Source organism: Candidatus Dechloromonas phosphoritropha (assembly GCA_016722705.1).
GTDB lineage: Bacteria > Pseudomonadota > Gammaproteobacteria > Burkholderiales > Rhodocyclaceae > Azonexus > Azonexus phosphoritrophus.
The window spans coordinates 57672-115342 of sequence record JADKGN010000001.1; the positions used below are offsets into that span (position 1 = coordinate 57672).

Sequence of the window (57671 nt, forward strand, 5' to 3'; positions counted from 1 at the left end):
GGTGCCGGCGCGCGAACGGCGCGCGCCCTTACCCTGCGCATCGGCTTGTCGATTTCGCTCTTTCTGCTGTTGCTACTCGGGTTCCGCTTCGGTCTCATTCCCGGCTATACCCAATAGACAAAAACGAAGAGGATCAGCCAGACGACATCGACGAAGTGCCAGTACCACGCCACGCCTTCGAAGGCGAAATGGCGTTCGGCGCTGAAATGACCGCTCAGGCTGCGCACCAGAATGACCAGCAGCATGACGGTGCCGAGCGTGACATGGAAGCCGTGGAAACCGGTGAGCATGAAAAAGGTCGCGCCGTAGGCACCGGCGCCCATGGTCAGACCCAACTCCGTGTAGGCATGATGGTATTCGTAAGCTTGAAAACCAAGGAACAGGATGCCGAGCACGACCGTTGCTCCCAGGCCGAGGACGAGTTGGGTACGCCGGTTGCGCAACAACCCCCAATGCGCCCAGGTAACCGTGGCACCGGAACTGAGCAGCAGCGCCGTATTGATAGCTGGAATTCCCCAGGCGCCCATCGGCGTGAATTTCGCACCCTTGGGTCCACTGGACGGCCACTCACCGGCAAACCCGGGCCATAGCGTCGTTCCATGGGCACTTTCCATGTCACCTAGAACCGGAACTGAAATGATCCGCATGTAGAAGAGGGCACCGAAGAAGGCGGCGAAAAACATGACCTCGGTGGCGATGAACCAGATCATTCCGTAGCGGAACGACAGGTCTTCCCAGTCGCGGTAGGCGCCGCTTTGCGACTCGCTGATGACGCGGCCGAACCAGCCGAAAAGCACGTAAACAATGACCGCGAAACCGCCGAGCATGACCCATTTGCCGAGCGGAAAGGCATTGAGTGCCTGGATGAAGCCGAGGGCAAGCAGGAGCATGCCGCCGGACAGGATGACCGGATAGAGACTCGGCTCCGGCACGAAGTAGTGAACGTGCGAATCAGATTGTATCTGGACGGCTTTCATTGCGCCTCCCGGTTGCTGGTCAAGGTTTGGCGCTGCCCGTCGATGCCGAAAAAGGCATAGGACAGCGTGATCTGGGTAATGTCGCGGTCGACACCGGATTTGATGATAAAAGCGAGGGGCATTTCACGCGACTCGCCCGGCCCCAAGGTCTGCTGCGAAAAGCAGAAACATTCGATCTTGTCGAAATACTGGGCTGCCTTACCCGGCGTGACGCTGGGTACGGCCTGACCGGTAATCTCGTGGTCAGAGGTATTGCGTACCAGATAGGCGACCTGCTGCAATTCGCCGGGATGGACATCGAGATCAACGGTCAGCGGACGCATGTCCCAGGGCAGCCCGGGCATCACCGTTCCGGTAAATTCGACGGTGATCTTGCGCGTCAGGTCGACGCTGGCGACCGGTGCTGTTTTGGCCGTGAAACCGCCAATGCCGAATCCGTCGCGAATCGGGTTGGGGCCGGCGGTTTTCCCGTTTAACCCAGTCGCTGCGCACAGCACGTTGTAAAGAGGAACCAGCGCGAAGGCGAAAGCAAAGGCGCCCGCGACCAGAAGAAGCAGGCGGCGTACCAGTGGCCCGTTGTTCGGCAGGCGCGGACTCGTCTCGTCGGCCATCTAACGTTTGATGAACAATCCGGCGATGTAGATCAGCAGCGCGACAGCAGCAATAATCCAGCCGATGCGTCGTGAACTGGCGCGCCTTCGCTCAAGGTCTGTGCTGCTGAACGACTGTTCCATGCGAAAGCCTCCTTACTTGACCTGTGGTTGAACTTCCCAGCTGTGATGCGGCGGCGGCGACGACAATTCCCATTCCAGGCCTTCCGAACCTTCCCAGACGCGCGCGGTCGCTTTGGGCCCGCCACGGATGCAGACCCAGATATTCCACGCGAAAATCAACTGGCTCAAGCCGAGAATGAAGGCGCCGATGGTCGAAATAGCGTTGAATTCGGCGAACTGCAGGGCGTAGTCGGGGATGCGTCGCGGCATGCCGGCCAGACCGAGGAAAAACTGCGGAATGAAAGTCAAGTTGAAGGAAATGACCGTCAGCCAGAAGTGCAGCTTGCCCAGCCGCTCGCTGTACATATGGCCAGTCCATTTCGGCAGCCAGTAATAGACACCGGTCATCACACCCATGATGCCACCGGCGAACAAGGCGTAGTGGAAGTGGGCGACGACGAAATAGCTGTGATGGTACTGGGCATCGGCAGCGACGTCGGCGAGGATCAGCCCGGTCAGGCCGGCGATGCCGAACAGCACAATGAAGCCGAGGGCAAACAGCATCGGTGTCTCGAAGGTCATGGCGCCACGCCACATGGTCGCGATCCAGCAGAAGAACAGTACCGACAGTGGCAGGGAAATTGCCATCGTGCTAAACATGAAGTAGATCAATGCCGGCACTGGCAAACCGGCAGTAAAAAAATGATGCGCCCAGACCATGACCGACAGCACGCCGATGGCGATGAAGCTGTAGACCTGTGCCTTGTAGCCATAGATCGGCTTGCGTGAGAAGGTCGACATGACGTGCGGAATCAGGCCCCAGACCGGCAGCAGCAGGATGTAGACCTCCGGATGACCAAAGAACCAGAACAGGTGCTGGAACAGGATCGGGTCACCGCCGCCGCCGGCGTCGAAGAAATGGGTGCCGAAATGACGATCGGTCAGCAGCATAGTCACCGCACCTGCCAGTACCGGCAGCGTGGCGATCAGCAAGAATGCGGTGATCAGCCAGCCCCAGGCGAAGAGCGGCAGCTTCATCATCGTCATGCCGGGCGCCCGCATGTTGAAGATGGTGACGATGATGTTGATCGAGCCCATGATCGACGAGATGCCGAGGATATGCACGGCAAGGATGGCGAAATCGACGCCCATGCCGCCCTGTACCGAGAGTGGCGCATAGAAGGTCCACCCGGTCGCCAGCGCCCCGTCACCGACGCCGAACAGGGCCAGCGTGAAGGGCAGGGTAAGCAGGAAGGCCGCCGGTGGCAGCAGCCAGAAACCCCAGTTGTTGAGGCGGGGTAGCGCCATGTCGGGGGCACCGATCATCAGCGGGATCATCCAGTTGGCGAAACCGGTGGCGGCCGGCATCAGCGCCGCGAAGATCATCACCAGCGCATGGATGCCGATCAACTGGTTGAAGAACTCGGGCTTCATCAGTTGCAGGCCGGGCTGGAACAACTCGGCGCGCACCGCGAGGATCATGATGCCGCCAACGAAGAACATGATCAGCGAGAAGGTCAGGTACATCGTGCCGATGTCCTTGTGATTCGTCGTCGTCAGCCATCTGGCGAAGCCGCCCGGGTGATATCCGCCGTGGTGTTCGGTGTCGTGTCCCGCGGGATGGGTGGTGATGCTGCTCATCTCGATTCTCCTAACGCAGTGTCTTGATCTGGGCGGGCTGGATCATGTCGCCCCGGTGATTTCCGAAACTGTTGCGCTCATAAGTGATGACGGCGGCCAGTTCGACATCTGACAGCGTGTTGCGGAACGCCTGCATGGCGGTGCCAGCCTTGCCGTTCAGTACCCGGTCGACATGGCTGTCCTTGATGATTTTTCCGTCCTTGTCGAGAAGCGGACTGTTGACCACCGGGCTGCCGGAAAGCGCCGGGAAGGCCGGCGGCAAGCCTTGGCCATTGGGCTGGTGGCAGGCGGCACACTGCTTACTGTAAACCTCCTGCCCCTTGGCCAGTAATTCCTCGCTGCTCCAAGTGCGGTCGGCGCCACCCGCCACCGCCTTGGCTTCGGCTTTTTTCTCGTCGAGCCAGGCCAGGTACTCCGGTTCCGGTACCGCATGGACGACGACCGGCATGAAGCCGTGATCTTTGCCGCAAAGTTCGGCGCATTGCCCGCGATAGATGCCGGGTTTTTCGATCTTGACCCAGGTTTCGCGTAGGAAACCGGGAATGGCATCGCGCTTGACCCCGAACTGCGGCACCCACCACGTGTGGATGACGTCGGTCGAGGTCAGGAGGATGCGGACTTTCTTCCCGACGGGAAGCACCACCGGCTTGTCTACCTCGAGCAGATAATGCTCGCCCTTGGCGTCGGCATTATTGATCTGCTCGCGCGGCGTCGCCAGGGTGCTGATGAACTTGACGCCGGCTTCCGGGTATTCGTATTGCCACCTCCACTGCATGCCCGTCACCTTGAGCACCATGTCGGCGTGGGCCTTGGTATCTTCCATCTCAATGAGCGCATTGACCGCCGGGATGCCCATCAGGATAAAGTCGATGAAAACAAGGAGCGCGAAAGGAATCAAGGCCCACAGCCATTGCAGTTTGCTGTTGGGGCCGGTGAAATTCGCCGGCTGATGACCAACGCTCTTGCGGTGCCTGATCATCGAATAAATCATGATCGCGAACACCACCACGAACATAATGGTGATGATCAGCATGAACTCGTTGTGGACGTGGAGCGTTTCCCGGGCGACGGGTGTGACCGGTTCGGGAAAGTTGTATTTGTATTCGGCGCCGGCAATGCCGGGCAACGCCACGGCCGCCAGCAACATCAGGCGCTTCAGAAGACCGAGTGCGGACGCTTTGCCGCTTGGCTGCGAGTTCATTGTATCCGCGTTCAGATCAACACAGCTTCCCATCCTGTTCCCTTCCCCTTGTGAGAACCGACCGTCAAGGTCAGAACCGACCGCGTCAAAATGTCGCAGGATAGTATTATAAATCGTCGCTTGGTTGCTACACTTTTTTGCCTACTTCTTTTGGCTTGCAATCAGACCCCCGTCGAGTTTCGCAATACTGACCTGACCGGGGCCACCTTCGGGCGCCAGTTGATGTTGAGTGATCATAATGGGCGGAATCGTTCCATTGGTGACTTTCGCGACAAGGTCATCGTCATCTTTTTCGGGTACACGTCATGCCCGGACATCTGCCCGACAACGCTCGCCCGGCTGGCCGAGGTAATGAAGGAGCTGGGGTCCGAAGCTGAAAGGGTCCAGGTGCTTTTCGTTTCGCTGGATCCGGAACGCGACACCAAGGAACGACTGAAGGAATTCGTCCCCTGGTTTCACCCGTCCTTTCTCGGATTGCATGGTGACGCGGCACAGACAAAGGCCGTCTCCGAAGAGTTCCGCGTTTTCAGTTCACGCAAGGAGGTCGGGATTCGGCAGGCGTCGAGGATATCGCCAGCGACATACGGCAGTTGTTCGCCGGGGAGTGAACCTGCCGGCAAGGTCGATGATGTCCGACCTCAACGTTGATGAACCTTCATCGCGCGCTGCGCCTCACGCCTCGAGTCTTTTTCCAGTTCGTCAGCGCGTTTGTCGTACTGCTTCTTGCCCTTGGCGAGGCCGATTTCCAGCTTGACGCGCCCCCGCATGAAGTGCAGATCGAGCGGCACGAGCGCATACCCGGCGCGTTCCACCTTGCCGATCAGTTTCATGATTTCGCGTTCGTGCAGCAACAGCTTGCGGGTACGCGTTGGATCGGGACTGACATGGGTCGACGCCGTCAGCAGGGGCGTGATGTGCATGCCGATCAGAAAAAGCTCGCCACCCTTGATAATGACATACGATTCCTTGATGTTCATCCGGCCAGCGCGAATGGCCTTGACCTCCCATCCTTCGAGGGCAATGCCCGCCTCGTGCCTCTCTTCGATGAAGTAGTCGTGGAAGGCTTTTTTGTTGACCGTGATGCTCATGCCGCCGACGATCCATTAAAATCGCGAATTCTACAGGATTCAGGAATTCTCTCCCCAAGGCATGGCCCTGGTCGAAAAATCCGTACTTATCGGACAGTCCGCTGATCGCATGTTCGAACTGGTTGACCGTTGCGAAGAGTATCCCGCTTTCTTGCCATGGTGCAGCCAGACCGCAGTCAAATTTCGCGACGCGAAGATGACGGTGGCGACTCTTCATGTCAATTATCACAGCGCCAAGACCAGCTTCACGACCGAAAATCACAAGGAGGCGCCGCATTCGATGAGGATCTGCCTTGTTGACGGGCCTTTCAGGCGTCTCGAGGGATCATGGCATTTCAAGACGCTGGCGGAGACCGCCTGCAAGATCGAGTTCCAGTTGCACTATGACTTTTCCAGCCGGGTCTTTGAAAAGGCGATCGGTCCGGTGTTCAGTCATATCGCCAATACCTTTGTGGACGCATTCGTGCGTCGTGCCGGTCAGGTTTATGGAGAAGGAAATGGCTGAAATGCTCAGGGTTGAAGTGTGCTATGCCTTGCCGGACAAGCAGGTTCTAGTGCCGTTGGTCCTCGCCGAGGGCACAACGCTGCAGCGGGCACTCGAAGCATCAGGGCTCCTCGAGAAGCACCCGGAGATCGATTTGCGGAAGAACAAGTTCGGTATCTTCGCCAAGCTGTCCAGGCTGGAGACGGTATTGCGTGATCGTGATCGCGTGGAAATCTACCGGCCGCTGATCGCCGACCCCAAGGAAGTTCGGAAGCAGCGCGCAGCCGAGGGGAAGGTCATGAAAAAGGGCGCCGGCGATGCCGACGCCCCCGATGCCTGAGTGACTGTCGCGGGCTCGGCGAGCCGCCTCTACTTGCAGGACTCGGCAATCGTGTTGCGCGTCCGCTCGATTTCGTCCCCCCGCTGAGCATCCTCGAGGAAGGTCTCACCACCCTTGCCATCGGGCAGAATCATGCGGCGGCCGGATTCGAGAGCCTTGAGGTGGGTGCGGGCGCGCTCGCAGTTTTCGCGATTCTGCGCTGCCTGTGCGGCCTCCTTCGCCTCCTTGTCGGCCTTTTCCCTGGCTTCCTGCTGGCGTTTACGGAATTCCAGGTCCTTCTCCGCTGCGGTCTTGGGGGCATCCGTAGACTGGGGGCCGGCGGTCGCCTGCGAAGCATCGCTATCCGTGGTGCCGATCGCCGGCGGGGGAGAGGTGCCGAGAGCCTTGGAATTACGCACCGTCGCCGGCGGCGGCGTGTCGGAAATCACCGTCCGGCCGTTGCTGTCCTTCCATTGATAGGTTTGCGCATTGGCGTCGATGACGGTTGCGGTCGACGCGATTGCGAGGGCAATAATCAGGGCGGCTTTCATGGTAATCCGGAGTCAAGGGCGATTTCGTTATAATACGTTTTTGTGACCTTGGATCAAAGGCCATGCGAATTTTGCAAAAAGCCCTGACATTCGACGACGTCCTGCTCGTCCCTGCACATTCCCGCATTCTGCCTCGTGATGTCAGCCTGTCCACGAGGCTGACGCGCAACATATCTCTCAACCTGCCGCTGCTTTCCGCAGCCATGGATACCGTTACCGAAGGCCGTCTTGCCATTGCGCTGGCTCAGGAAGGTGGCATCGGCATCATTCACAAGAACCTGTCGCCGAAGGTACAGGCGGCCGAAGTGGCCAAGGTCAAGCGTTTCGAATCAGGTATTGTCAAGGATCCAATCACCGTCTCACCGCTGATGACGGTTCGCGATGTTCTCGAGATCACCAGCCAGTATCGCATTTCGGGTCTTCCCGTCATCGACCGGGCCGGCAAGGTGGTCGGCATCGTCACCAACCGCGATCTGCGCTTCGAAACCAACCTCGACCAGTCAGTCAGGGCGATCATGACCCCGCGCAAGCGTCTGATCACGGTCAAGGAGGGCGCCAGCGTCGAGGATGCCAAGGAACTGCTGCGCGTGCACCGCCTTGAGCGGGTTCTGGTCATCGACGACGCGTTCCATCTTCGCGGCCTGATCACCGTCAAGGACATCCTCAAGTCCACCGAGCATCCGCTTGCCAACAAGGATGCTTCCGGATGCTTGCGCGCTGGTGCTGCCGTCGGTGTCGGTCCCGGCACCGAGGAGCGTGTCGAGCGACTTGCCGAAGCCGGCGTTGACGTGCTCATTGTCGACACCGCGCACGGGCACTCGCAGGGGGTGCTGGATCGCGTCAACTGGATCAAGAAACACTATTCGCAGATCGAAGTGATCGGTGGCAATATCGCCACGTCGGATGCCGCACGAGCCCTGGTCGACAGCGGCGCCGACGCGGTCAAGGTGGGGATAGGCCCCGGTTCGATCTGCACCACCCGGATTGTGGCCGGCGTCGGCGTCCCGCAGATCACGGCGATCCAGAATGTCTCGGAAGCGCTGAAGGCCACGGGTGTGCCGATGATCGCCGATGGCGGCATCCGCTATTCTGGCGACATCGCCAAGGCGATTGCCGCCGGCGCCGATACCGTGATGCTCGGCGGGCTGTTTGCCGGCACGGAAGAAGCGCCAGGTGAAGTCGAACTGTTCCAGGGGCGTTCGTACAAGTCGTACCGTGGCATGGGCTCGCTCGGCGCCATGCAGGCGGGCTCCTCCGACCGCTACTTCCAGGAGGCCACGGCCAACGTCGACAAGTTCGTGCCGGAAGGGATCGAGGGCCGTGTGCCTTACAAGGGCGCGGTGCTTGCCGTCATTCACCAACTCATGGGCGGCCTGCGTTCGTCCATGGGCTACCTCGGCTGTTCGACTATCGCCCAGATGCACGAGCAGGCCTGCTTCATGGAAATCACTTCGGCGGGCGTGCGCGAATCGCACGTCCACGATGTGCAGATCACCAAGGAAGCCCCGAATTACCATGTCGACTGATTCATGTCCAGATGACCGACCTGGCTAAGGGTGCTCGTCGCAGTCGTCGTCATCGGCGGGGTCATCGCCTTCTCCCAATTCCTGCTGCATCTTGACGGGATGGGTGCTAGCAAGTTCGACCTCTGACAGGTGCCGGATTCTTCCGGCACCTTTTCCTCATGCCGCAGAAACGCTGGATTCCACCATGTCCCACCAGAAAATCCTGATCCTCGATTTTGGTTCGCAAGTAACTCAGCTGATCGCCCGTCGCGTGCGCGAACAACAGGTCTATTGTGAACTTCATTCTTTCGACGTCTCCGAGGAGTTCATCCGCGCCTTCAAGCCGAACGGGATCATCCTCTCGGGCGGCCCAAACTCTGTTTATGAGGCGCAGGAGTGGAAGGCGCCGCAGGTGGTTTTTGAGTTGGGCGTGCCGGTTCTCGGCATCTGCTACGGCATGCAAACCATGGCCCAGCAACTGGGGGGTAAGGTCGAGATCTCGGGCAAGCGTGAATTCGGTTTTGCCGAAGTGCGAGCCCGCGGGCATTCCCGGTTGTTCGACGGCATCCAGGACCGCAGCAATGCCGAGGGCCATGGCCTGCTCGAGGTCTGGATGAGCCACGGCGACAAGGTCACGGGGTTGCCGGACGGCTTCAAGGTCATCGGTAGCAGCGAGTCGTGCCCAGTGGCGGCGATGGCCGATGAAGAGCGGGCTTTCTACGCGCTCCAGTTCCACCCGGAAGTCACGCACACCCTCAAGGGCAAGGAAATGATCGCGCGCTTCGTTCATGACATCTGTGCTTGCGGTCGCGACTGGAACATGCCGGACTACGTCAATGAGGCGATTGCCAGGGTACGCGACCAGGTTGGCGGCGATGAGGTCATCCTTGGACTTTCCGGCGGTGTAGATTCGTCCGTCGTGGCGGCCCTGCTGCAAAAGGCCATTGGCGACCAGCTGACCTGTGTATTCGTCGATAATGGCTTGTTGCGCCTCAACGAAGGCGCGCAGGTGATGCAGACCTTCGCCCGCAATCTCGGCGTCAGGGTCATCCGCGTCGATGCCACCGAACAGTTCATGGTCAATCTAAAGGGTGTTGCCGACCCGGAAGCCAAACGCAAGATCATCGGGCGCGAGTTCGTCGAGGTTTTTGAGGCCGAGGCTGCCAAGCTGCCCAATGCCAAATGGCTGGCTCAGGGCACGATCTACCCGGACGTGATCGAATCGGCCGGTGCCAAGACCGGCAAGGCACACGCCATCAAGAGCCATCACAACGTGGGTGGCCTGCCGGAAACGCTCAATCTCAAGCTGCTCGAACCGCTGCGCGAACTGTTCAAGGACGAAGTTCGCGAATTCGGTGTGGCCCTCGGCCTGCCGCATGAAATGGTCTATCGTCACCCGTTTCCCGGTCCCGGCCTGGGAGTTCGCATTCTGGGCGAGGTGAACAAGGAGTTTGCCGACCTGCTGCGCCGGGCTGACGCCATCTTCATCGATGAACTACGTGCCGCCGACTGGTACGACAAGACCAGCCAGGCATTTGCCGTGTTCCTCCCGGTGAGGTCAGTCGGCGTGATGGGTGACGGGCGCACCTATGAATACGTGCTAGCCCTGCGGGCTGTCCAGACCCAGGACTTCATGACCGCCCAGTGGGCCGAGCTACCGCACGGCCTGCTCGGCAAGGTGTCAAACCGCATCATCAACGAAGTCCGCGGCATCAACCGGGTCGTCTATGATATCTCCGGCAAGCCGCCGGCGACAATCGAGTGGGAATGATTTTAGGTCTTTCGGCAGCTTTCGCGGACTATCGGAAAAGTAACTTAACATATTGATTTATATAAATTTATATCGCGAAAGCTATCGGCATCTATTGACGACAAGCGAAACTTTTTGTCGGTAATCCTGACGGTAATGAAAACTATGCAAGTTATCAAAAAATATTTACCGTCTGATTGCTTTTCGTGATGACGGTAAAAAATAATAGAAAAATATAGTATTCATGCGGGTTTCAGAGCATCCTGTGTCTTTCGATCCGTTGACGGTAAAATTGCCGTTCTCAGGCGGATGCACCAATGCTGACTGATACCACACTGAAGAACCTCAAGCCCAAGGACGCGCCCTACAAGGTGACGGACAGGGACGGCATGTATGTCACGGTCTCGACGGCGGGTACCGTCACGTTCCGTTATGACTACCGGATCAATAGCAGGCGCGAGACGCTGACGATTGGCCGCTATGGGCCAGGCGGTCTGTCGCTGGCGCGTGCACGCGAAAAATGCATCGACGCGAAGCGGGCAGTTTCGGAAGGACAGTCCCCGGCGCAGGAAAAGCAGCGAGAGAAACGGCGCCTGTCGGAAGCCAAAACCTTCCAGGAATTTACCGACGAGTGGTACGTGGGTGCCCGGATGGCCGATAGCACGCGGTCGATGCGCAAGAGCATCCTTGACCGGGACATTCTGCCTGTGTTCAAGAGTCGCCTGCTGAGCGAGATCAGCCCTGACGACCTGCGCGATCTGTGCAACAAGGTGAAGAGCAGGGGAGCGCCAGCAACGGCAATCCATGTCCGCGACATCATCAAGCAAATCTACGGTTTTGCCATCCTGCACGGCGAGAAGGTGGCTAACCCTGCCGACAATGTTGGGCCATCGTCGATCGCCACTTTCGTGCCACGGGATCGAGCGCTGTCGCCGTCTGAGATACGCATCATGCTCAAGCAGTTGGAGTACGTCGCTTCGTACCCGACCATCAAACTGGGACTGCGTCTGATCTTGCTTACGCTGGTGCGCAAAGGTGAACTCATCCACGCGACATGGGATGAGATCGACTTCGAAAATGCACTGTGGACTATCCCAAAATCCCGCATGAAGGCCGCCAAGGCCCACAACATCTATCTGTCGCAGCAGGCGCTCGATATCATGATCGCACTGCGCACCTGCGCCGGTGGCTCCAAATACCTGCTGCCTTCGCGCTATGACGGAGACAAGTGCATGTCGAACGCTACGCTGAACCGTGTCGCGCAGATAGTCGTGGAACGGTCGAAAGCGAAGGGTCTGCCAATCGAAAGTTTCTCGGTGCATGACCTGCGCCGCACCGGTTCGACCATCCTCAACGAGCTGGGCTTCAACAGTGACTGGATCGAGAAGTGCCTTGCCCACGAAGATGGCCGCTCATCGCGTGGTGTCTACAACAAGGCCGAATACGCCGAGCAGCGCCGCCACATGCTGCAAGAGTGGGCCGACATGGTTGACGCGTGGGTGGCCGGCGAATCGCACACCCCGACATTGCTGCCCCCGTCGATGAAGATCATTACGACACAGGCGTAGCTTTGACGGGGCGGCGCTTGCGTTGACGCACGTCCGGCGAAGGGGCTCGTTTTAACTGAGCACTGTCGGAGGCTTGGCGGCGCGCATCGAGCCATGCCTCTACCTCCGTCAAATCCCACACCACGCAGCGTGCGGTCAGATTGAACCTGCGCGGAAATTCACCGCGCCGTTCCATGTCGTAGATCGTGGTGTCGGCCAGCGGCACGATCTGTCGCAACTCGGGACGGCGGATCGTACGTCGGAACGGTAAGGTATTCATCGTGATCAGTCGTGGTAGCGGCATGCCGTGCAGGTCATTTGCATCAGTGTCGTTGTTCGACCTCGCGGCCTGCAGACTTCGATCTGCTTTGTTCATGATCTTCTCCATCAGGAGGGCGGTTGCTGAGTGCATTGCAACGGCCGATATAAATGCGGCCCTGTGATGGTGATCTTTCCAGCATCTATTGAAAACTCGCTCAGGCGTGCATGAGCGTATTTCGATTGCGCTCGCGCGGCGTGGTTGTGAATCACTTCGCCTTGCTCTTCTTGAAGCCACGATCCCGCGCCATGAACGCTTCGAGCATGTGCGGAATCAACGTCGTGGCATCAATCGGTTCGCTGGCGCGAACCACGCTGGTGATCTCCACCGCCGTCGAGGTCTGTCCGATGCGCGCAAATGGATCATTGGTGCGTGCGTAGTCGTTCAGCGTGGCCGCACCTTTGTCCGTCGTGTAGTTGTAGGCTTCGAGCCAGTTTTGGCGCACGACGATCGGATCGATCGACAGCGAGCGCACGTCGGTAAGGAAGCGCGCCAAGTGGTAGGCGATCTGTGCGTCGTTCGGCTTGTACGGCGTGGCCGCTTCGCCGACCGCGCGCACCTGGCCGCCGGCGGCCACTTCCACTACATAGGGCGTGACGATGGATTGTGCTGAGCGCCATACCAGACCGCCCGCCATCAGCAATGCCAGCGACAGGCAGCCGAAGGCCATCAAGCGCCAGTTTTTCGCCTGCACGCGGGCACTGCCGATACGCTGGTCCCAGACCTGCGCGGCGGCTTGGTAGGGGGTCACAGGCTCTGGCGTTTCTGAGTAGCGCACCTGGGGTCGTTTGAATAGCATGAATTTATCTCCTCAAGGGTTCGGGTCAGGTGTTGGAGTCATCACGCAGGCTCGGGCTGGCGCCGCTACCACCGTGGTCGCCTGAACGCAGCGTGTGCGCCGCCGTCGAGACCGCATGGCTTGCCTGCTGTTTGCGCCGCATTTGTTTGGCCCAGCCAGGTTCGCCCGCAGGGGGCTTGGCGTCAGTCGATTCGGCCGAATCGGTAGCGCCGGCTGCCGCCGCAGGCGCGGCAGCCTCCGCGACGAAATTCGCTACGCGGTCTTTGACCGCTTTCGCACCGGCTGCGACGCGCTGGCCGACAGCACCGGCACCGCTCCTGGCCACATTAGCGAGGCCCGCGCCGGCAGCACGAACACCGCTACCTCCTGATGCCGCCGCACCGGCCTGGTAAGCGGATTTTGCACCGCTTGCCATTGAGCTGGTCGCGCGGCCGGCCGAAGCGGCGCTACCGATCGCCGCGCGCGCGGCGCCCGGCACCATGCGCGCACCCGCTGCTACCGCTGCGCCACCTGTTGCGATAGCGGCGCCACCGGCCACCGCCAAACCAGCGACACCCAGCGCCGTTCCGGCCGCAGCGCCAGCGCCGAGCTGTGGTGCGCCCGACACCAGCCCGGTCGCAATCCCTGGCCCGAAGATACCCAGTCCCAGCATCGCCAGTGAGGCCAGCATGATGGTCAGCGCCAGGTCGATGGATGGCTCGGTGCCGGGCGGCACCTGAAACTGTGCAAACAATCCTGTGCCGATGCCCACAATGACCGCCAGCACCAGCACCTTGATGCCCGACGAAACGACATTGCCCAATACCCGCTCGGCCAGAAATGCCGTCTTGTTCCACAACGCAAACGGCACCAGCACGAAGCCCGCGAGTGTAGTTAGTTTGAATTCGATCAGCGTGACGAAGAGCTGCACCGCCAACACGAAGAAGCTGATGATCACCACCAGCCAGGCGAGGAACAGCACCGTGATGACATCGAGGTGCGCAAACACTTCCGGGAAGCCGGTCATGTCGCTGATCTGCGCCATGATGGGCCGCGCTGCATCGACGCCGACCTTGGCCAGTAGCCCGGGCCGCAGAAACTGCGCTTGCGTCAACGTCGAACCCGACGCCACCAACCCGAGCCCGGCAAAGGAGCGGAACAGAATGCCCGCCAGATTGTTGAAGTTGCCGATGATGAAAGCGAAGGCACCGACGTACAGCGTCTTCTTGATCAGCTTGCCGATGACATCTTCACCGCCCATGGCCCAGAACAGTCCGGCCAGCGTCATGTCGATCACCACCAACGTGGCGGTGAGAAACGCCACTTCGCCGTGCAACAACCCGAAGCCCGAGTCGATGTAGCGCGAGAAGACATCGAGGAAGTGGTCGATGACCGACAAGTCGTTCATGGCTCAATCCTTCGGCGCGGAACGCGGCGTAGCCGGCGGCGCCGGCGTGTACGGTGTGCCGCTGCCCATGAAGCGCCGCCGCGTGGCCTCGGCCGCCATGGTGCATAGCGCATCACCGGCCTTGGCGTGGTCGGCCTTGCATTGGGCGCGGACATCCTTCAGTCGTTCGGGATTGGCCATCAGCGATTCGACGGACTCGGTGGATGCTGGCTTGCTGCACGCGGCAAGTAGCAGGGTGCAGGCGGCAACGGTGAGAAGGGCTTTCATGGTCGAGTTCTCAGTTGCCGTAGTAGTTGACGGTGGTCGGCGTGTAGGGCGTGCCGTCTCCCTGGAAGCGTCGACGCACCTCGCGGGCACGTTCCTGTACCGCGAACCGAGCCGGCGCAGCGCGTTGTTCAAGCGCGCCGCTGTGGCGATCAGTTCGCCCTGTGTCGCGCTGTCCAGGTCCGGCCCGCGAAACCGCGCCGTGCGCTGGAACGAACCGTCCTTGTTGAGTACGACACCCGGAGCGACCAGCCCAGCCCAGGGTAATCAGTCTGCTAGCAGAGCGGGGCGTGTGCGGTATTCGGCAAGGTGCATCATGGTCTTTGCCTCAAACGTCCAACAGCGTGCGGTGCTTGATGTGTCGAGCGAAAACCGCCATGAACTGCGCATCCAGGCGCGCGCCCCACACCGCCAATGAGTGCCCGACGATCCACAGCGCAAGACCGGGGAGCCAGAGTTGCAACCCGAGACCGACCGCAGCGGCCAGCGTGCCGTTGGCAATCGCCACCGTGCGCGGTGCGCCTCCGAGCAAAATGGGTTCGGTCAACGAACGATGCAGCGGCACTTCAAAGCCAGGTGCGTCAGCAGACAGCGCGTTCATGCGATCACTGCTCCGCCGCCGAAGCTGAAGAAGGTCAGGAAGAACGAGGACGCGGCGAACGCGATCGACAGGCCGAAGACGATCTGCACCAGCTTGCGAAAGCCCCCGCTGCTGTCGCCAAACGCCAGTGTCAGGCCGGTGGTAATGATGATGATCACCGCGATGATGCGGGCCACCGGTCCCTGGATGGACTCCAACACCGATTGCAGCGGTGCCTCCCACGGCATGTTAGAACCCGCTGCGTGTGCAGGCAGCGCCACGCACAGCAACAGCGCCGCCATGACGATGATCTGCATAGCGACCTGAAGCCGGGCGTTGTGCAGAAGCGGATTTGCGGAAGTGTGCGAAAGTGTCATGACGGTTCTCCGGGCGTTGATGAAAGTGAGGGGAAGGAAGGCATCAGCTCCGTACTGAGCTGGTAGCCGTGGCTGTCGAAGCCGGTGACGCGGGCGATTTCCTGCACGCGGCGCGCATGGCCGCGACCGGCGATGTAGACGATGACGTTCACGGCCTCGGCGATCAGGGCTCGTGGTGCGGTCACGGCGACTTCAAGAATCAGTTGTTCCAGCCGCAGCAACGCGCCCGCTGCGGAACCGGCATGGACGGTTGCGATGCCTCCCGGATGGCCGGTGCCCCAGGCCTTGAGCAGGTCGAGCGCTTCGGCGCCGCGCACCTCGCCTACGACGATGCGGTCCGGCCGCAGGCGCAGGGTCGAGCGCACCAGCTCGGCCATGGTCACGACACCGGCACGGGTGCGCAGCGGAACGTGGTCGAGTGCCGTACATTGCAGCTCCACCGTGTCTTCGAGTACGATCACACGATCGCCGGTGGCGGCGATTTCGTCGAGCAGGGCATTGGCCAGCGTGGTCTTGCCAGTGCTGGTACCGCCCGCAATCAGGATGTTCTGGCGCTCGCGCACGGCGCTCCGCAGGAGGGCCGCTTGCCCCTCGGTCAGGATGCCGTCGGCCACGTAGGTGTCGAGCCGGATCAGGCTGACCGCGCGCTTGCGCAATGCGAACACCGGTCCCGGCGTCACGGGCGGTAATGCGCCTTCGAAACGTTCGCCCGTTTCGGGCAGTTCGGCGGATAACAGCGGCTTGCCCACATGCACTTCGGCACGCACATGGGCGGCGACCAGCCGGATGATGCGTTCGCCGTCGGCGGGCGTGAGGCTGACACCCAGCGGCTCGCGTCCACTGCTCAGTCGATCGATCCACAGTGAACCGTCTGGGTTGAGCATGACTTCCACCACGTCGGGGTCGTTCAAGGCCTTGGCGATGTCCGGCCCCATCGCCGTGCGCAGCATGCGCACGCGACGTTCCAGCGCCAGCGAAGCCGACAAGCCCTGATCGCGCAGCGGGTTGCTCATGATGGCGCTCCCCCAGCTTCGTCGGCAGGCGTTGCGGCGCGAACGTTTTCCTGCTGGCCGAAGAACTGGCTAGGGTCGGGCTGGATTTCCTCGACCACGTCCTTGACCAGACTGCGCCCGCGCAGTAGATGCCGACCGAGCTGTTCGACAAACTGCTCGAAGCGTGCGCGGCCCTGAGCGCGTGCCGCTTCCTGATGCGCTTCCGGCACCGGGGTGCTGACGGTCAGGAAGTAGCGCACGTAGAGCGCCAGTGTCTCAATCAGGATGTTCTGATTCCGCTCCAGTTTGTCGAGCTGGCGGGATAGTCGATCCAATCGCTTGGCGATGGCGGCTTCACGCTGGTCGCCGGAGTCGGGTGACAGGAACGAGGCCAGCGCAGCGGCAATGATGGATGACTTGGACAAGCCCTTCACGGCCGCCAGCTCGTCGAGCCGCTTGGCGTGCTCGTGCTCGATGAAAAGGTTCAGGCGTGTGCGGCTCATAGGGATATCCCGTCATCAGGGTCAAGTGCTGCCAGCCGCGCCGTGCGTTGCAGGCGTGGATTGAGCTGGGTGGGCAACGACAAGTCGTCGTCATCGAACAGGCCCAGGTCGTCCACCGCGTGTTCGGACTCCGGCGTGAACACGACTTCGGCCAGTTCCGGCTGCTGCTGGTGGCCACCGTCGTCGATGGCCTCGCCGTGCGCGGGGATGACCAAGCCGAAAATCGGTACGGCAGGTATCGCCAGTCCGGTCCAATCGTCCCGCCGCAATGGCGGTGCATCGGCGTAGTGCCCGAGTTGCAACGGTGGCGGCGCCTGCATGCGCGTCTTGAAATTCGCATCCAGGTAGTAGCGAATTTTTTGCGCCCTGATCGGTGGATGACCGGACACCATCACCACCTCGTCGTCGGGCGGCAGTTGCATGACCTCGCCGGGCGTGAGGAGCGGTCGTGCCGTCTCTTGCCGCGATACCATCAAGTGACCGAGCCACGGGGCCAGCCGGTGGCCCGCGTAGTTGCGCTGCGCGCGCAATTCGGTCGCGGTGCCCAATGCTTCGGAAATACGTTTGGCCGTGCGATCGTCGTTGGTGGCGAACGCGATACGCACGTGGCAGTTGTCGAGGATCGAGTGGTTTTGGCCATAGGCCTTGTCGATCTGGTTGAGCGACTGCGCAATGAGAAATGCACGCAGTCCATAGCCCGCCATGAAGGCCAGGGCGGACTCGAAGAAGTCGAGCCGTCCCAGTGCCGGGAACTCGTCGAGCATCAGCAGTAGCTTATGGCGACGGGCAATGCCGTCTGAACCATCGAGTGACTCGGTCAGGCGTCGCCCGATCTGGTTGAGAATCAGGCGGATCAACGGCTTGGTGCGGCTGATGTCCGAGGGCGGCACCACCAGGTACAGCGACACCGGCTGATCGGCATCAATCAAGTCGGCGATACGCCAGTCGCAGCGTGAGGTGACTTCGGCCACGGTGGGATCGCGGTACAGCCCCAAGAAACTCATCGCAGTGGACAGCACACCGGATCGTTCGTTGTCGCTCTTGTTCATCACCTCGCGTGCCGCCGATGCGACAACCGGGTGCGTTGTTTCGCCCAGGTGTCGCGTCGTCATCATCAGGTGCAGCGTCACCTCGAACGGGCAGGCCGGATCGGACAGGAAGTTGGCGACGCCGCGCAGCGTTTTGTCTTCGCCGGCGTAGAGCACATGCAGGATTGCACCGACCAGCAGCGCGTGCGAAGTTTTCTCCCAATGGTTGCGCCGCTCCAGCGCACCTTCGGGGTCGACCAGGATGTCGGCGATGTTCTGCACGTCGCGTACTTCGTGCATGCCGCGCCGCACTTCGAGCAGCGGGTTGTAGGCGGCTGATTTCGCATCGGTCGGGTTGAACAGCAGGCAGTGAGAGAAGCGCGCGCGCCAACCAGCGGTCAAGGTCCAGTTCTCGCCCTTGATGTCGTGGATCACGGCGAAGCCGGGCCACGAAAGCAGCGTCGGTATTACCAGGCCGACACCCTTGCCGGAGCGGGTGGGCGCGAAGGCCATCACATGCTCGGGACCTTCGTGGCGCAGGTAGTCGCCATCTTTGCGGCCCAGGAAAACGCCGGCAGGGCCGGTCAGCCCGGAACGGCGGATTTCAGAGGGCAGCGCCCAGCGTGCTGAACCGTAGGTCGTGACCAGCTTGGACTGTCGGGCGCGCCACACCGACATGGTGATGGCCACCATGGCACCGGCCAAGCCGCTGCACGCTGCGATGGCACCGCCGCGCAGGAAGATGTCGGGCGCATAGGCATCGAAGAAGTACCACCACTCGAACAGCCGCCACGGGTGATAGATCGGCGAGCCCAGCAGGTCGAACCACGGCGCACCGAGGCGCATCTGGTATCCCAGTGCCGCCGCCGTCCACTGGGTGGCACTCCATAAACCCAGTAATACGGTGGCGAAAACCATAGTGATCTGGCCAGTCAGCACGCCGGTCGGCACCATGTTCTCAGTCTGACCGTACAAGATCAGCGCCTGGATGACTTTGCCGACCAGATGGTTGCCTTCGACCACCCAGAATCCGCGTAAGCGGTTGGCTTTGGAAGTGCCACGCTCGCGGTAGACCGTGGCATCGATGTCACGGCGCGTGTGCTCCTCGAAGAACTCGCTGAACGTGCGGTCAGAGAAATCGAGCACGTAGCCGCTGCCCATGCGGAGCAGTCGTTCCAGTTTGCGGCGTTCTATGGAGGACAAATCGGCCATGGCACTTCCTTTGTTGTGCGGGTTACCTTTGAGATGGCGGAGGAAGAGTAGGGGAATGACCGTGATTGATCAGAAAAACCAGCGAAAGATCCCGCTGGCGCATCCCATGAGCCTGTCACCCGGTATCTTGGATGGCATGTCCCGGCAATGACGCCGAGCGAACAGGAGATCCAATGCCCGCCAACAATTCCCCGCAAGTCCTGATTGTCCCGCTCAAGCCCGCGCTGATTCTCGGCATGGCCCAGAAGCTGCCCGTCCTGGTTCGTGTCCAGGCACCCGATGCCGATCCGGCCCAACAAAAGGTGCGCAAGCCGTACCAGCTATCCCTGGTCATCGACCGCTCCGGATCGATGTCGGGCGAACCGCTGCTCGAAGCCGTGCGCTGCGCCCGCCACATGATCGATCGTCTGGCGCCGACCGACCTCGCCTCGCTGGTGTCCTTCGATGACCGCGTCGACGTCATGGTGCCGGCACGGCCGGTGGGTGACCGCAAGACGCTCTATGCAGCACTCTCTCATATCCGTTCGGGAGGATCGACCAACCTTCATGGCGGATGGAAGGCCGGCATGGAATCCATCCTGCCCGGTGCCGGCAATGCCGCACTGGCTCGCGTCATCCTGCTCTCCGACGGCAATGCCAATGTCGGCGAGACCACCGGTAGTGCCGAGATTGCCGCCCTCTGTGCAGCGGCGGCAGAGCAGGGCGTCACCACCTCGACTTACGGCCTCGGGCGTGACTTCAACGAAGAGCTGATGGTCCGCATGGCACAGCGTGGAGGCGGCAATCACTACTACGGCGACACCGCCGCCGATCTCCTTGAGCCCTTTGCCGAGGAGTTCGACTTCATCTCCAGCCTCTGCGCCCGCCAGGTCCGCCTGTCGCTGGCAGCACCCGCCGGCGTCAAGATGACCCTGATCAACGATTACCCCGTGGAAGCCCGTGAAGGTTTCCCGATGATCCGTCTGCCCGACATCCCGTTTGGCGCCGAAGCCTGGGCGCTGGTCGACCTCGAGATCCCCGCCGGGATGGCGCTCGATGCCGGAATCCAACTGCTGCAGGCCGAGGTGACCTGTACCTCGCCGGACGGCGTGCCGATCGCCATTCCCGATGCGCGGCTGGTGCTGCCGGCACTCTCGCCGCAGGCCTGGGATGCGCTGCTCGCCGATCCGCTGGTGCTTGCCCGTCAGGCCGAACTCGAGGCCGGCCGCTTCCTCGACCAAGCACGCCGCTCGGCAGAGCAGGGTGACTGGGAAGCCATCGCCCGGATGATCGAGGTCGCCCGCCAGCGCTTTGCCGAACATCCGTGGGTGATGGAAATCCTGCAAGGCATGGCCGACCTCGCCAAGGTACGGGACAGCGCCCGCTTCAGCAAGGGGGCAATGTATTCCGCACGCAAGATGAACTCGCGGCTCTCGGCCAAGGAGGAGGCGCTGGCCAGCCTGGACATGGAGGCAGCGATGCCGAGCTTCCTGCGGCGCAAGAAGCAGCAGGGCAAGGCCGAGTTCGATCTGCGGACTGACGGCGACAAGGCGTAAGCGGACAGGGGGAGCCGCTGGCTCCCCTGGCGAAGCACGCCGACGTCGGAGAAGATTGAACCGGGCGCATGTGTCCCATGCAAAGACTTCATTGGTGCGGCTGCGCCGCCCCCACTAAAATGAGCCGGCATCGCGTCCGCGCTCGATCTGAACATGCGCCGGTCGCCTCGACCGTGATGCCCCTTGATGAGTGAGCTTGTTGCCGATGGACGACCTTTCTGACTTTGCGAAATCAAATCACCGCTATCGGGTGATCGAACGAACCTCGCACAGCTTCACCCGCAAGGTGTCGATCATGGGTGTGTTGTTCGTGGTGCTCCTCCTGGCGATATTTCCCATGCTTTTCGGATGGCGCTGGACGCTCGCGCTGATACCGGTCCTGGTGGGTGGCGCGCTGGCAGTCAAGGCGGCATCAATGATTGGCCGCCGGGCGGTCACCGGCCATGACCGGCGTGACATCGGCGAAACGGTTTATGGCTTTGCCGGCCATGAACTGCGCACCTTCTCTGACCGGGCGGGGCAGGTCTGGATCCGTGCCCACGACATCCGTCGGGCGCTTGACCTCGACCGCAGCGACGGCTGGATGGCGCGGGCCTATCCAAAGGGATTCCGGCGCGCCAATCCCCGGCTGCCCGCCTATTACATCCAGCCGGAAATCGTGCGCCGCCACTGGAGCGGCAGCCACCAGATGACCGTCAATCGCTTCCTGAGCTGGATGGAGCGGGAACTGGTGCCGCTGCAGCAGAAGCGCAACGAAATCGAGCCATATGCCCATCCACCCGAGAAAGCGGCGAAAGCGGAAGCATCATCCGGCGAAGGCCAGCGTGTCGGGTGGCAGACGATGCTCCAGGCCATTCCACGCTATGGGCGCGCGCACTGGCGCGGCGAGCACGGGCTGATGCAATCCGCCTTTCTGGGCGGGGTGATTGCCGGTCTGGTCGGCGTACTCGTGACTTACGAACCAAACCCGACCAACCTCGTCCATCACTATCGTGCGATCGCAATCATCTGGATCGTATGGCTCTCCGCCCTTGGGTTGACAGCCCTCTGGTGGGGTGTCGGTGTCTGGCGCAGCGCGCCGCGCTGGATCGAGGCCGAGCGATCGGTGTTGGTGGGCCTTGGATTTGCGATGGCCGGGGCTGTCGCGGTCATGTATTTCGTCGGGCAGGCGCTCGAGCGTGACCGGCGATACACGATTCTGGAATTCGCGACCATGGCAGCAGATCTGGATCCAAAACCCAGGGTGCTGCTGATGCCCGGCGGCAAGCGTCTCCAGCTTGAGGGCGAGATGGGCTATGGCAGCACGCTGCTGGTCGAACGCCTGCTCGGCAAGTATCCGGGTATCGAAGGGATCGAACTCAACAGTCCGGGTGGACGGGCGGCAGAAGGATTTGCGCTGGCCCGGCTGGTTCGCGACCTGGGGCTCAATACCTACGTGCGTGCCGATTGCGCGAGTGCCTGCGTGTTGGTGTTTGCCGGGGGCAGGGAGCGCTTTGTGGGTGAGCAGGCGCGGTTTGGTCTGCATCGCTCAGGCGTCGACTGGCGCACGGCTGATGAAGGACTATCGGAGACGGATCGGGAAATGCAGCGGTTCCTGCTGGGGCAGGGGGTTGCGCCCGGGTTTGTCGAGAAGGGCCTGCAGCCCTCGTTCTTTCAGATGTGGGAGCCGAGCGCTGAGGAGGTGCTGGGGAGCGGGTTGGGAACACAGGTTTGGAGTACGTCGACGTAAGCATGGGATCAATTGAGGTGTGCTTCAAAGCGGTCGAACCATCCGATTTGCATTTTCTGGTGGAAGATATTGTGACACTCTACCAACGGGCGCATCAGAATTCCGGGAACTGCCATCCTTAACGCAAGCAAGGAAGCCAAATGGAAAGCATCTTCACCCTTTACGAGTCCGAAGTAAAAGCGCTATGGGGAGCCGGACTCTCCAAGACATTCGCAATCGACTTGACCAATAATCCAAGACCAGGCGTTATTACAGCGGACACCCTTCGCCCCCTCTTCGAGGGGCTGAACAGCGACGGATGGAAGAAGCAAGTGGGAAGTAACTGGGTCTGGCGAGACGCGGTGCCAAAGCACGTGACAGAATCCAAGGAGGTGGTACTTGAGCGCGAAATCACGATGCTGGATACACAAATTTGGACTTGCCAGATTTCAACCTCATCGGGCGTTCAACCAAATGGACTGAATCGCCGACGTGCAATAGATCTTGTCAGGTTCAACGGCAACGACCGATACGCCTTTATCGAGTTGAAGGCCGATAGCGACAATCCGCTTTATGCCGCTTTCGAAATTCTGGGTTACTCGCTGGCGTATTTGCAGGCCAAGGAACAAAAGTGGAATGGCGAGGGCTGCCACGACGTATTTACAGCCAAGGAGATCGAACTGACCATTCTTGGACCGACGAGTTGGAATAAGTACAAAACACGCGGCGGTGAAGAACGCTCATTTAAATTCGACTGGCTTGCCGAAGATATTGCCAAGGCGCTCAACGTCTTCGCTCAGGGCGGTCCCGGTTTCTCCATGGCATTCCGTCAATACGAGGATGCTCCGGCTAGAGTTGCATCTGGCTCCATCGACAGCTTGGCTGCCGGATGGTGGTAGGTATCCCTTTATGAAAATTCGATTCGGACTTCACCTTGACGGCCAGCGTGGCTGGCAACCCAGAAACTGCATCGGGGAGGCCACGGTGGGGCCTCTGGGATTACTGGATATTCTCGAAACGCAAGTTGGGTTGTCGTCATTACGTGCAAGCCAATCCGAGCGAATCGTTCAGTATCGTGATTGCTTGCGCGAGTGCGATGAGCCAAATCGCTTCTACCACCGCGCCTTTGAGACAGACGAATTGGGAACCAGTGCCACCTTGTTGGCATGGCGTGACTCCTGGTACATCCATGGCTGGGAGGGAAAGATACTAGCCTCAGCATCAGCCAGAATCCGTGATATGGAAGAGGTGGAGCGGCATGCGCCTGGCCACGTCGCGCCTTCCATTGGGGAGCGGCTGGCTCTTGTCATTGATGCGCTACTTAACCGCAAGGTACGAATCGAAGAGGTCGTCCTGTTTGACCCCCTGGAGGTTTTTCCCAAGCGTTGGCGTGACGTTCTATCGCATTTGCCTATACGAGTTTCCGACTCTCAGGAAACTGAAGTGCCTGGCTCGGGATTTTTGGGGCAGTTGCAGGAGGCCCTGCGTATAGCGCGGACTGGAAAAGCCCCCGCGAAGCTGAACTGGCGATCCGATGGCACGGTAAGTGTTGTTCAGGCAGAAACCCGCTTCATGGCGGGCCGCTGGCTGGCTGATCGCGTCGGGCAGACCGGCTGCAATACGCTTCTTGTTGCGCCCCAGGATGGGGAGCGCCTCGATGGAATCCTCATATCTGCCGATTACCCGCGGCAAGGCTTGCGGGAATCAAGCGCATTCCGTCCGGCATTGCAGGTTCTTCCGCTGGCACTTGAGACACTATGGGAACCGCTCAATTTCTACGGATTACTCCAGTTTCTGACGCACTCCATCTGTCCTGTGCCAGGCTATGCTCGTTACAAGCTTGCCGGCAAGCTTGCTGAAAGGCCTGGCATTGGCGGGGTGAGTTGGGAACTGTTGCTTGACAAAATTGATGCGCATTACGGTGGTTCAGGGTCCGAGGCAGCGCTGGCTACAAGGAAAAAAATTGCATTCTGGGTTGAACACGCTCGATACGACGAGACAGCGGGCGCCGATATTGATGCGGTGATCAATCGGGTCGAGGCACTGAGCGACTATTTCCGGGGCCGGCTCGCCGACACTGATCGTATGGCACGGATTGCCTTCAATTCCGGGTTCGGCCAGTCCCGTGCCGCGGCTGATGCCTTGAAGGCACTTAAAGAGCAAGGCTCAACGACCATTCGGCCCCGCCAGTTGCAAACGCTGATTGCCCAAGCCGCTGCGCGTGGAAGCGACAATCCACTTCATGTGGCCGAAGTCGGTGCAGCCTTATCCGTGACGCATCCTGGTGCTGCGATCGAGCCTTGCGAACGGGTACTTTGGTGGCAACTGGGGATGCCTTCATTGCCAGGGCAGTATCCGTGGTCTCAACTGGAGATGGCGGAACTGGCAAGGGTCGGGGTCGAATTGCCGGATGTCTCGTCGCTGCTTGATTTTGCCGCCGACGAATGGCTGCGCCCGATCATGGCGGCCCGAAGTGAGTTGGTGCTCGTGCTTCCGCCAAAAGAGGAAGAAGTCCATCCAGTCTGGCAAATGATTGAGGCCATGATCGATGATGTTCCGATCACAACGCTGGAAGAGGCGCTTACCCGGCCAAATGCGGGGATGATGCCGGTTTCTCATCAACCCCTCCCCGGGAAGAAGCGATTCTGGCGTCTTCCGAAGAACATCTCGATAGCGATGCGAGACAAGGATTCATTCTCCAGCCTCGAAAAGCAGGTATTCAATCCATATCATTGGTTACTTCAATATCCGGCAAAGCTTCGCGCCTCAACAATCCTTTCGGTTGCCGGAGATTTTCTTCTGTTGGGCAACCTCGCACGCGATCTGGTGGAGGTTTACTTCCTGCGCGCGGATGCGCTGATCGCTAATGCTGCAGCCTTTGATCAATGGTTCGAGACGAACTTCAATCGTTTGGTTGCCGAGGAGGGTGCTGTGTTGCTGATGCCTGGCCGGCGGAGCGATCTCGAAGGGCTTCGGGTCAAGTTAAAGCAATCATTTCTTGAGCTTCGGCAGCAGATGGCCAGAGCCAAGGTCACCAAGGTCTATCCCGAAATGTCTCTCGAAGGAACTTACCCGGGAGGTGAGCTGACCGGCTTCGCCGATCTGGTTCTGGAGAAGGGCGACGGAAGCCACGCGGTCATCGACATGAAATAATCTAGGGTAAATAAATATCGTGAAAAGCTTCGGGAAAACCGGCATCTTCAGCTCGCGATCTACGCGGAACTTCTGAGGCAAAAATTCACTTTCTGGCCGATTGTCGGGTATTTCATCCTTGATCGGGGCCGATTATTCACAACTGATCCGGACTGGTTTCCCTCGGCCGAAGTTGTTCGCAAGGCTAGCGACGAGAATACGGCCCAACTATGGCAGCGATTCATCGAGACCCGGAAATGGCGGCAGACCCAGTTCGATAAGGGGATGTTTGAGGTCGCCCTTGACGGCATTTCTAAAACAGAGGACTCCATTCCCCCGGACAATGCATTGGCGATGGAATACCTGAATCCAGACTACAACGATTACCGGGCACTTGCCGGATGGGAAGGGGAGTGACCATGACCGGCAAGATTCATTTTGTCAGTGCCGGTGCGGGGAGCGGCAAGACCTATCGCCTGACGCAGATTCTCCATGAACAACTCACATCAGGTGCAGTCCGGCCATCGGGGGTCATAGCAACAACTTTCACCAAGAGAGCGGCAACCGAACTTCGTGAGCGCGTTCGCTCTCATCTTCTCGAGCATGGCGACTATCGGTTGGCAAATGCCATGGGGCAATCCCGTATTGGCACAATCAATGGCGTCTGCGGTGCCCTGGTTGAACGCTTTGCATTTGAGGCAGGCTTGGCTACCCAGCAGCAGGTTCTGGAAGAGGGGCAGACCAGGGTGCTGATCAAGCAATCTATTGACGCAGTTCTGGATGGGCCGGCGATTGCCGATTTCTTGCGGGTAGTTCGAAGGCTTGGCCTAGATGAAGAGAACGCTTGGCAGGGTGAGTTGAAGGGCTTGATCGATCAGGCGCGGGCGAATGACATCTCTCCTGAGCTTCTTCGAGGATTTGCTGGGGAAAATGCCGCAGATCTGCTTAGTCATTTTCCGAAACCGAGCAAAAATGATCTCTCTGCGGATTTGCTTGCTGCGATCAGCGCAGCCCTGCCGGCACTGGTAGCCCAGGCGCAAGCCGGAGAAAAGAAAAATACGGCTGCTTATCTTGCTCAGGTACGCATCATGGAGCGGTCATTGCACGGAAATTACGCAAGCTGGAGCGACTGGGTGAAGCTCTCCAAGTTGTTGCCCGAGGTGGCACTTAAGCCACTAGCTGAGACGATCAATGATGTGGCCGGCAGATTTGCTGAACATCCAGCTTTGCATGAGGACATCCGCAACTATCTGGCGCAGATGTTCGGACTGTGTGCCGATGCATTGGCCATCTACGCTAATCGTAAACGAGAGCTTGGTGTGCTCGATTTTGCTGATCAGGAGCATTTGCTTCTGAAACTGCTGAACAACGAAAGTGTCGCTGACGTACTGCGTGACGAACTTGATCTTCTTCTTGTGGATGAATTTCAGGACACCAGCCCGATTCAGCTCGCCCTGTTCATCAAGCTTGCCCAATTTGCCAAGTCCATTTACTGGGTCGGTGATGTCAAACAGGCAATCTACGGATTCCGGGGCAGTGACACGGCATTAATGGAAGCAATTCTTCAAGCACTCCCTGAGATGGGCGGGGAGAAAGAAATGCTCGCGGCCTCCTGGCGCTCGCGGCCGCCGCTGGTGGCTCTTGTGAATGCGGTATTCAAGGGGGCATTCCAAGAGGCTTTGAGCCCTGAAGAAATCGAACTCAAGGCACAGCGTTCCGACGCGGCGGAGGGGTTAAGTGAGCCCGCTTTCGCGAACTGGCTGCTCGGCGGCAAGAATTTGACGGAAGAGAAATCGGCCCTGGCAGCAGGAATTCTTAAGCTCCTTGATTCCGGTTATCAGATCTTTGATAAAGACCTGAAGACTTTACGCCGTGTCCGATTTGGGGATATAGCAATTCTTTCCAGAACCAACACTGGTGTGGATGACATTGCCTTAAACCTGAGTCTGCGCGGCATTCCTTCTGCGACATCACAACCGGGGCTGCTCGGGACGCCGGAGGCCAGATTGACTCTTGCTTGCCTTCGTCGCCTGAATGATTCTTCCGATACGGTTGCGACGGCAGAAATCGTGTCGTTGGTTGATGGTAAAGATCCTGAAGTCTGGGTTGTGGATCGGCTGAACTATCTTGCAACTGATGGCGAATCCGATCGCTGGATGGAAGGAGACGGTAAAGAAAACGCGGGTCATCCGCTGGTGACCAAACTTGCCAACATGCGAGGCAAGTTGCCGCTCCTGACGCCGGTTGAGGCGTTGCGAACGGTTGCTGCCGAGTGTGACCTTCCATCCATCGTGCTACGTTGGAAGCAGGACGATTCCGTTGCGCGGGTACGTCTTGCAAACCTTGAAGAGCTTCTTTCGCTCGCCGCGCAGTACGAGGATATTTGTCGTAGTGGGCAACATGCGGCGTCAATTTCGGGTCTGATTATCTGGTTTGGTGAAATCGCTGCTGATGGACTGGACTACTTGGCGGAACCAGCTATTGACGCCGTCAAGGTGATGACCCACCACGCTGCAAAAGGTCTTGAATGGCCGGTTGTTGTGCTTACCGATCTGACAGCGAACATCAGGGATCGCCTCTGGTCGATTACTGCACTCTCACGGAACGGTATCGATATCAATGCACCACTCAAAGAACGCTTTGTCCGCTATTGGCCTTGGCCGTTCGGAAAGCAGGGGCGGGTGGGGGTGGCCGATGACATTGCATTGACCGAAACCGCCAATAAATTCAGGGCCGCAGCGATTGAAGAAAGCAAACGGCTCCTCTATGTCAGCATGACCAGAGCGCGTGATCTGGTGATCCTTGCGCGATCCCAGCGCAAGCCAAGCGGCGAATGGCTGGATACGGTAGCTGCGCCGTGGCTACTGCCGGCTGACGGCAAGAATGAAATCATGCTTGCTGACGGTGGATCGATTGCTGCCACAAACTGGATCCTGGAGCCCTCGGTTGATCTTCCAGATGCTGGTCAGGGAAATCACGACAGTCTTTTCTGGTTTGAGTCGCCCGATGTTCAGTCCCCACGCGCTCCTTTGGTATTCAATCCGTCGAGCGCAGAGGCCCTCCCGGTCATCGTGGAAGAAAAGCTGCGTATTGGAAACAGAATTCCGATCGCGTCCGTTGATGATATGTCGATCCTGGGAACCGCAATACACGCCTGCTTTGCGCTTGCCTTTGCCGACACGTCGAAAGAAATTACCCATGAAGCCATTGAGCGAATCCTGAATGGCTATGGAGTCAGCGAGCAGGTTTCCGCGAGCGGTGTTCTGAAACAGGTCCAAGCGCTTTTCGGGTGGATCGAAGCGCGTTGGGGAACGGTTGAGGCCTATGCAGAGTACCCAGTACAAGCGGTTTTGCCGAACGGTCAGATTACGCAAGGACGGATCGATTTGCTGCTCAGGACGACCAAGGGCTGGATTCTGATTGATCACAAGTCGAGCCCGCTCGGTGCCGAACATTGGGAAAAGCTGGCAAAGGAATACGCAGCTCAGATGGCGTCGTATGGCCAGGGGGTATCAATGGCAACCGGTGTCGATGTTATCGAGTACTGGCTGTTTCTGCCGGTCTCTGGCGGCGCGGTACGCCTTGCATTCCCGCCGGCTGCATAGGTGACGGGAGCACACATTATCTTGAATTCACCTAAGCAAGCCGGGCTGTTCGACAACGTTGGGTTCCGGGATGCCGAGGCAAGACTTCGAGTGCTGCCGGACTGGCCCGATCCGGAGCGGTTTCCCATCAATCGACCAGGAGAAAGCGTCGGAAGGATCGTCCTGGATGATTTGCGACGGTCATCGTCCCCGCTAATCGTCACCGGATACGCTTCGATTGATCGCATCATTGGTTTCCTGGCTGATGTTGTGGTTGGTGACAAAACATCGGTTCGTTTGGTCTTGGGAAACGAGCCATTTGAGTCCAGAACCAAAAGCTTTACGTTCAGAAGGAGGCCGTTCCCTGAAGAAATCCGCGATTACTGGCTTGAACGCGGGGTTTCACTGTATTACAGCGCAAACATCATTGCGGCCATGGCGCATATTCGCGCAGGCCGGATAGAAGCACGATTTGTGGATTGCGAGTCGCGGCGCCTTCACGCGAAAATCTACTGCGGTGCCGATGCAGTCACTTTGGGTTCGAGTAATTTCACGGCAAACGGGCTCGACAGGCAACTGGAATGCAATGCGCGCTTTCAGCGGGAACACGATAAAAAGCGATTTCGGGAAGCCAGCCTGATCGCTGAAAACTATTGGAACATCGGGACTGACTATACCCAGGAACTACTTGCCCTTCTCGAACAGCTGTTGCGGGTTGTCACCTGGCAGGAAGCGCTTGCACGAGCTTGTGCAGAATTGCTTGAAGGGGAATGGGCCGCCCGTTACCTTGAAGGCCAGTTGGATCTTGGCGATACCCGGCTCTGGCCGTCGCAACAACTCGGCATCGCTCAGGCGCTGTGGGTCATTGAAAATATTGGTAGCGTTCTTGTCGCCGATCCGACGGGATCCGGAAAAACGCGTATGGGTGCCCATCTGGTCCGTACGCTGGTTGATCGGATGTGGAGCAAGGGAAGGGCACGACACAACGCAAGACGAGATATATCCGTATTGGTTTGCCCCCCAGCGGTGGAGCCCACCTGGCAAAAAGAGGCGACAAACTGCGGGCTGCCTCTACAGACAAGGTCACATGGCGTTCTCAGCCGTAAGGATAGCCAGGGGTACGCGGAAACCGTTGCTGCGGTGCGCCGCGCCCAGATCCTTTCCATTGATGAAGCACACAACTTCCTCAATCTGGGTTCCAAACGAACGCAGGAGATATTGGCCAACATGGCCGACAGCGTTGTGCTTTTTACGGCAACCCCCATCAACCGGGGAGCGACAGACTTGCTGAGTCTGGTCGATATGCTCGGTGCGGACAATATGGAGGACGATACGCTCAAGGTTCTTGAGGGATTGGCCCGGCGGAAGGGGGCCAGCGAAAAGAATCTGACGCCACACGAAGTGTCGGCACTCAGAAAGGAAATTCAGCGTTTTACCCTGCGTCGGACCAAGGGAATGCTCAATACGCTGGTTGATCGGGCACCGGAAAAGTACGTTGATGCCACGGGCAAGCCTTGCCGTTACCCGATCCACGAATCTCAGGTCTATGAAACCGACGACTCCGCCAGTGATCGGGATTTGGCAGCTCAGATTCGTGGCTTGGCGAAGAAACTGAAGGGGCTGGCGCTGCTTGAAGACAACATTGAAATTCCCGAGCAGTTCCGCAAGGAAGGATGGAGTGATGAAATGTATTTGCGCGGCCGCTTGTCTGCCATACAACATCTGTCCATCTACAATGTCATGTCCCGCCTTCGATCCTCTCGGGCAGCGCTTCACGAGCATTTGAAGGGAACGGCTGAAGCGCTTCAAGTCTATGGGATCCGTGATCGGATCAAGAGTGGCGACACCGGAAACCTCATCGGCAAGCTGATGGCGCGACTTGAGGGTTCGCCTCCCGATACCAATCTTAGTTGCGAGCTTCCAGTCTGGCTGGTGGATCCAAACGCGTACAGGGCTGCTTGTGAGGATGACATCAGCCATTACACGAAAATTCTGAAGCTGCTGGGACGAATGTCGCCAGGACGGGAAAAGACCAAGGCGCAGATGCTGTGCATGCTCATTGAACAGCACGATTTAATCATCGCGTTCGATAGCCATCTTATTACCCTGGAGGTCATCAAGAACGAACTGGCTGGCGCAAAGGTTGGGGCGCCCGTGTTTGTTGCCACCGGGGGAAATCAGTCCGGCAAGAAGCGAGTAATGCAAAATTTCAGTAGAGATGCCGAGGGTCGGGGAATCGCGCTTTGCTCCGATAGCATGTCCGAAGGCCTGAACCTCCAGGGGGCGTCAGCTGTGGTGCATCTCGATATGCCAAGCGTCGTTCGAATTGCTGAGCAACGCGTGGGTCGCGTTGATCGGATGGATAGTCCTCACAGCACGATACAGGCTTGGTGGCCAAACGATTCTGATGAGTTTGCCATTCGCACCGACGAGCGTTTTGTTCAGCGTTATCAGACGGTAGAAACCTTACTTGGTTCGAACATGCCGCTTCCTGAAGAGTTGGGGGCATTGCGATCTGAATCGGCACTTACTCCAGCGGAAATGATACGAGAGGCAGAAGCGGCCGCCAGCGAACCCTGGGATGGAATTCAAGACGCCTTTAGTTCCGTTCGTGACCTGGTTTTTGGTGGGCAGAATCTGATTCCTGCAGAGATTTATGAGGCGTATCTGGGGGTTTCTGTTCGCGTCCTGTCGCGGGTTGGCGTCGTTCGCTCAGACAGGCCCTGGGCTTTCTTTGCCGTTTCCGGGGTCAAACACGGGGCTCCGAAATGGGTCTTGTTTGACGATCTGGCCGCTGTACCAGAGGTTCGACTGGAAACAATTTGTAGCCGCTTGCGGCTGTCATTGGGCGAGGGCGTCGAGAACATGCCCATGGACGCAAACGCCAGCAGTTGGTTAGGGAAGTTTCTCAATGCATTAGGCCAATCCGAACCGTTGCTCTTGCCGCGCAGGAAGCAGCGTGCCCTTGAACAAATGCGGGATGTATTGCAGCAATACAGCAAGCGGGCCAAGAAAGACAGCGACCTCGAAACAGCGGCACGCTGGGATGCGTTGGCCAAGGCGGCTGAGCCAATTTCGGATGGTAATCGACCGGATCTTGAATCGGTTGCAGAGAACTGGCTGGATTTGATTCGTCCGCTCTGGTTTGCCAAATTGGCAAACCGTCGCGGTCGGCGGCGGCCATTGCTGCTGAGAGATCTGCACGCTGATCTTCTCAAACACCCTTTCACATTGGTTGTAGTAGAGGCCAGATTTTCTGAGGTGCCAGTAGTCGATGCATTGGATGAGCGTATAGCCGCGTGCATCCTTGGTGTGCCGGTTTGAGGTAATATCTGACGTTATTCATGCGGCATCATCGCTTCTGACGCATCATGCAAATTTCGCTCAAATTCTTTGAGATGCGGGATTTTCAAAGGCGAAGGAGGTAGGCCAGCTGAATCTAGCTGCCATCCGGGAAGCGTACGAACAATAAGAGAAAGACAAGAATGCTCCCTTACGCCCCTGGCGCCCGAGAGTCAAGTCCAAAATCTGCTGTAAATACTCTTCGATCCGATGAATGACGAATGGTTTTCAGCTAGCGAGGGCAACAACGTTGTTGCCCTCGCTAGCTGCGGCGCGGGAAGCCGCCCACTCCTTGAATTCATCCATGTCGAGGTACTTCCGTTCCTGCCAAGCCTCGTTCTGTTCGGCCAGCAGAGCGCCGATCAGGCGCAAGGCGGACTCGTCGTTGGGGAAGATGCGGATCACGCGCTCCCGCCGGCGAATTTCCTCGTTGAGCCGCTCCTGCATGTTCGTTGTGCGTAGCCGCTTGCGATACTTCTCGGGCAAGACCATTACCGCCATGGCATCCTCGAATCCTGCTTCGAGGCAGGCCACCGCTTTGGGGGCGCTCTTGGCGAAGCGCTCGGTGAATTCCGCCAGGCGGCGCTTGGCCTCGACCAAATCGGGCGCCTGCAGCACGAGCTTGACGGCAGCTGCCACCTCGGCGCGGTGGCGGGTGTTGCATTGGCCCAGAATGTTGCGCATCAGATGCACCTGACAGCGTTGCCAGCTGGCCCCCTGAAAGTGCCGCGCTGCCGCTTCACGCAGGCCGCCGTGGTCGTCCGAGATGATGAACTGCGTGCCCTTGAGGCCGCGCCCTCTGAGCCAGCGGAAGGTCTCGTCCCAGGTGGCGAAGCTCTCGGTGTCGCCGATCCGCACGCCCAGAATCTCCCGGAAGCCATCGGAGCGGATGCCTGAGACGGTCAGCACGGCACGCGAAACCACACGATCTTCTTGCCGACTCTTGATCAACAGGGCATCGACCAGCACGAAGGGATACTCGCCGTCCAGCCGCCGTTCGTTGAACGCGCTGACCCGCGGTTCCAGTCCGGCGCACAGTGCGCTCACCGTCGATTTGGAGAAGCTGGCGCCGCACAGCTCTTCGGTGATCGCCGAGACCTTGCGCGTCGAGACACCGTGCACGACCATTTCCATGAGCGCCAGAACGAAGGCCTGCTCGCTCCGCTGGTAGCGCTTGAAGATGTCCGTCGAAAAGCTGCCGTCCCGCGTCTGCGGCACCAGCAGCGTCACCGGCCCAACCCGCGTGTAAAGGGTGCGTGGCCGGTAGCCGTTGCGATAGCCGGCCCGTTCGTCCGTGCGCTCGTGCCGCGTCGCCCCCAGCGTTTCCGTCACCTGCGCCTCCAGTACTTGATTGAGCACCGCTTCCACCAGTTTCGCCAGCCCGTCCTGCCCGTTTAAAAGCCCTGGCAGCAAGTCCGTTCCTACGCTAACCTCATACCCAGTCATCGCTTCTCTCCTTCGGTTATCGATCGTCTCGCAACGTCAGTTTACCGAATCGAAGCGGTGGCTACCTGCCACCCGATTTACAGCAGTTTAGGGACTCAATCTCGTCCATCAATTTCCATCTGCTGCCGTATCTCAAGCAGTGCATGGAATACATCCCCGGCGCTCTCGCTGCCATAACGAATGTCTTTCATGGCAAGAATCACCAAGCCGTTCTCATAGCAGTCGAATCGCCCCGGGGATTCTGAGCCGTCAATGTTTCGAACCTGGATGTTGTAGGACTCCACCAAGGTATCACCCAGCTTCGGAACTGGTTCCTTCCTGAGAATCGGTTCAATTTTGAACGAAGCACTCAGAGCCTGACCATCACCGACTTTGTTAGCCTTTATCGTATAGACGAGGCCTGGGTGCAGATTTTCCAGTAGCGGATGTTCAGCCCGGGCTTCCATGTGGTTTTGGCCAGGGGCGCGATACGAGCGGCAGACCAGTGTGTTGGTAATCGCGGTTCCGTGGATATCGCACAAGGCATCGGAGCGGCGACCAAATGCGCAGGATCTACAGGACAGTGATGAATCGTTATGTGACATTTTCGGGTCAGTCAGAAGATAGAAATGTGATTTTCCAATGTGTCAGGCGCTAACTACGTACGGCGTCCTTTCCGCGGTCGTCTAGTCCACATGCGTTCTCAGAAATGCCGGAATGTCGTATCTGGAACTGCCGTCATCACCCCACAATGTGTCCAGAAGTTCCCGGAAGCGCTCCACCAGCAGTGGATTGGCGGGATTGGCAACGGTTGCCGCTTCGACCCGCTTGATGAACGGTTCTTCCAGCATGTCATTGCTCGGATGTTCAGCCAGTGCCTGATAGAGCCCGAGGAGGACACTGGACGTTGCCAGGGTTGCATCCCATCCGGTTCGCCATAGCGGGGCGCCAGTGCGGTTGGCAGACGGTAGCGGATACTGCTGCCGTTCCAGGCGAGCGTCTCGCCATAGGTCAGCGTGATTTCAACGGCTTCCCCTGCCATCACGTTGCCGAGCGTGGCGCTGTAGATGCCGGACCGGATTTCCTGCAGGCGGAATGCCGAATTGCCTTCTGAAATGGCCTCCTCGTATTTGACCTCGGCCTCCTTGCGCGGGATCACCGTACCTTCGTAGCGGCGCTCGCCAACCCTGGCGGCGAATGAGAGCAGCACGCCGCCAACGGGCAGGGGGAAGGTGTAGGCCAGTTCGAGATTGGCGTCGGTATCGTTCCGGTACTTTTGGGTCACGGTGGTTTCCGCCAGCAGTCCGGCGATCCGGCTACTAACGTCCACGCCGCGAAGGGCAATGGTTTCCGATGAGTTGCGTGCGCTCAAGCCAAAGTCAGTCATTGCTGTTTTCCTTTTTTTTCGGGTTGTTATCTGGTGATTCGTTCTTGATGTCCTGATACGTCTGCAGCACCCCACGGAAGAGGGCGCGTAACTGTTCCGGGGTCAGACCCGCTTCGCCGGCTTCGACCTGGAGTTCGATGCCGTGTGCCACCTGCAGGCGGCTCCAGACCTCGATCGTCCCCGGCGCTTTGCGGCGCGGTGGTGGTTCAGCGCCATCGTCGTGCAGCAGTTCGCCGATCCGTTCGAGCGAGAGACCGGCGGCCTGCCATTTCTTGACACTCAGCAACTGGTCCACATGGCGTGCCGTGTAGCGCGCCCCGCGGTTCAGCCCGTCCGGACGATCAACGAGACCGGTCTGGATGTAATAGCGAACAGTGCGGGCCGGGAGGTCGACCAGGCTGCAGAGTTCATCGAAGCCGTAGGTGGGGAGGGTGTCCATGACAGTTCAGGGTTATGTGTCAGTGCAATATATCATATACACTGACAAAAATAAGTGTCAGATAACTTCTCGCTTCGCCATCCGTTGAGAAGCTATCGATCATCGATTATTGATGGCTCACCAGGTGAGCCTTGGCTTCAAGCGATCACGTTGCTCGTGGTTCACGCGGCTTGAGAGTCCAGAGCTTGCTGGTGAAGTTCATCGTGGTAGGATCGAGTCGCCAATAATGGATTTTGCAGGTGCTCAACTTTCGAGCGATTCACAAAAGTCCCGCAGATTCAGTGCGCTGGGAATGCTACGCTGAGCAAAGCCCCAGGCTTATCCACAGATTCTGGGGATAACCACGAGGCAGACAGGAAGATTCGCCGTCATTCCGATATACTGTAAATATGAACAGTCAGCGACGTATCGCCCATCTCGACATGGATGCCTTCTTTGCCTCCGTCGAACTGCTGCGCTATCCGGAACTCCGCGGGCAGGCTGTGGTTGTCGGTGGTCGCAGCACGCACCAGCCGGTCGAACAGGCCGACGGGACCCGGCGATTTGCCCGGCTTCGCGATTACGTCGGCCGCGGTGTCATTACTACGTCAACCTACGAAGCGCGCGCGCTGGGTGTGTTCTCTGGCATGGGATTGATGAAATCTGCGCAACTCGCCCCGGATGCCATTCTGCTCCCTGCAAACTTCGATGCTTATCGCCATTACTCACGCCTGCTCAAGGCAGCCGTTTCGCGCATTGCGCCGAAGATCGAAGATCGCGGCATCGATGAAATCTACATCGATCTCAGCGAGATTGACGAGGAGACCGTACTCCTCGCTCAGCGGATCAAGACGGTAGTGTTCGAAGCCACGGGGCTCAGTTGTTCTATCGGCGTAACGCCAAACAAACTGCTGTCAAAGATCAGTTCCGACCTGGAAAAGCCCAATGGCCTGACTGTTCTCTGCATGGACGACATCCCGACCCGAATCTGGCCGTTGCCGGCCAGGAAGATCAACGGCATTGGCCCCAAGGCAACGGAGAAACTGACCCGGCTTGGCATCAACACCATTGGCGAATTGGCAGCGGCATCAGCCGAGTTTCTCGTGGAGAAATTCGGTGCAAGCACCGGTGCCTGGCTGCACTCGGTCGCCCATGGGCAGGACAACCGGTCGGTGGTCACCGAATCAGAACCCCGGTCGATCAGCAGGGAAACCACGTTTGAGCACGATCTCCATGCGAAACAGGACAGGGCCACACTGTCCGAGGTCTTTACCTCCCTTTGCATGCGCGTCGCCGATGACCTTAAGCGCAAGGGCTACGTCACCCGCACTGTGGGAATCAAATTGCGCTATTCGGATTTCCATGCGGTCACGCGTGATGTCACCTTGCCTGTCGGTGTCAGTGATGGCGTCCTGATCCGCAAGGCAGCGGGCGAATGCCTGAAGCGGGTTCCGCTGGACCAGAAAATCCGCCTGCTCGGTATCAGGGCGAGCGGTCTGGTCCCACTCGGAGAAGCGGAAGTCAGCACGACCCGTATTCAGGCGGAGTTGCCTTTCTAAAGTGCATGAATGAACGCACCCTCCCGGAGATCTCTGGCCACAGGCCTCGTTCCCGCTCAGTTCCGATCGTGCTTGACGGCCACAGCGCGCCGCTCGCTGCGTCGCCACACTGCCGGGATCCGATAGATCTCCTGGCTGGCTTCCCACACCGGATGGTTGCAGACGGGTTGGGCTTGCAGGGGAGGGCAGTCGGGGCCGAGCGCGAATTGCTCAAAGGCAATCTCGACGCGCCTGAATGCGGAACGAAGGGTGGTCATGGGCATATCCGGGTCTCCAGAAAGTTAATTGTACGATCGGAAGATTATCGGGAGACTGGCTCATAGAATGAGCTCGCCTGTATCAGGTTCAAATTTGTCGGCATGAAGGCACTGACGCATGGCAACTCTTCCGGAAATCGACCCCCATATTGCGCTAGCATGAACATCTGGCTCACATGGTGAGCTAGAGAGCGCGGCATAATGGGTTCATCAATCAGCGAAAGGAAGATGCCATGACCCCGCAAACGATGAGTCCCCATGCGCAAGTCCGGATGCAGCAGCGCGGCATCCCGGAACAGGCGATCTCCTTCCTGTTCCGTTTTGGCAAGAAGGAACATGACCACCAGGGCTGTACGGTCGTCTATCTGAACCGCAAGGGTCGCGAACGGATTGCCCGCGAAGCCGATAGCCGCCTTCTGAAGCAACTCGAGCCGGCGCTCGACCTCTATGCCGTCATCGACACGCGGGGCTGTGTCGTGACCGTCGGTCACCGGACCCAGCGCATCAACCGCCACTAGCAGCCTGTCGGGCTTAGGGAACTTGCAGTCCCTACGGCAATTTTGGGCGGCGCTTTGATGAAAAGCTTATCCGAAAACGCTGTAAAAATAATAAATCTGCCTAATTTTTAGGCACATTTCCCATATGGCATGAATGGCACTTACTTAACATTCAACTCTTTGATGCAAATGATGAAACAGGCTGGATCGACGCGTGATAAGTTGGCGTCGCCAAATACCCAACCCGCCCACGATGAGCCAGCCCAAATGCATCCTATCCGCAGTACACGCGCACAGCAACACCGAACGGTCAAGGCCCACGCTGCCCAGAGCGACGCCTATGCGTTTTTCAACCTGTTGATGGGGCCGGAATTGTTCGATGCCGTGGAATCTGAACTGCCGCCTCACCTAGAAAGGCAATATCCCCCGACGGAGACGTTGTCGATGTTTCTGGCCCAAGCGCTGAGCACCGATCGTTCCTGCCAGAAGGCAGTCAATGACCGTGCGGTCAAATGCCTGGTTGGCGGCCTGGTGCCGGGCAGCACCCACACGGGCGCCTATTGCCGGGCGCGAAAGCGCTTGCCTTTGAAGATGCTCAGTACACTGGCGTGCCACGTGGGGCAAAGAGTCGCCACGCAGGCGCCGACAGCTTGGCATTGGCGGGGTCGTCCCGTCCGTCTGGTGGACGGGACGACCGTCGTAATGCCCGACACCTCAGACAATCAGGTCGTCTCCCCGCAACCGACGAGCCAGAAGCCGGGACTGGGTTTCCCGCAGTGCCGGATCGTTGGGCTCGTTTGTTTGGGTAGCGGGGCGGTACTCAATGCCACGACCGGCTCCTGTCGGGGCAAGGGCAGCGATGAGCAGTCGTTGCTGCGTTCGATATTCGATTCTCTGGAGCAGGGTGATTTACTGTTGGGCGACGCCTTCTACGCCACCTATTTTCTCCTCTGCTCATTACGCGAACGGTGCATTGATGCGGTGTTTGAACAAAATGGCGCGCGGCAACGCACCACCGATTTTTGCCGAGGTCGGCAGTTGGGGCAGTGCGATCATCTGATCGTGCTGCCAAAACCGCCAGCAAACCCGACTGGATGCCTCAGGCCGACTACGATCAGGCCCCCGAGAGTCTGACCGTACGCGAGCTTCGGGTCGGTGGCAAGACACGGGTGACGACATTGCTTTGCCCAAAACAAACCGACAAGACGGCCTTGAAATCGCTCTATCGGGATCGCTGGCACGTTGAACTCGATCTGCGCAACATCAAGACCACGCTCGGCATGGAACGACTGAGTTGCCTGACGCCTGCGATGGCGATCAAGGAAATCTGGGTCTATCTGCTCGCCTACAATCTGATTCGGTTAATGATGGCTCAGGCTGCGATGCTCTCCCACAGATTGCCGCGCCAACTGAGCTTCAAGCATACCGTGCAAATCTGGCTCGCCTGGGCACCCTTTGCGAGCCACAGCCATCACAACATACACAGCGAACTATTCGTTTTAATCGCCCAACAACAGGTCGGTAACCGACCGGGCCGGATCGAGCCTCGCGCCGTCAAACGACGACCTAAACCCTATCCAATGCTCACCAAACCACGTAATCTCGCCAAAGCTATCGTCATGAAAAATGGACATCCCAAAAAGCTTAAGTAAGTGCCATTCCCATATGGCATGATTTTTTGCGAAAGTCCGACAGGCTGCTAGGAAAGAACAGGAATATGCTGGGAGCCATCATTGGCGATATCGTCGGTTCGATCTACGAGTTCAATAACTACCGGGCCAAGGACTTTCAACCCCTGTTTCATCGCCGGGCATATTTCACCGACGATACCGTGTGCACGGTGGCCATCGCCGATGCCCTGGTGAATGACCGCCACCCGGCGCTTGCCCTGAAAGACTGGGGCCAGCGCTATTGGGAAAACGGCGGCTGGGGCAGTAGCTTCGCCTTGTGGCTCGGCTCGGACAGCCTCGATCCTTATAACAGCTATGGCAATGGTGCCGCCATGCGGGTTGCCCCGGCGGGCCTACTCGCCAGTTCGCTTGAGGATGCCATCTCCCTCGCACACAAGGCCACCGAAGTCACCCATAACCATCCGGAAGGCATGAAGGGCGCCGCAGCGACCGCCGCAGCCGTCGTCCTGGCCCGCACCGGCACCAGTCAGGCCGGCATTCGCGGTTATGTGGCCGAGACTTTCGGCTACAACATGACACGAACCATCGACGAAATCCGTCCCGGCTACCGTTTCAACGAGACCTGTCAGGACACCGTGCCCCAGGCTCTGAGCTGTGTTCTCGAGGCTGACAGCTTTGAGGATGCGATCCGCAATGCCATCTCCATCGGCGGCGACAGCGACACCATCGGCGCCATCGTCGGCGGGGTGGCCGAGGCCATGTTCGGCATCCCCGACGATATTGCCGAGCGCGGATGGGGCTATCTGCCGCAGGAGATGTGCGAGGTGCTGACTGATCTCTACCAGCGGGCAGGGCAGCCACTTTGACCCGTTCCGACTTCCTCATAACCGTCGTCCAAGGCAACATCGTCAGGCAGGTCGACTGCGACGCCATTGTCAATTCCGCCAACCAGAACCTGCGCGCGGGCTCCGGGGTATGCGGCGCCATCTACCAGGCCGCGGGTCCGGCCCTGGAGCCGTGCACTATCCTGCTGGCGCCGCTCGGCCTGGGTGCGGCCATTGCCACCCCGGGATTCGATCTGCCAAATCGCCTGATCATCCACACCCGCGGGCCAAGGTACTTCCTTGACCCCGACCCACCGGGCAGTCTCGCGGCCGCCATGCGCAACACCTTGCTGGTCGCTGATGAAAACTGTGTTCGGCGGATTGCCGTGCCGGCGATCTCGATGGGGATTTTCAGTTATCCGCCGGAAGGGGCCGTGCCGATTCTGGTGCAGACCGCCCGTCAGGTTGGCAAACTGCTGAAGTGGGTTCACGAGGTTCGCTTTGTGGTGCTTGAGGATTCACTGTTTCAGCGCTTCGCGAACGAAATAAGAGAGACTGGATAATGGATCGCACAGAACGGCTTTACCGGATCGACCGCCTGCTCAATGACCGGCCGGTCGTGCCACTCAATACCTTCCTCGAAGAACTTGAAGTCTCGCTGGCAACTTTCAAGCGTGATCTCGAATATCTGCGCGATCGCCTCAACGCGCCGATTGTCTGGGATCGGGACCTCGGGGGCTACCGCCTGGGGAAGCAGTCGGTAGGCGACAAATACGAGCTCCCGGGTCTCTGGTTCAAGGCGTCCGAAATTCATGCACTGCTGACCATGCGCGAACTGCTGGCCAGCCTCAGTCCCGGTTTGCTGACCCCGCACATCGAGCCCTTGCTGACCCGATTACGCATGTTGCTCGATCGCGAGGATATTCCGGTCGATGCCGTCGAAAAGCGTGTCCGTATCCATCGCATGGCTGCCCGTGCTTATGAGCCCGAGTGTTTTGCGCCGATCGCGACTGCGGTTCTGCAGCGCCGGCGCATCGTCATCGATCACCACAACCGGGGCCGCAACGAAACCATCCGCCGCGAAATCTCGCCGCAGCGCCTGACCCACTATCGGGAAAACTGGTATGTCGATGCCTGGTGCCATCTACGCAATGAACTACGGAGTTTCGGTCTTGATGCGATCAGCGGCGTCTGGCTCGGCACCGAGGCCGCCATGGAGGTGCCGGAAGATGAACTGAAGGCGTTACTCGACGCCGGTTACGGGATCTTCTCCGGAAAGACACTCGAATGGGCGGAGTTGCTCTTCAGCCCGGCTCGCGCCCGCTGGGTCAGCAAGGAAACCTGGCATCCGGAACAGAAAGGCTGGTTCGATGACGAGGGGCAATACCATCTGCGGGTTCCGTTCAGCAATCCGACCGAACTGGCAATGGATGTCCTCAGGCATGTTCCGGAAGTCCAGGTTAAATCGCCGGAATCACTGAAGATGCTGATCAGGCATCAGCTGGAAACTGCTCTGAAGAATCTCTGATTCGCCGGCCGGGAAAGCAGTCGCGCAACCCAGAACAACAAGTGAACAAGCCAATGCATTTCTTGTACACCTCAGCAGGGAAAGAGGAGTCCCATCGGGCTTGATCAGGTGTGGAAGTTCAGACTTGATCGAAGCTCGGCGCTTCCCATCCAAGTAGCTCGGCGAGCCTGCAAATAACCCACTGCGCTTCTTTCTCGCTGAAGTTCGAAGAGTCTGCAAGCAGGCCCTGATGGCAGCGGGTTAGGACTTCTGTTTCGGAGAAGTTTTCCTTGAAGGCGAGTGTCTGCGCGTACTCGGTCAGCACGCAAGCCAACTCCTCGCACTGCTCATACCGGGCAAGGACAACTTCTTGCGGCGCATTGGGCCGATCGCGTCCTGGTGTGATGTACATCGCCATAAAGGACTGCGGGGGTTCGATCTGATTATCGATGGGCATGGTGTATCACTGACCTGACGGCTGGCGAAGCGGTACAAGAATACCTTTCACACTTCCAACTCCTTGACCTGCCGATCGAGTTCCTAAAGGTTCGACCCCAGCCGATCAATCAGTTGCCGAAAGATGCCTGGCAACCCGTTCTCCCCATCTTCTAGAATCTTCGGCACGCGTTTGCCGATGTGACCAATCTCCTTGGGAATCACAATCCCATATTCGGCAAGCAAGCCTCGAATATGCACGGTTGACTTCGACGCCACGCTGTTCGCACAGTGCGCGAACATATTTGATGACGAACGTATGCAACCGATCCAAAGCCGCTTCGGGCTGGTTTTTCTCGATGGCTTCGCGCACGTGTTGAGCAACCGTTTCAAAGTCGCGCTCGTCGACCGTGGCGGTCAGCGCGTCCAGCTTGGCGACAGATGTGTCGTGCATCATGCGGCTGGCGATTTTCCAGCAATCGTCGGTCAGTTCGGTTAATCCTGGCTCGTCGCCCAAACAGTTCTCAGCTTGACCGTACAAGATCAGCGCCTGGATCACTTTGCCGACCAGGTGGTTTCCTTCGGCCATCCAGAATCCGCGCAGGCGGTTGGCTTTGGAGGTGCCACGCTCGCGGTAGACAGCGGCATCGATGTCACGGCGCGTGTGCTCCTCGAAGAATTCGCTGAATGTGCGATCCGTGAAATCGAGCACGTAGCCGCCACTCATGCGGAGCAGTCGTTCCAGTTTGCGACGCTCTATGGAGGACAAATCGGCCATGGGATTTCTGCTTGGTATAAGTGTTGTGCGCAGCGAAAGCTGCGTCTCTCAATTGAATTTCATTGAGCTGGTTGCTTTGCATTGGCCTTGTTCTGTATTGTCCGGCATCGCTCCATCAGAGCTTCAAATGGCTCGGCATCATCGAGGAATAAGCCGTCATCGACCATGTGTTGGTAGTCGGTAGCCAATTTGGCCAACGCGCCGTCATCAGGTACAAGCTGGAGATCCCCTGCGACCGCTGCGTGATAGTCGATGGCATCGCCGTGCGTGTTCTTTTCTGCAAAGAACACGCTCTTGTGGTCGGCAACCGCGCGGGCGAGGGTTTTGTCCGCGATGGCTGCGGCGGCGAAGCCGGCAGCATCCAGTCTCGTCACGTCGTGCCAGTGACGCGCGAAGCGGTCACCACCGCGAAACTCGCCCTGCGTGCAAAAAACGTGAATCGCCGTAGCCTTCTCCCAGAAGGTACGCTCGGCGCGCATAACCTGTGGTGTCGGGCTGGGAAACTCTACCCCATGCAGATAAGCGGCCGCATCGCAGCGGATAGCGCGTGGTTCGCTGGGCTCGCCGGTCGAGCGGGCGCCGAACTCCAACATGACGGCGGGCGCGACATAGCCGGTGCCGGTGACCAGCGGTGCGTAGTCGATGAACACTTTGTCGCCCTCGGCCCGCACGGTTGCCGGTAGATTATCTTGCTCAAGATCGCGCTTGAGACGCGGCACGATCTCGGCGCCGACCCAGTCCGCCAGGCGCGCACGGATCTCCTTGCTCCATTTCTTCTCTTGGCTCTTGCTGGTCGGTAGTGGCGCATCTGCATCGCCCACTAGATCGCTGGCGATGGCGCGGATGTCGTAAGTCAGGTCCACGTCTTCGGAAAAGCGTCGGATGACACCGTAGGCCTTCGACAAGGACGTGCCGCCCTTGAATACCAAGTGGTCGGCGTAGGGGCCGGCAAAGAGGTGCCGCAGCGACCAGACCACCCAGATGTCTTTTTCCAGTAGATGGGGCAGGAGGCCCGATGTGTTGGCTGCCAAGTTGAGCGCCTCCAGGCGTTCGGCGGCGGAAAGCTGGAAGAACTCAGCCATGGGTCATCAGGGCGCTGATCTCTTGGGCCATCCAGGTCGGCAGGCGCGACCGCGCCGACGCGACTTCTTTCAGCTCGGACGGTGGCAGTTTGGCGTGCAGCTTTCGGATCGCTTCCCCGGCTTTTTCAGGGCCTAGCCAAGCCAGTGCCCGCACCACCTCGCCCGCAGCTCGCCCAGGAAAAATCAGTTGCCAAATTGGCGCGTGTCGGAACTCGACCATCTGAGCGCCCAATTTTAAGCGGCGGCTAGGGCCGGACGTGAGATAGACCGCTCGCATCGGCACCTGCGTGGTCAGGCCTAGTGCGTTGGCGGCGGCGGCGCCGTGCGACACGATGGTTTCCCCGCGCTGGTTTGCCAAGCCTTCGACCATCTTGACGGCCGACGGCGCACGGGTCCCGAAGCGGCTTTCGACGGGCAAGACATAGATGCCGCGACCGGCGCGCAATAGGGCGCCGCGCTGCACTAGGCGGGACAGCACTTGATCCACGGCTGCACGATTACCCAGGTGCAACAGCTCTTTGGCGACCAAAGGCGTGCCTTCCGGCGCTCCGGTGGCGTGCTCCAGAACTTGTTTGGCGAGGGTCTGCATGGCGATATCTCCTGACTGCTAGAATTATGATGATACTTCTGACACTTTACAAGTACCAAGTACTTAAGGCTCGCGCGGGGCAGAGTCGACCAAGCGGTATTACGACCTCGATGTTGGCGAAAAAGATTGACGAATCTAAAAAATTGCACGAAAATCAAGTTGACGAATTTAAAAAGGTGCACAAAATGACTCTGCCGCCGCCCGCCAGCTTCAATCCCGAGCTTTCCTCTGATCGCCTGCAGACCGTGTCTCAATGGTTGCTGGACGAGCTTTATGCGACCGAAGACGATCTGTCCCGTCCGGCCGATAACGGCTATACCCGAGGTTGCACAACCTTCGGGCGACAGAGAAACCGTATCATTGCGGAAGTACTATCGGCAAGGCACGCGTGGCTCGGCTTGCCGAACAGCAACAACGACCTGGTTTTCACCATTGGCGGGGTGCCCTGCCGGTTCAGTAACGACGATCCGTCGAACCCGTCGAAAGACGCGGTCCTGACAGTCAATCGCTATCAGATGGACTTCCTGGAATTCGTAACCGATAGCGAGCCAGCCCGCTTCTGCTTCATCATCGATCGAGGTCATGACGGCGCTGCTGAACCTCGGGTCGAGTTTCTTGGGTTCACGCCCAGCGGCGAGATCGCATGCCGTTGGGTGTCGAATGCCGTGCGTGTCTTGCGGGTGGAAGGCCGGCAGACGTTGCCTCAACCCGTCGACGTGGCGAAGCCCCTGGTGGCTCCGAAGCGACGCGACGAAGGCGATGCCGCCTCCGAAGCAGTGCGATGAGCGACTTCGTTGGAACGAACCTTCGGCTCATCCGACTCTTCCACGACCTGTCGCTTACAGAGTTGGGGGAGCGGGTCGGGGTGTCGAAGCAGTTCCTAAGTCGTGTTGAAACCGGTGCCGAATCAGTTGCCGCTCCGCTTGAGAATTCGCTTGCCGAAGAACTGGATGTCCTGCCGGAGTTTTTCTATCACCTCGACCCGAATCCGATTGCCGATGAGCAGTGCCACTTTCGTCGGCAATTGACGACCAAGGTGGTGTTGCGCCAGGTCGCGCGCGCCCGAGGCGAAATGCTCAAGCGCTTGGTAGGCGTGCTGGATGAGCACGTCGAACTGCCGCACTACCAAGTGGGCGAGGCCGATCCGGAATCTCCCGAGACGATCGAGCGTGCCGCCGAAAAATTCCGTTCGCTCTTTTGTCTTGGTCTGGGTCCGCTGAGCAATGTCACGCGCATTGCGGAGAACGCCGGCGCCGTGGTGATGAAGGTGCACGGCCTGGCAACCGAAATCGATGCCGTCTCGTTCGCGACAAAGCGGCCATTGATCGCGTTGAACAGCTCTGGTCGTTCGGCATGTCGTGAGCGCTTTGGCATTGCTCACGAATTGGGGCACTTTTCGTTGCACATTGGCGTCTTGACCGGCGACCGGCTTACCGAGACGCAGGCCAACCGTTTTGCCAGCGCGTTTCTACTGCCGCGAAGCACGTTCGCCAGCGAATGCGGACTAGCGATCCGTGGTACGCGTCTCAACTGGCCGGGCTTATCCGAGTTGAAGTTGCGTTGGGGGCTGTCAAAGGCAGCGATCATTTTTCGTGGTCGGCAGCTTGGTGTGTTTTCGGATGATCAGGCGAGAGCAGGGTATGTTGGGCTCAATCGCCATGGCGAAGCAGTGCAGGAATCGGAGGACCATCTGATTGCGAATGAAGAACCTGAGGTCATCTCCGAAAGCTTAAAGGTAATGAAAGAGCACTTCGGCGTGCCGCAGTCCGCTGTGGCACGTGAGATGCGTGTGCAGCCTAGCCTGTTGCAGGCGCTACTCATGTCATCCAATCCGGAGAGCACCGACAACGTGGTGAGTTTCTTGAGTGCAGGCCGGAGCGTTCGTACTATTCGCGAGGGTGCGGCATGATTTCGACTTTTGCTGAATCGCTGGCGTGTTGGTCAAAAATCACTGAAGGGGAAGCACTTGACCATCTTGTATGAGTTAGCTGTACTTGGTTCACCATCGGATGCGATGGTCGGCGAACTGGAGCGCTGTATTGCAGATGCAATCGCGCCATTTGGTTTGCACCTTGGCGATGAAGTCGCCTGGCATGTGCGCCCAGGCGCGTTTGAACCGGAACAAAAAAAGGCCGCTGCGGCCGTCTTTTTCGGTGCTGTGGACGCTCCTCTCGCCAACCTTGAAAGCTTGTTGCGCAGGGGCGTACCGATTCTTCCAGTTGTGTCTGATATCACAAAGGTTCACGAAGAGATCCCCGCAGTATTGCGGCCGCTGAATTGCCTCGCCTACGACGTCGCCGGGGTACAGCGGACCACCACAGCGTTGCTGGAATGCGCCGGCCTGCTGCCCCGCCAACGCCGTGTTTTTGTGAGCTACCGCAGGGATGAGGCGCGGCAAGCGGCGCTCCAGCTATTCGACGCTTTCTCGGCGCGACTGTTCGACGTTTTCTGGACACACACGGCATTGCGCCAGCCGAGGATTTTCAGACGATGCTTTGGCATCGGCTGTGTGACTCCGATGTGCTGGTGATGCTCGACACGCCTAACTATTTCGGAAGCCGTTGGACTAGCGCGGAATTCGGCCGGGCACTGGCCAAGGGCATCTCTGTGCTGCGCGTCGGGTGGCCAGACTCAACTCCCTCCGTGCGCACTGGTACCGCCAGCAAAGCCGAACTTGTGTCCGATGAAGTCGATCCGGGGACCGGACGATTGAAGGACGAGGCCGTCACGCGAATTTGCTTACAGTTGGAGGCTGTGCGAAGTCAGAGCTACGCCGTTCGCAACCTCAACCTCGTGAGCAACATACGTAATGCAGTCGAGTTGATCGGCGGACAGGTCGCGGGCGTTGGTCTGAACAAAGCTGTCTATGTTCGCTTACCTGATGGCCGGGACGTGGTGGTGTATCTCAACATTGGGGTTCCTACATCTATGACTTTGCACGATGCAGCGACTAACGCGGCTGATCGCTCGGTTGCCGTCGTGTATGACGCAGTGGGGTTGCACCCCAATCCTCTCAACTTAGTCCATAGTCATACGGCGGGTTTGTAAGCAAAGGACAGGTGAGGCTTTCGCTGGTTTGGCCGAGGTCGAGCACGATCAGGGATAAATTTCTGAAGGTTTTTGACGATTTCCGAGAAGATTTCCTTGGTAACTCGGGTGGTGATTTGCTGCACACCCGCCAAGACTCGGGGCAAGATACGACGTACGGTATTGAAGGCCATCGTCCGATTCACTCGCCATGGCGAATCGCTGGGCAGCCGCTCTTCCGCAGCCAGGTAGGTGGCCAGGGCATTGAGATTGTCACACACCATCTTGGCCCCAACATCCTGGCAGGCGGCCAGCCAAGTCAGGCCGGACGTGTGCTCCAGATTGAGCCGGTGTTTGATGCGCTTGAACGCCTCCTCGATACGCCAACGGCTGTGATAAAGGGCTGAGAAGCTTGTGGCCGGATACCGCGCGGTATCAAGCAAGGAGGTCATCAAGACCCGTACCTTGCCAGTCGGCGTCACCTGACGAATCAGGCGAACCATAGAAGGCAGACGCGGACACTCGTAATCAATGGCATCCTGACGATGCGGTGGCGGCAATGTCACCTGCGCCTCATCTTCTCCGGATCGCATGAACTGGGTGATGGCAGAAAAGGAAGCGGACGAATCACAGCGTATGCAAAAGGGGATACCTCGATGCAACAGCGCCGCGACCAACCAGGCACCCGGATACCCGCGATCAAGCACCAGCATGTCCTGAGCACCGAGTCGGTCAAGCCGCTCAAACAACATCTGACGTTCGCCGACCAGCGAACTGTGCAAAATCAGCGAGTCGAACAATTCGATCCCTGGCCGAAACAAACCGAAGATGGCCGCTTCTCGAATATGGCGGCGCCCTTCCAGGTCAAGCAAGGTCAGACGTACCTTCGATGCATCCGCCGCCAAGACCCGCAAGCCTTGCCAGTCCGGCTGCTGCGGAACGACCTCATCGACCAGGCGCAGCAATTCTGTATTGAGCGGCTCAAAGAGATTGGCGACCAGATGGCTGCGCGCCTTTGAGAAGGCACTGGCCGTGATCGCCCGACAAAGGCGGGTTCTTCCGGCAAGCAGGGCAAAGCAGGAATCAAGCTCCGCCTGAACTGCGCCGCGAATGCCGGTGAGCAGGAAAGCGATCAGATTCGTGAATGGCAATTCACGGTTTCGGGTGAAAAACCGAGGCTCGCGGCGGGCGGCGGCAAGGAAATTGGCGCCATGAATGTAGTCCGTTAGCCGTGAAACGATATTGGCATATTTAGGCCGTCATATAAAGCCTATTTATATCAATTGGTTACATGCTCGATTATATCTTGGCGCGGCCAGATGGCAAAGTTGCCAAAATTAGATGACAGACCGCTAAGTCAAGAGGATTGGGTTGCACCCTAGTTGGCTGGGACATCTTGATTGGCTGGGAAGCCAGATACACAGCGCACGCTGGGTGAAAGCCAGCGAAGCGGCCTGGCAGTTCGTGGACTGGGAGGCATAGACAATGAGCGCGATTTTTTTGTCGGCTAGCGTGCCTCTGGTTGGGCGAGGCAACTACCATGAAACGGCCGACCCTTTTCTGATTCAGTGTGCCGTCCGTGAACTCGTGATGGCCGTGATCAGAACGCAGCAGATCGTTTGGGGTGGGCATCCGGCTATCACTCCGATGATCTGGTCGATCTGCGAGGACCTCGGCATCAACTATTCAAAGTCGGTGGTGTTATACCAAAGCAGGTTCTTCGAAGACCGATTCCCTGAGGAAAACAATCATTTCGGCAACGTCGTGTTTGTCGATGCTGTGCCGAACAACCGCGAAGCCAGCCTTTTGCGCATGCGTGAAGCCATGTTGTCCCGAGCCGAACTGACAGCGGCCGTGTTTATCGGTGGCATGGAAGGCGTGGAAGCGGAGTACGAGTTGTTCAGCAGTTTGCATCCTGCGGCGAAAGTATTGCCGGTAGCAGCGCCTGGTGGCGCTGCACGTCAACTCGCCGAGCGGATTGCCACGCTTGATCGCTCCAAGCTGTTCAGCGTGGACTTTGCACGTTTGTTCTATTCAGAATTGGTCTCATCTGCAAGCCAAGGCCAACCTGCAAACCAGCCGATAGATGGCAACGCCTAGCCTAGACCAAGGAAACCGATATGGCCCGTAGAGTGTTTTTCAGCTTCCACTATCAGCGGGATGCCTGGCGCACCTCTCAGATTCGCAACATTGGAGTTGTCGAGGGCAATGCCTCGGCGACGGACAATAAATGGGAAGAAGTCAAACGCGGTGGCGATGCTGCAATTCGACGATGGATTGACGAACAACTGACTGGTCGAAGCTGCACTATTGTGTTGGTTGGTGCGGAGACCGCCGACCGCCATTGGGTTCAATATGAGATTGAAAAATCCTGGAACGATGGCGATTGAGTCCCTAAACTGCTGTAAATCGGGTGGCAGGTAGCCACCGCTTCGATTCGGTAAACTGACGTTGCGAGACGATCGATAACCGAAGGAGAGAAGCGATGACTGGGTATGAGGTTAGCGTAGGAACGGACTTGCTGCCAGGGCTTTTAAACGGGCAGGACGGGCTGGCGAAACTGGTGGAAGCGGTGCTCAATCAAGTACTGGAGGCGCAGGTGACGGAAACGCTGGGGGCGACGCGGCACGAGCGCACGGACGAACGGGCCGGCTATCGCAACGGCTACCGGCCACGCACCCTTTACACGCGGGTTGGGCCGGTGACGCTGCTGGTGCCGCAGACGCGGGACGGCAGCTTTTCGACGGACATCTTCAAGCGCTACCAGCGGAGCGAGCAGGCCTTCGTTCTGGCGCTCATGGAAATGGTCGTGCACGGTGTCTCGACGCGCAAGGTCTCGGCGATCACCGAAGAGCTGTGCGGCGCCAGCTTCTCCAAATCGATGGTGAGCGCACTGTGCGCCGGACTGGAACCGCGGGTCAGCGCGTTCAACGAACGGCGGCTGGACGGCGAGTATCCCTTCGTGCTGGTCGATGCCCTGTTCATCAAGAGTCGGCAAGAAGATCGTGTGGTTTCGCGTGCCGTGCTGACCGTCTCAGGCATCCGCTCCGATGGCTTCCGGGAGATTCTGGGCGTGCGGATCGGCGACACCGAGAGCTTCGCCACCTGGGACGAGACCTTCCGCTGGCTCAGAGGGCGCGGCCTCAAGGGCACGCAGTTCATCATCTCGGACGACCACGGCGGCCTGCGTGAAGCGGCAGCGCGGCACTTTCAGGGGCCAGCTGGCAACGCTGTCAGGTGCATCTGATGCGCAACATTCTGGGCCAATGCAACACCCGCCACCGCGCCGAGGTGGCAGCTGCCGTCAAGCTCGTGCTGCAGGCGCCCGATTTGGTCGAGGCCAAGCGCCGCCTGGCGGAATTCACCGAGCGCTTCGCCAAGAGCGCCCCCAAAGCGGTGGCCTGCCTCGAAGCAGGATTCGAGGATGCCATGGCGGTAATGGTCTTGCCCGAGAAGTATCGCAAGCGGCTACGCACAACGAACATGCAGGAGCGGCTCAACGAGGAAATTCGCCGGCGGGAGCGCGTGATCCGCATCTTCCCCAACGACGAGTCAGCCTTGCGCCTGATCGGCGCTCTGCTGGCCGAACAGAACGAGGCTTGGCAGGAACGGAAGTACCTCGACATGGATGAATTCAAGGAGTGGGCGGCTTCCCGCGCCGCAGCTAGCGAGGGCAACAACGTTGTTGCCCTCGCTAGCTGAAAACCATTCGTCATTCATCGGATCGAAGAGTATTTACAGCAGATTTTGGACTTGACTACGATGGCAACAAAGGCCTTTTGGGGATTCGCATTCACCGGATTCTTGACCAGAGCCGGCAATCGACGATTGCCGGCAGCAATCCGTTCGATCAGTTCACGCTAAAAGATGGACGCAAGCTGTCGGCAGCTGTGAAACTTTATGATCCGCCGTACTCCTCCGGCACCGATGTCTATGCTTACATTAGCCAGAACATCGGGCAGTGGATGGAAACTTCGATTGCGAATCGTTGATCATGGCTAAGCGCGTATTTTTCAGTTTCCACTATCGAGATGTGGTCGACTTCCGGGCCAACGTCGTTCGTCAGCATTGGGTCGCAAAAGCTGATCGTGAAGAGTCAGGGTACTTCGATGCTTCCATTTGGGAGGAAGCCAGGAAAACGAATACCCTCGGGCTGACGCGCCTGATCAACGGTGCCTTGGAGAATACGACTGCAACCTGTGTTCTGGTCGGAAGTGAGACTTACGCACGGCCTTGGGTACGTTACGAAATCATCAAGAGTGTCTGCCGCGGCAATCGCGTTTTTTCCGTACACATCAATCAGATCAAAGGGAAGGATCAGAAAACGAAGACGAATGGTCCCAATCCATTCGACTACTTGGCTTTGAAATACAGTGCCGATGGTAAAATGGTCAAGGTCTTCGAGGCTGAAAAGGGACAATGGATCGCCTATGCAAAGCTGCCAAGCTACACGCTGAAGAACACCGCAGCGGAGCACAGGTGGGGAAAGCTGTTCAAGCTGTCGGGATTGGGCTCCAAGATTTATTGTTGGTCGGCCGATGATGGTTACAACAGCTTCGCTGATTGGGTTGGCTAGAGAGCTGAGCGGCTTTGAGTGGCCCTCGGCTCCGTTCGATAGTTGATGATTGATGTGGAAGAGTAGTCGCCGCGCAAACCGAGTGCATCTCCCGCGCCAGTCAAAGCGCTTGTTTTTTGACGGTAAATATGACGGTAAAGTTAGATGGCCTATACGAAGAAAGCCTGTATCCATGCGGGTTTACAGACCTCGGAAACAATTGAGTGGAATAATTTTAGGTCTTTCGGTAGCTTTCGCGGACTATCGAAAAGTGAACCTCGCGCATTGATTGAACCTAAGCCGGACGAGCCGGAACCAAACAGGTATTACGATAGAAGCCTGACGAATGACCGAGGAGGCGATCATGTTGGCGATGGCTCTGGCGGAACGATACGCGACGAACATGCATGGTGTGCTTTCGTGCTTTGACCGGATCATTATCACCGGCACGCTGCCTGGTGCGTGCTACGCGGCAGGAATGACGAGTTATTTGTACACGCACGGAATTCGGGTATTCGACTACCCGCGATTTGCCGAGCCGCTGCGAGATCGCATTCGTGAGCGTGCGCAGGAGGTGTGTCTGGCGGCGGGTATTGAAATCGAGCACGTCAGCAAAAGCCATATTCGCAAGGAAGAGTTGGTCGCGCGAGTGCTCGCCGGTCGCGGCGACGCACCGGGTTTGGTGCATGTGCTCTCGGCCATGGAAGCCTGTCCGAGCTACAAACCGTGGCATGACAAAGGCAGTGGCAAGACTTACCTGCGCCCCGATCAAGGCAAGTGCCTGCACGACTACTTCTATTTCATCGACGAGGAACTGGGGTTGTGCTACCTGCGTGTGCCGACGTGGGCACCGTTCGGGTTGCAGTTCTACTGTAATGGTCACAGCGCTCTGGCAAGAACTCTGACGCGAGAAAGGATCGACTTCCTCCAGCAGGACAACGCCTTCCTGCGTGTCGCCGACATCGCGCAGGCGCAGGCGCTGGCGGATGCGTTCAGTCCCGACGTACTTCACCCGCGACTGGATCGCTATGCGCAGTGGTTGTGCCCAGTGCTTGACGTCTTTGGATCCTCGTATCACTGGAGCCTGCGCCAAGTCGAATACTCCACCGACCTGATGTTTCGCAGTGAGCAGATATTGGTTCCACTGTATGACGCCATTTCGCGCCAAGCGGTCTTGGCCGCCAACGCAGAACGCGTCTCCAGCTTTCTGGGCAAGAAGGTCACGCCACAACTGGCCCAGGAGATCGGTTCCCGGTTGTCCACCCGTATCGAGGGGCGCTGCATCAAGCACACCATGGGCGCCGCTGGCGTCAAGGTGTATGACAAATTCTCCCGCGTACTGCGGGTCGAAACGACCGTCAATGACGTGAGTTTCTTCAAACACCACCGCAAGGTGGAACACAAGGACAGGCACGCCACCCGAGAATTGGCGCCCCTGAAGAAGACAATCTATAGCCTGATCGACCTGCGCGACATCCTGCTCGGCTGCAACCAACGTTACCTGGCGTTCCTCTCCAGCCTCGATGACCCCAGTGCCGGCGAGCGTGACTTGGAGCGATTGAGCATGCCACGGTTGGGGGCGGCTCCCGGTGTCAAAGGGGTGAACTTCTTTGATCCTGCCGAGAAAGCCTTGCTGCAAACCATGCAACGCGGCGAGTTCAACATTCACGGTTGGCGTCGTGCCGATCTTCTCAGCTATCTGAAGCTCACTCCGTCCGCCATGTCGCGCCAACTTGCCCGACTGCGTACGCTCGGCTTGATCAAGAAAGTCACTCATACCTATCGCTACTACCTCACTCGATTGGGACGTTCAGTCGTCGCTGCGGCCTGCTCATTGACCCGCTTCAACATAGTGCCAACCATGGCTTGCGCATCCTGAATTCTTCTCATGATTTGTGATGATTGAACTGGTTAGTGACTAAAAACCGCAGTTAGTTGATTCCATTCGCATGATTTGCGAGTAATCGGCGAGATTGAGGCGGTCCGACGCCGGCCAGGGTGCGCTTGAAATGATCGCAGACGAGGTTCCAGACGGTGGTCAAGTTCAACTGCTCCGCAGCGCATGCTGCCCAAGCCTGAAGTTGCGCTGAGACACGTTGCAGAACCTCACGGGCCTGGCCGAAATGCGCGTGCAAACCAGTGAGGGTGATCGTCGTCTGTCCGGCATGCTCGGTTTTGCGGCCGACCGCGGACATCAACCACGGCCTGCTGGTGATGGCCTCGCGGCGGACCTCCGGGTTGGCCAGTCGGACGAAGAGACTCCAGCAGTTGTCCCATGGGGACTTCCTTTGGTCGTAGATGAGCGCCACCGCTCTTGCCGAGAGCTGGCAACGATGCAGGTCGTGCGTCGTGAATCCACCCCATCCCCACTGATTCTTCAGTTCGTCGAAGGCGTTCTCCGCATCGGCCCGATCTCGATAGAGTTGCCCCAGCGAAAGAATCTCGTGATCGAGGTTGGTGACCAGGACGGCATACTCGTAGCCTGTCGCTTGTTTGCCGGTCTTGCGGTCGGTCTCGACAAAGCCGAGCAGTCCTTGACCATCGTCCTCCTGAGCAATCATCATTGCGCCCTTGAGGGGACGGCGCAGAATCACCACCCGTCGAGACGCCTTCCACCCGGACAGGCTCAGACGGCCGTCCTTGCCTTCCCATCCCTGACCTGCATCGGTCCAGCCGGTTTCCCAGAAGACACGCTCAATGTGGCGCTTGACGTTCTTCGACAGGCGCAGCTTGAAGAGGTAAGGCTGCCCCCGCTCTTCCAGCGGCGCGATGAAGGGATCGGAGCCGAAGCCGCAATCGCCGCGAACCATCTTGGGGCGCCGCTTGGGTGGCAGGGCATCCAGAATTCTCAGCAGACCCGGCAGACTGTGACTGCCCGAGTGTTCGTCACCCGCCTTGACCTCGGCGCCAACGACCAACCGCAGGCCGGCCATGAGGTAGGTGTGATAGGTGTGCGAGGGGCGCCCCGGCTTCTTTGGGTTGTAAGAGACGACCGCCCCTTCCTGCTTGCCGTAGAGGGGCTTCACGGTGGTGTCGACATCGAGAATCCAGGGTGCATCGAGCAATGGCGCCGTGCTCTCGTCCAGGTGTCCGTCCAGCCAGGCGACGCCTTCGGCTTCTGGGGTTGCCGCCAATGCCCGACGCAGCGCATCTTCGCAGATCACTTTCCTCATGCCCAGGAGCCCTGGATTGACGCCGTCGCAGCGGATCGCGGTGACGTGCGAGTAGCGTCTGTGACCCGAAAGGATCGACAGCATCCAGGTGCCCAACACTTCAGCTTTGCTCGGTGCGTTCGGACTGACGTATGGCAGCGGATAGTCTTCCTGCCAGCCCGACCACAGTCTAGTGAGTGTAAGAAATTCAATGAAGTACGCCAGTTGCCCCATCGGCGTCGCCGCGCTTTCAGACTCCCAGCGCACCTGCACCCGGCCTCCCGCCGTCTGCACTCCAGCGCAGGACAGACGCATTTCACGCGACTTTGCTACCTTCCGCTTCCACTCACCCATCGGGTGACTCTCCTCAATGTCTCAGAAACCGCAGCCTGCCTGATTCCTACGCCAAATGCACATCCTCAAATGAGGTTTTTAGTCACTAACCAGTTCAATCATCACAAATCATGAGAAGAATTCAGGATGCGCAAGCCATGGTTGGCACTATGTTGAAGCGGGTCAATGAGCAGGCCGCAGCGACGACTGAACGTCCCAATCGAGTGAGGTAGTAGCGATAGGTATGAGTGACTTTCTTGATCAAGCCGAGCGTACGCAGTCGGGCAAGTTGGCGCGACATGGCGGACGGAGTGAGCTTCAGATAGCTGAGAAGATCGGCACGACGCCAACCGTGAATGTTGAACTCGCCGCGTTGCATGGTTTGCAGCAAGGCTTTCTCGGCAGGATCAAAGAAGTTCACCCCTTTGACACCGGGAGCCGCCCCCAACCGTGGCATGCTCAATCGCTCCAAGTCACGCTCGCCGGCACTGGGGTCATCGAGGCTGGAGAGGAACGCCAGGTAACGTTGGTTGCAGCCGAGCAGGATGTCGCGCAGGTCGATCAGGCTATAGATTGTCTTCTTCAGGGGCGCCAATTCTCGGGTGGCGTGCCTGTCCTTGTGTTCCACCTTGCGGTGGTGTTTGAAGAAACTCACGTCATTGACGGTCGTTTCGACCCGCAGTACGCGGGAGAATTTGTCATACACCTTGACGCCAGCGGCGCCCATGGTGTGCTTGATGCAGCGCCCCTCGATACGGGTGGACAACCGGGAACCGATCTCCTGGGCCAGTTGTGGCGTGACCTTCTTGCCCAGAAAGCTGGAGACGCGTTCTGCGTTGGCGGCCAAGACCGCTTGGCGCGAAATGGCGTCATACAGTGGAACCAATATCTGCTCACTGCGAAACATCAGGTCGGTGGAGTATTCGACTTGGCGCAGGCTCCAGTGATACGAGGATCCAAAGACGTCAAGCACTGGGCACAACCACTGCGCATAGCGATCCAGTCGCGGGTGAAGTACGTCGGGACTGAACGCATCCGCCAGCGCCTGCGCCTGCGCGATGTCGGCGACACGCAGGAAGGCGTTGTCCTGCTGGAGGAAGTCGATCCTTTCTCGCGTCAGAGTTCTTGCCAGAGCGCTGTGACCATTACAGTAGAACTGCAACCCGAACGGTGCCCACGTCGGCACACGCAGGTAGCACAACCCCAGTTCCTCGTCGATGAAATAGAAGTAGTCGTGCAGGCACTTGCCTTGATCGGGGCGCAGGTAAGTCTTGCCACTGCCTTTGTCATGCCACGGTTTGTAGCTCGGACAGGCTTCCATGGCCGAGAGCACATGCACCAAACCCGGTGCGTCGCCGCGACCGGCGAGCACTCGCGCGACCAACTCTTCCTTGCGAATATGGCTTTTGCTGACGTGCTCGATTTCAATACCCGCCGCCAGACACACCTCCTGCGCACGCTCACGAATGCGATCTCGCAGCGGCTCGGCAAATCGCGGGTAGTCGAATACCCGAATTCCGTGCGTGTACAAATAACTCGTCATTCCTGCCGCGTAGCACGCACCAGGCAGCGTGCCGGTGATAATGATCCGGTCAAAGCACGAAAGCACACCATGCATGTTCGTCGCGTATCGTTCCGCCAGAGCCATCGCCAACATGATCGCCTCCTCGGTCATTC

Annotated in this window: 53 protein-coding genes and 4 pseudogenes (1 of these 57 only partly in view); 30 read left to right on the plus strand and 27 right to left on the minus strand. The window is 58.7% G+C overall.

What is annotated here, in order from left to right; genetic code table 11:
• Window positions 1–117, plus strand: the 3' portion of a protein-coding gene (locus IPP03_00250) for a twin transmembrane helix small protein (protein ID MBL0351212.1). 84 nt of this gene lie to the left of the window's left edge; 117 of the gene's 201 nt are visible here — the last part of the coding sequence; its start codon lies off the left edge, out of view; the stop codon is at window positions 115–117.
• Here the strand turns inward: IPP03_00250 and IPP03_00255 are convergent.
• From IPP03_00255 to coxB, 4 genes are all read right to left on the minus strand, one after another.
• Window positions 105–977: a cytochrome c oxidase subunit 3 gene (locus tag IPP03_00255; protein MBL0351213.1), complete on the minus strand. Its 873-nt coding sequence runs from the start codon at window positions 975–977 to the stop codon at window positions 105–107. The genes IPP03_00250 and IPP03_00255 overlap by 13 nt on opposite strands.
• The gene (locus IPP03_00260; protein MBL0351214.1) at window positions 974–1588 is read right to left on the minus strand and encodes a cytochrome c oxidase assembly protein; all 615 of its coding nucleotides are present in this window, start codon (window positions 1586–1588) and stop codon (window positions 974–976) included. Before IPP03_00260 ends, IPP03_00255 begins: the two co-directional genes overlap by 4 nt.
• A 135-nt stretch (window positions 1589–1723) precedes the next feature.
• Complete coding sequence (gene ctaD, locus IPP03_00265; protein ID MBL0351215.1) at window positions 1724–3331, minus strand: cytochrome c oxidase subunit I; 1608 nt, start codon at window positions 3329–3331, stop codon at window positions 1724–1726.
• 10 nt (window positions 3332–3341) lie between these two features.
• On the minus strand, window positions 3342–4478 hold the full coding sequence (coxB, locus tag IPP03_00270) for a cytochrome c oxidase subunit II (protein ID MBL0351216.1): 1137 nt from the start codon (window positions 4476–4478) through the stop codon (window positions 3342–3344).
• 144 nt (window positions 4479–4622) lie between these two features.
• Between coxB and IPP03_00275 the strand changes: the two genes are divergently transcribed.
• On the plus strand, window positions 4623–5180 hold the full coding sequence (locus IPP03_00275; protein ID MBL0351217.1) for an SCO family protein: 558 nt from the start codon (window positions 4623–4625) through the stop codon (window positions 5178–5180).
• On the opposite strand, the gene smpB is transcribed toward IPP03_00275, so the two are convergent.
• The gene (smpB, locus tag IPP03_00280) at window positions 5171–5620 is read right to left on the minus strand and encodes an SsrA-binding protein SmpB (protein ID MBL0351218.1); all 450 of its coding nucleotides are present in this window, start codon (window positions 5618–5620) and stop codon (window positions 5171–5173) included. The genes IPP03_00275 and smpB overlap by 10 nt on opposite strands.
• A gap of 61 nt (window positions 5621–5681) precedes the next feature.
• Between smpB and IPP03_00285 the strand changes: the two genes are divergently transcribed.
• Entirely contained in the window at window positions 5682–6125 is a 444-nt protein-coding gene (locus tag IPP03_00285) for a type II toxin-antitoxin system RatA family toxin (protein MBL0351219.1), read from the plus strand.
• Window positions 6118–6444 carry an RnfH family protein gene (locus tag IPP03_00290; GenBank protein MBL0351220.1) on the plus strand — a complete coding sequence of 109 codons (327 nt, stop codon included), beginning with the start codon at window positions 6118–6120 and terminating at the stop codon, window positions 6442–6444. The genes IPP03_00285 and IPP03_00290 overlap by 8 nt, the downstream gene beginning before the upstream one ends.
• A 29-nt stretch (window positions 6445–6473) precedes the next feature.
• On the opposite strand, the gene IPP03_00295 is transcribed toward IPP03_00290, so the two are convergent.
• Window positions 6474–6974, minus strand: a complete 501-nt coding sequence (locus IPP03_00295) for a DUF4124 domain-containing protein (protein MBL0351221.1) — start codon at window positions 6972–6974, stop codon at window positions 6474–6476.
• A gap of 62 nt (window positions 6975–7036) precedes the next feature.
• Here IPP03_00295 and guaB point away from each other — a divergent pair, with 62 nt between their 5' ends.
• The 3 genes from guaB (at window position 7037) to IPP03_00310 (ending at window position 11797) form a co-directional block, all read left to right on the plus strand.
• Window positions 7037–8500: an IMP dehydrogenase gene (gene guaB / locus IPP03_00300; GenBank protein MBL0351222.1), complete on the plus strand. Its 1464-nt coding sequence runs from the start codon at window positions 7037–7039 to the stop codon at window positions 8498–8500.
• 184 nt (window positions 8501–8684) lie between these two features.
• Window positions 8685–10250, plus strand: a complete 1566-nt coding sequence (gene guaA, locus IPP03_00305; GenBank protein ID MBL0351223.1) for a glutamine-hydrolyzing GMP synthase — start codon at window positions 8685–8687, stop codon at window positions 10248–10250.
• 296 nt (window positions 10251–10546) lie between these two features.
• Complete coding sequence (locus IPP03_00310; protein ID MBL0351224.1) at window positions 10547–11797, plus strand: tyrosine-type recombinase/integrase; 1251 nt, start codon at window positions 10547–10549, stop codon at window positions 11795–11797.
• Here IPP03_00310 and IPP03_00315 read toward each other — a convergent pair.
• The 9 genes from IPP03_00315 to IPP03_00355 all read right to left on the minus strand — a co-directional run bounded on the left by IPP03_00315 (window position 11781) and on the right by IPP03_00355 (window position 18979).
• Window positions 11781–12164 carry an AlpA family transcriptional regulator gene (locus IPP03_00315; GenBank protein ID MBL0351225.1) on the minus strand — a complete coding sequence of 128 codons (384 nt, stop codon included), beginning with the start codon at window positions 12162–12164 and terminating at the stop codon, window positions 11781–11783. The two genes, IPP03_00310 and IPP03_00315, sit on opposite strands and share 17 nt — an antisense overlap.
• A gap of 139 nt (window positions 12165–12303) precedes the next feature.
• Window positions 12304–12894, minus strand: a complete 591-nt coding sequence (locus IPP03_00320; GenBank protein ID MBL0351226.1) for a DUF2274 domain-containing protein — start codon at window positions 12892–12894, stop codon at window positions 12304–12306.
• A gap of 25 nt (window positions 12895–12919) precedes the next feature.
• A complete protein-coding gene (gene trbL / locus IPP03_00325; protein MBL0351227.1) occupies window positions 12920–14281 on the minus strand; it encodes a P-type conjugative transfer protein TrbL in 1362 nt (453 codons plus the stop codon).
• Window positions 14282–14284: 3 nt separating this feature from the next.
• Entirely contained in the window at window positions 14285–14548 is a 264-nt protein-coding gene (locus IPP03_00330; protein MBL0351228.1) for an EexN family lipoprotein, read from the minus strand.
• 325 nt (window positions 14549–14873) lie between these two features.
• A complete protein-coding gene (locus IPP03_00335) occupies window positions 14874–15146 on the minus strand; it encodes a VirB3 family type IV secretion system protein (protein ID MBL0351229.1) in 273 nt (90 codons plus the stop codon).
• Window positions 15143–15502, minus strand: a complete 360-nt coding sequence (locus IPP03_00340; GenBank protein ID MBL0351230.1) for a TrbC/VIRB2 family protein — start codon at window positions 15500–15502, stop codon at window positions 15143–15145. Before IPP03_00340 ends, IPP03_00335 begins: the two co-directional genes overlap by 4 nt.
• Window positions 15499–16515, minus strand: a complete 1017-nt coding sequence (gene trbB / locus IPP03_00345; protein MBL0351231.1) for a P-type conjugative transfer ATPase TrbB — start codon at window positions 16513–16515, stop codon at window positions 15499–15501. The genes IPP03_00340 and trbB overlap by 4 nt, the downstream gene beginning before the upstream one ends.
• Window positions 16512–16997: a CopG family transcriptional regulator gene (locus IPP03_00350; protein MBL0351232.1), complete on the minus strand. Its 486-nt coding sequence runs from the start codon at window positions 16995–16997 to the stop codon at window positions 16512–16514. Before IPP03_00350 ends, trbB begins: the two co-directional genes overlap by 4 nt.
• Complete coding sequence (locus tag IPP03_00355) at window positions 16994–18979, minus strand: conjugal transfer protein TraG (protein MBL0351233.1); 1986 nt, start codon at window positions 18977–18979, stop codon at window positions 16994–16996. Before IPP03_00355 ends, IPP03_00350 begins: the two co-directional genes overlap by 4 nt.
• Window positions 18980–19410: 431 nt before the next feature.
• Here IPP03_00355 and IPP03_00360 point away from each other — a divergent pair, with 431 nt between their 5' ends.
• The 6 genes from IPP03_00360 (at window position 19411) to IPP03_00385 (ending at window position 32520) form a co-directional block, all read left to right on the plus strand.
• Window positions 19411–20772, plus strand: coding sequence for a VWA domain-containing protein (locus IPP03_00360; GenBank protein ID MBL0351234.1), 1362 nt, complete (start codon window positions 19411–19413; stop codon window positions 20770–20772).
• Window positions 20773–20977: 205 nt separating this feature from the next.
• Window positions 20978–22501 carry a hypothetical protein gene (locus tag IPP03_00365; GenBank protein MBL0351235.1) on the plus strand — a complete coding sequence of 508 codons (1524 nt, stop codon included), beginning with the start codon at window positions 20978–20980 and terminating at the stop codon, window positions 22499–22501.
• Between the two features lie 140 nt (window positions 22502–22641).
• Complete coding sequence (locus IPP03_00370) at window positions 22642–23379, plus strand: hypothetical protein (GenBank protein ID MBL0351236.1); 738 nt, start codon at window positions 22642–22644, stop codon at window positions 23377–23379.
• 10 nt (window positions 23380–23389) lie between these two features.
• Window positions 23390–25633, plus strand: coding sequence for a PD-(D/E)XK nuclease family protein (locus IPP03_00375; protein ID MBL0351237.1), 2244 nt, complete (start codon window positions 23390–23392; stop codon window positions 25631–25633).
• A 398-nt stretch (window positions 25634–26031) separates the two neighbouring features.
• On the plus strand, window positions 26032–29217 hold the full coding sequence (locus IPP03_00380) for a UvrD-helicase domain-containing protein (protein ID MBL0351238.1): 3186 nt from the start codon (window positions 26032–26034) through the stop codon (window positions 29215–29217).
• Window positions 29218–29238: 21 nt separating this feature from the next.
• Complete coding sequence (locus IPP03_00385) at window positions 29239–32520, plus strand: helicase (GenBank protein ID MBL0351239.1); 3282 nt, start codon at window positions 29239–29241, stop codon at window positions 32518–32520.
• Window positions 32521–32766: 246 nt separating this feature from the next.
• Here the strand turns inward: IPP03_00385 and IPP03_00390 are convergent, their stop codons facing one another.
• The 4 genes from IPP03_00390 to IPP03_00405 all read right to left on the minus strand — a co-directional run bounded on the left by IPP03_00390 (window position 32767) and on the right by IPP03_00405 (window position 35789).
• Window positions 32767–33984 (minus strand): IS256 family transposase, encoded by a 1218-nt coding sequence (locus IPP03_00390; GenBank protein MBL0351240.1) that lies wholly within the window; start codon window positions 33982–33984, stop codon window positions 32767–32769.
• Between the two features lie 95 nt (window positions 33985–34079).
• The gene (locus IPP03_00395) at window positions 34080–34568 is read right to left on the minus strand and encodes a hypothetical protein (protein MBL0351241.1); all 489 of its coding nucleotides are present in this window, start codon (window positions 34566–34568) and stop codon (window positions 34080–34082) included.
• A 98-nt stretch (window positions 34569–34666) separates the two neighbouring features.
• On the minus strand, window positions 34667–35350 hold the full coding sequence (locus IPP03_00400) for a hypothetical protein (GenBank protein MBL0351242.1): 684 nt from the start codon (window positions 35348–35350) through the stop codon (window positions 34667–34669).
• Window positions 35343–35789, minus strand: coding sequence for a MerR family transcriptional regulator (locus IPP03_00405; GenBank protein ID MBL0351243.1), 447 nt, complete (start codon window positions 35787–35789; stop codon window positions 35343–35345). The genes IPP03_00400 and IPP03_00405 overlap by 8 nt, the downstream gene beginning before the upstream one ends.
• Window positions 35790–36178: 389 nt before the next feature.
• On the opposite strand from IPP03_00405, the gene dinB reads away from it, so the two are divergent.
• Window positions 36179–37327, plus strand: a complete 1149-nt coding sequence (gene dinB, locus IPP03_00410) for a DNA polymerase IV (protein ID MBL0351244.1) — start codon at window positions 36179–36181, stop codon at window positions 37325–37327.
• Window positions 37328–37383: 56 nt separating this feature from the next.
• On the opposite strand, the gene IPP03_00415 is transcribed toward dinB, so the two are convergent.
• Entirely contained in the window at window positions 37384–37584 is a 201-nt protein-coding gene (locus IPP03_00415) for a hypothetical protein (protein ID MBL0351245.1), read from the minus strand.
• 233 nt (window positions 37585–37817) lie between these two features.
• Between IPP03_00415 and IPP03_00420 the strand changes: the two genes are divergently transcribed.
• The 5 genes and pseudogenes from IPP03_00420 to IPP03_00440 all read left to right on the plus strand — a co-directional run bounded on the left by IPP03_00420 (window position 37818) and on the right by IPP03_00440 (window position 42064).
• Window positions 37818–38102 carry a hypothetical protein gene (locus IPP03_00420; protein ID MBL0351246.1) on the plus strand — a complete coding sequence of 95 codons (285 nt, stop codon included), beginning with the start codon at window positions 37818–37820 and terminating at the stop codon, window positions 38100–38102.
• A gap of 246 nt (window positions 38103–38348) precedes the next feature.
• Window positions 38349–39733, plus strand: a pseudogene (locus tag IPP03_00425) (IS4 family transposase).
• A gap of 65 nt (window positions 39734–39798) precedes the next feature.
• Window positions 39799–40578 (plus strand): ADP-ribosylglycohydrolase family protein, encoded by a 780-nt coding sequence (locus tag IPP03_00430; protein ID MBL0351247.1) that lies wholly within the window; start codon window positions 39799–39801, stop codon window positions 40576–40578.
• Entirely contained in the window at window positions 40575–41099 is a 525-nt protein-coding gene (locus IPP03_00435; protein ID MBL0351248.1) for a macro domain-containing protein, read from the plus strand. Before IPP03_00430 ends, IPP03_00435 begins: the two co-directional genes overlap by 4 nt.
• On the plus strand, window positions 41099–42064 hold the full coding sequence (locus IPP03_00440; protein MBL0351249.1) for a WYL domain-containing protein: 966 nt from the start codon (window positions 41099–41101) through the stop codon (window positions 42062–42064). Before IPP03_00435 ends, IPP03_00440 begins: the two co-directional genes overlap by 1 nt.
• A gap of 118 nt (window positions 42065–42182) precedes the next feature.
• Here the strand turns inward: IPP03_00440 and IPP03_00445 are convergent, their stop codons facing one another.
• Complete coding sequence (locus tag IPP03_00445) at window positions 42183–42500, minus strand: ATPase with chaperone activity (protein MBL0351250.1); 318 nt, start codon at window positions 42498–42500, stop codon at window positions 42183–42185.
• Between the two features lie 50 nt (window positions 42501–42550).
• Window positions 42551–42733, minus strand: a pseudogene (locus IPP03_00450) (IS110 family transposase).
• Between the two features lie 64 nt (window positions 42734–42797).
• Between IPP03_00450 and IPP03_00455 the strand changes: the two are divergent.
• Window positions 42798–42977, plus strand: coding sequence for a hypothetical protein (locus IPP03_00455; protein MBL0351251.1), 180 nt, complete (start codon window positions 42798–42800; stop codon window positions 42975–42977).
• 30 nt (window positions 42978–43007) lie between these two features.
• Window positions 43008–43322, plus strand: a complete 315-nt coding sequence (locus tag IPP03_00460) for a hypothetical protein (protein ID MBL0351252.1) — start codon at window positions 43008–43010, stop codon at window positions 43320–43322.
• Here IPP03_00460 and IPP03_00465 read toward each other — a convergent pair.
• Complete coding sequence (locus IPP03_00465; protein ID MBL0351253.1) at window positions 43316–44338, minus strand: nucleotidyl transferase AbiEii/AbiGii toxin family protein; 1023 nt, start codon at window positions 44336–44338, stop codon at window positions 43316–43318. The two genes, IPP03_00460 and IPP03_00465, sit on opposite strands and share 7 nt — an antisense overlap.
• Entirely contained in the window at window positions 44331–44927 is a 597-nt protein-coding gene (locus tag IPP03_00470; protein ID MBL0351254.1) for a hypothetical protein, read from the minus strand. The genes IPP03_00465 and IPP03_00470 overlap by 8 nt, the downstream gene beginning before the upstream one ends.
• Before the next feature lie 110 nt (window positions 44928–45037).
• Between IPP03_00470 and IPP03_00475 the strand changes: the two genes are divergently transcribed.
• The 3 genes and pseudogenes from IPP03_00475 (at window position 45038) to IPP03_00485 (ending at window position 47975) form a co-directional block, all read left to right on the plus strand.
• Entirely contained in the window at window positions 45038–45712 is a 675-nt protein-coding gene (locus IPP03_00475) for a hypothetical protein (GenBank protein MBL0351255.1), read from the plus strand.
• Window positions 45709–46836, plus strand: coding sequence for an ImmA/IrrE family metallo-endopeptidase (locus tag IPP03_00480; GenBank protein MBL0351256.1), 1128 nt, complete (start codon window positions 45709–45711; stop codon window positions 46834–46836). Before IPP03_00475 ends, IPP03_00480 begins: the two co-directional genes overlap by 4 nt.
• A 57-nt stretch (window positions 46837–46893) precedes the next feature.
• Window positions 46894–47975, plus strand: a pseudogene (locus tag IPP03_00485) (toll/interleukin-1 receptor domain-containing protein).
• Here IPP03_00485 and IPP03_00490 read toward each other — a convergent pair.
• On the minus strand, window positions 47957–49171 hold the full coding sequence (locus IPP03_00490) for an IS4 family transposase (protein MBL0351257.1): 1215 nt from the start codon (window positions 49169–49171) through the stop codon (window positions 47957–47959). The pseudogene IPP03_00485 and the gene IPP03_00490 overlap by 19 nt on opposite strands.
• Window positions 49172–49439: 268 nt before the next feature.
• On the opposite strand from IPP03_00490, the gene IPP03_00495 reads away from it, so the two are divergent.
• From IPP03_00495 to IPP03_00520, 6 genes and pseudogenes are all read left to right on the plus strand, one after another.
• Window positions 49440–50054, plus strand: a complete 615-nt coding sequence (locus IPP03_00495) for a hypothetical protein (protein ID MBL0351258.1) — start codon at window positions 49440–49442, stop codon at window positions 50052–50054.
• 20 nt (window positions 50055–50074) lie between these two features.
• Window positions 50075–50344 carry a TIR domain-containing protein gene (locus tag IPP03_00500; protein ID MBL0351259.1) on the plus strand — a complete coding sequence of 90 codons (270 nt, stop codon included), beginning with the start codon at window positions 50075–50077 and terminating at the stop codon, window positions 50342–50344.
• 95 nt (window positions 50345–50439) lie between these two features.
• Window positions 50440–51656, plus strand: a pseudogene (locus tag IPP03_00505) (IS256 family transposase).
• Window positions 51657–51733: 77 nt separating this feature from the next.
• The gene (locus tag IPP03_00510) at window positions 51734–51946 is read left to right on the plus strand and encodes a hypothetical protein (protein MBL0351260.1); all 213 of its coding nucleotides are present in this window, start codon (window positions 51734–51736) and stop codon (window positions 51944–51946) included.
• 2 nt (window positions 51947–51948) lie between these two features.
• Complete coding sequence (locus tag IPP03_00515; GenBank protein MBL0351261.1) at window positions 51949–52530, plus strand: TIR domain-containing protein; 582 nt, start codon at window positions 51949–51951, stop codon at window positions 52528–52530.
• Window positions 52531–52855: 325 nt separating this feature from the next.
• Window positions 52856–54388, plus strand: coding sequence for a MarR family transcriptional regulator (locus IPP03_00520; GenBank protein ID MBL0351262.1), 1533 nt, complete (start codon window positions 52856–52858; stop codon window positions 54386–54388).
• Between the two features lie 52 nt (window positions 54389–54440).
• Here IPP03_00520 and IPP03_00525 read toward each other — a convergent pair whose 3' ends face one another.
• Both IPP03_00525 and IPP03_00530 read right to left on the minus strand, forming a co-directional pair.
• The gene (locus tag IPP03_00525) at window positions 54441–56015 is read right to left on the minus strand and encodes a transposase (protein ID MBL0351263.1); all 1575 of its coding nucleotides are present in this window, start codon (window positions 56013–56015) and stop codon (window positions 54441–54443) included.
• Between the two features lie 121 nt (window positions 56016–56136).
• Window positions 56137–57669 carry a MarR family transcriptional regulator gene (locus tag IPP03_00530; GenBank protein MBL0351264.1) on the minus strand — a complete coding sequence of 511 codons (1533 nt, stop codon included), beginning with the start codon at window positions 57667–57669 and terminating at the stop codon, window positions 56137–56139.
• Window positions 57670–57671 lie beyond the last annotated feature (2 nt).

Coding starts and splice junctions, on each gene's coding strand:
- IPP03_00255 (MBL0351213.1), bottom strand. CDS start 977: ATGAAAGCCGTCCAGATACAATCTGATTCGCACGTTCACTACTTCGTG.
- IPP03_00260 (MBL0351214.1), bottom strand. CDS start 1,588: ATGGCCGACGAGACGAGTCCGCGCCTGCCGAACAACGGGCCACTGGTA.
- ctaD (MBL0351215.1), bottom strand. CDS start 3,331: ATGAGCAGCATCACCACCCATCCCGCGGGACACGACACCGAACACCAC.
- coxB (MBL0351216.1), bottom strand. CDS start 4,478: ATGTTGCTGGCGGCCGTGGCGTTGCCCGGCATTGCCGGCGCCGAATAC.
- IPP03_00275 (MBL0351217.1), top strand. CDS start 4,623: ATGTCGCAGGATAGTATTATAAATCGTCGCTTGGTTGCTACACTTTTT.
- smpB (MBL0351218.1), bottom strand. CDS start 5,620: ATGAGCATCACGGTCAACAAAAAAGCCTTCCACGACTACTTCATCGAA.
- IPP03_00285 (MBL0351219.1), top strand. CDS start 5,682: ATGGCCCTGGTCGAAAAATCCGTACTTATCGGACAGTCCGCTGATCGC.
- IPP03_00290 (MBL0351220.1), top strand. CDS start 6,118: ATGGCTGAAATGCTCAGGGTTGAAGTGTGCTATGCCTTGCCGGACAAG.
- IPP03_00295 (MBL0351221.1), bottom strand. CDS start 6,974: ATGAAAGCCGCCCTGATTATTGCCCTCGCAATCGCGTCGACCGCAACC.
- guaB (MBL0351222.1), top strand. CDS start 7,037: ATGCGAATTTTGCAAAAAGCCCTGACATTCGACGACGTCCTGCTCGTC.
- guaA (MBL0351223.1), top strand. CDS start 8,685: ATGTCCCACCAGAAAATCCTGATCCTCGATTTTGGTTCGCAAGTAACT.
- IPP03_00310 (MBL0351224.1), top strand. CDS start 10,547: ATGCTGACTGATACCACACTGAAGAACCTCAAGCCCAAGGACGCGCCC.
- IPP03_00315 (MBL0351225.1), bottom strand. CDS start 12,164: ATGGAGAAGATCATGAACAAAGCAGATCGAAGTCTGCAGGCCGCGAGG.
- IPP03_00320 (MBL0351226.1), bottom strand. CDS start 12,894: ATGCTATTCAAACGACCCCAGGTGCGCTACTCAGAAACGCCAGAGCCT.
- trbL (MBL0351227.1), bottom strand. CDS start 14,281: ATGAACGACTTGTCGGTCATCGACCACTTCCTCGATGTCTTCTCGCGC.
- IPP03_00330 (MBL0351228.1), bottom strand. CDS start 14,548: ATGAAAGCCCTTCTCACCGTTGCCGCCTGCACCCTGCTACTTGCCGCG.
- IPP03_00335 (MBL0351229.1), bottom strand. CDS start 15,146: ATGAACGCGCTGTCTGCTGACGCACCTGGCTTTGAAGTGCCGCTGCAT.
- IPP03_00340 (MBL0351230.1), bottom strand. CDS start 15,502: ATGACACTTTCGCACACTTCCGCAAATCCGCTTCTGCACAACGCCCGG.
- trbB (MBL0351231.1), bottom strand. CDS start 16,515: ATGAGCAACCCGCTGCGCGATCAGGGCTTGTCGGCTTCGCTGGCGCTG.
- IPP03_00350 (MBL0351232.1), bottom strand. CDS start 16,997: ATGAGCCGCACACGCCTGAACCTTTTCATCGAGCACGAGCACGCCAAG.
- IPP03_00355 (MBL0351233.1), bottom strand. CDS start 18,979: ATGGTGCCGACCGGCGTGCTGACTGGCCAGATCACTATGGTTTTCGCC.
- IPP03_00360 (MBL0351234.1), top strand. CDS start 19,411: ATGCCCGCCAACAATTCCCCGCAAGTCCTGATTGTCCCGCTCAAGCCC.
- IPP03_00365 (MBL0351235.1), top strand. CDS start 20,978: ATGGACGACCTTTCTGACTTTGCGAAATCAAATCACCGCTATCGGGTG.
- IPP03_00370 (MBL0351236.1), top strand. CDS start 22,642: ATGGAAAGCATCTTCACCCTTTACGAGTCCGAAGTAAAAGCGCTATGG.
- IPP03_00375 (MBL0351237.1), top strand. CDS start 23,390: ATGAAAATTCGATTCGGACTTCACCTTGACGGCCAGCGTGGCTGGCAA.
- IPP03_00380 (MBL0351238.1), top strand. CDS start 26,032: ATGACCGGCAAGATTCATTTTGTCAGTGCCGGTGCGGGGAGCGGCAAG.
- IPP03_00390 (MBL0351240.1), bottom strand. CDS start 33,984: ATGACTGGGTATGAGGTTAGCGTAGGAACGGACTTGCTGCCAGGGCTT.
- IPP03_00395 (MBL0351241.1), bottom strand. CDS start 34,568: ATGTCACATAACGATTCATCACTGTCCTGTAGATCCTGCGCATTTGGT.
- IPP03_00400 (MBL0351242.1), bottom strand. CDS start 35,350: ATGACTGACTTTGGCTTGAGCGCACGCAACTCATCGGAAACCATTGCC.
- IPP03_00405 (MBL0351243.1), bottom strand. CDS start 35,789: ATGGACACCCTCCCCACCTACGGCTTCGATGAACTCTGCAGCCTGGTC.
- dinB (MBL0351244.1), top strand. CDS start 36,179: ATGAACAGTCAGCGACGTATCGCCCATCTCGACATGGATGCCTTCTTT.
- IPP03_00415 (MBL0351245.1), bottom strand. CDS start 37,584: ATGACCACCCTTCGTTCCGCATTCAGGCGCGTCGAGATTGCCTTTGAG.
- IPP03_00420 (MBL0351246.1), top strand. CDS start 37,818: ATGACCCCGCAAACGATGAGTCCCCATGCGCAAGTCCGGATGCAGCAG.
- IPP03_00430 (MBL0351247.1), top strand. CDS start 39,799: ATGCTGGGAGCCATCATTGGCGATATCGTCGGTTCGATCTACGAGTTC.
- IPP03_00440 (MBL0351249.1), top strand. CDS start 41,099: ATGGATCGCACAGAACGGCTTTACCGGATCGACCGCCTGCTCAATGAC.
- IPP03_00445 (MBL0351250.1), bottom strand. CDS start 42,500: ATGCCCATCGATAATCAGATCGAACCCCCGCAGTCCTTTATGGCGATG.
- IPP03_00455 (MBL0351251.1), top strand. CDS start 42,798: ATGCAACCGATCCAAAGCCGCTTCGGGCTGGTTTTTCTCGATGGCTTC.
- IPP03_00465 (MBL0351253.1), bottom strand. CDS start 44,338: ATGGCTGAGTTCTTCCAGCTTTCCGCCGCCGAACGCCTGGAGGCGCTC.
- IPP03_00470 (MBL0351254.1), bottom strand. CDS start 44,927: ATGCAGACCCTCGCCAAACAAGTTCTGGAGCACGCCACCGGAGCGCCG.
- IPP03_00475 (MBL0351255.1), top strand. CDS start 45,038: ATGTTGGCGAAAAAGATTGACGAATCTAAAAAATTGCACGAAAATCAA.
- IPP03_00480 (MBL0351256.1), top strand. CDS start 45,709: ATGAGCGACTTCGTTGGAACGAACCTTCGGCTCATCCGACTCTTCCAC.
- IPP03_00495 (MBL0351258.1), top strand. CDS start 49,440: ATGAGCGCGATTTTTTTGTCGGCTAGCGTGCCTCTGGTTGGGCGAGGC.
- IPP03_00500 (MBL0351259.1), top strand. CDS start 50,075: ATGGCCCGTAGAGTGTTTTTCAGCTTCCACTATCAGCGGGATGCCTGG.
- IPP03_00515 (MBL0351261.1), top strand. CDS start 51,949: ATGGCTAAGCGCGTATTTTTCAGTTTCCACTATCGAGATGTGGTCGAC.
- IPP03_00520 (MBL0351262.1), top strand. CDS start 52,856: ATGACCGAGGAGGCGATCATGTTGGCGATGGCTCTGGCGGAACGATAC.
- IPP03_00525 (MBL0351263.1), bottom strand. CDS start 56,015: ATGGGTGAGTGGAAGCGGAAGGTAGCAAAGTCGCGTGAAATGCGTCTG.
- IPP03_00530 (MBL0351264.1), bottom strand. CDS start 57,669: ATGACCGAGGAGGCGATCATGTTGGCGATGGCTCTGGCGGAACGATAC.